The organism is Enterobacter sp. T1-1 (genome assembly GCF_000710795.1).
In the GTDB taxonomy this organism is placed as follows: domain Bacteria; phylum Pseudomonadota; class Gammaproteobacteria; order Enterobacterales; family Enterobacteriaceae; genus Enterobacter; species Enterobacter cloacae.
Genome location: NZ_JALW01000004.1, coordinates 114,936 through 172,606, shown reverse-complemented (window position 1 = coordinate 172,606; position 57,671 = coordinate 114,936). Strand labels below are relative to the sequence as shown.

Here is a 57,671-nt window from a genome sequence, read left to right as displayed (position 1 = left end):
GTCGCTGGTCGCCTGGGCGGTGATTTCGGTCCTGACCGGGCTCGTCACCAGCCAGTATCAACTGCTGGTGCTGCGTTTCTTACTCGGGGTAGCAGAAGGCGGGATGCTGCCGGTTGTGCTGACGATGATCAGTAACTGGTTCCCTGACGCTGAACGCGGTCGTGCCAATGCGATTGTAATTATGTTCGTCCCCATTGCCGGGATCATCACCGCGCCCCTGTCGGGCTGGATTATTACCGCACTCGACTGGCGCTGGTTGTTCATCATTGAAGGGCTGATGTCCATCGTTGTACTGGTGCTGTGGGCCTTCACGGTGTACGACCGCCCGCAGGAAGCACGCTGGATTTCTGAAGCGGAAAAAAACTATCTGGTCAAAACCCTGGCCGCAGAACAGCAGGCCATTGCCGGTAAAGAGGTGAAAAACGCCTCGCTGAGCGCGGTGCTGTCCGACAAAACCATGTGGCAGCTGATTGCCCTGAACTTCTTCTACCAGACCGGCATTTACGGTTACACCCTCTGGCTACCCACCATTCTCAAAGAGCTCACGCACACCAGCATCGGCCAGGTAGGCGTGCTCGCGATCCTGCCTTATATCGGGGCCATTGCGGGTATGTTCCTCTTCTCTTCGCTCTCTGACCGTACCGGTAAACGCAAGCTGTTTGTCTCCCTGCCGCTGATTGGTTTTGCGCTCTGCATGTTCCTCTCCGTGGCGCTGAAAGAGCATACCTGGCTGGCCTACGCCGCGCTGGTGGGGTGTGGGTTCTTCCTGCAGTCGGCGGCGGGCGTGTTCTGGACCATTCCGGCACGCCTGTTCAGCGCGGAGATGGCAGGCGGCGCGCGGGGGGTAATTAACGCCCTGGGTAACCTCGGCGGGTTCTGTGGCCCTTATGCGGTCGGCGTGCTGATCACCTTGTACAGCAAAGATGCGGGCGTTTACTGCCTGGCGGTGTCACTGGCACTGGCCTCTCTGCTGGCCCTGCTGCTACCGGCGAAGTGCGATGCTGGTGCGGAGCCTAATCCTACGGTGAATCCGCATAAGCGTGCGGCCTGATGCCCTCACCCCAACCCTCTCCCACAGGGAGAGGGAGCAAGACGAGAACCCCAGTCCTCTCCCACGGGGAGAGGAAGCAAGACGAGAGAGTCAAAGATGAGTGAAAAAGAACCCTTCTGGCTGGGTATCGATTGTGGCGGTACTTATCTGAAAGCCGGTTTATACACCCGCGAGGGCAAAGAGGTCTGTATTGAACGCCGCACGGTTGCCACGCTCAGCCCGCGAGCAGGCTATGCGGAGCGGGACATGAACCAGCTGTGGCAGCAGTGTCACACCACCGTCGCTCTTCTGCTCAACAACGCCCGGGTTAGCGGCGAGCAGATCAAAGGCGTGGGCATTTCAGCGCAGGGCAAGGGGCTGTTTCTTCTCGATAAACAGGATCGTCCTCTGGGCAATGCGATGCTCTCCTCAGACCGTCGGGCACTGGACATCGTGCAGCGCTGGCAGCAGGACGGTATTCCCGAAAAACTCTATCCGCACACGCGACAGACGCTCTGGACCGGGCATCCGGCCTCTCTTCTGCGCTGGGTCAAAGAGAATGAGCCACAACGCTATCAGCAGATTGGCTGCGTGATGATGGCACACGACTACCTGCGCTGGTGCCTCACCGGCGTAAAAGGCTGCGAAGAGAGCAACATCTCTGAATCCAATCTCTACAACATGAACACCGGCCAGTACGATCCGCAGCTCACGCGCTGGCTGGGTATCAGTGAAATCGACAACGCTCTGCCACCCGTTGTCGGTTCAGCAGAAATCTGCGGGGAAATCACCGCTCAGGCTGCCGCACTTACCGGTCTCGCGACGGGAACCCCCGTCGTTGGTGGGCTGTTTGATGTGGTTTCCACCGCGATCTGTGCCGGACTGCACGACGAACATACGCTGAACGCCGTCATGGGCACCTGGGCCGTCACCAGCGGGATTGCCAATGCGCTTCGGGACAACGAACCGCATCCCTATGTCTATGGGCGTTACGTCCACCCGCAGCAGTACATCGTCCACGAAGCCAGCCCCACCTCTTCCGGCAACCTTGAGTGGTTGACCGCCCAGTGGGGAGAAATGTCTTTCAGTGAGATCAACCGCGCCGTGGCCAGCCTGCCGAAAGCCGAAAGCGATCTGTTATTTCTGCCGTTTCTCTATGGCAGCAACGCCGGGCTGGAGATGACGAGCGGTTTCTACGGCATGCAGGCGCTGCATACTCGCGCGCATCTTTTACAGGCAGTTTACGAAGGCGTGGTGTTCAGCCATATGACCCATCTAAACCGCATGCTCGAACGCTTTACCGACGTACAGGCACTGCGCGTCACCGGCGGCCCGACCCACTCTGACGTATGGATGCAGATGCTGGCGGATGTCAGCGGTCTGGCGATTGCGCTCCCGCAGGTAGAAGAGACTGGCTGTTCCGGCGCGGCGCTGGCCGCCCTGGTCGGCACCGGCGTTTATCCCGATTTTTACGCAGCGCAGCACGCGCTCAGACACGACATTCGGGTCATTGAACCCGACATGCACGCCCATGCGGCCTATCAGCGCAAGTATCAGCGCTACCAGTTACTGATTTCAGCACTACAGGGTTATCACGCCCGTGTTAAGGAGCACGACCTATGAGCCGACCATTACTGCAGCTGGCGCTCGACCACACCTCACTTCAGGCTGCCCAGCGCGATGTCGCCAGGCTTTCCGATCACGTCGATATTATCGAAGCGGGCACCATTTTATGTCTGACCGAAGGGCTTAACGCCGTGCGTGCGCTGCGCGAGCAGTGTCCAGGGAAAACTCTCGTGGCGGACTGGAAGGTGGCCGACGCCGGAGAAACGCTGGCAGAGCAGGCGTTTGGCGCAGGCGCGAACTGGATGACCATCATCTGCGCTGCGCCGCTGGCCACGGTTGAAAAAGGTCACGCGGTGGCGCTGCGCTGCGGTGGGGAAATTCAGATGGAGCTGTTTGGCAACTGGACGCTGGACGATGCCCGCGCCTGGCACCGCATCGGCGTGAAGCAGGCCATCTACCACCGGGGACGCGACGCGCAGGCCAGCGGCCAGCAGTGGGGTGAGGCAGATCTCGCCCGAATGAAAGCGCTCTCCGACATTGGTTTGCAGCTGTCCATCACCGGCGGCATCACCCCGGCCGACCTGCCGCTGTTTAAGCAGATCAACGTCAAAGCCTTTATCGCCGGTCGCGCACTGGCAGGCGCTGCCAATCCACCGCAGGTGGCCGAGGCCTTCCATTCGCAAATCCGTGACATCTGGGGAGCGTAATCATGCGTCAGCATCCGTTAGGTATTTACGAAAAAGCGCTGCCGAAATCCCTCACCTGGCCGGAGCGCCTGGTGCTGGCAAAAAGCTGTGGCTTTGATTTTGTTGAAATGTCGGTAGATGAAACGGACGAACGCCTGTCGCGCCTGGCGTGGAGCACCACACAGCGTGCATCGCTGGTGGAAGCGATACTGGAGACCGGTGTGTCGATCCCCTCCATGTGCCTGTCTGCCCACCGCCGCTTCCCGTTTGGCAGTCGGGATGAAACCGTGCGCGCCCGCGCCCGCGAGATCATGTCCAGCGCCATTAAACTGGCGCGTGATTTGGGTATTCGCACCATCCAGCTTGCCGGGTATGACGTGTATTACGAAGAGCATGATGAAGGCACCCGGCAACGCTTCGCCGAAGGGCTGGCATGGGCAGTCGAGCAGGCCGCCGCCGCGCAGGTGATGGTGGCCGTTGAGATCATGGACACCGCGTTTATGAACTCCATCAGCAAATGGAAAAAGTGGGACGAGATGCTGGCCTCGCCATGGTTTAGCGTTTACCCGGATGTCGGCAACCTCAGCGCGTGGGGTAACGACGTGGCCGCCGAACTGACGCTGGGCATTGACCGCATCGCGGCAATTCACCTGAAAGATACCCAGCCCGTCACGGCACAAAGCCCAGGACAGTTCCGCGACGTGCCCTTTGGCGAGGGCTGCGTCGATTTCGTTGGCGTGTTTAATACGCTCAATAAGCTGAACTACCGCGGCGCGTTTCTGATTGAAATGTGGACCGAAAAAGCAAAAGAGCCGGTGCTGGAGATTATCCAGGCGCGCCGCTGGATTGAAGCCCGTATGCAGGAAGGAGGCATGACATGTTAGAACAACTCAAAGCCGAGGTGCTGGCAGCCAACCTGGCACTGCCCGCTCACCAGCTGGTGACCTTCACCTGGGGTAACGTCAGCGCGGTGGATCGCGTCAACGGTCTGATGGTGATCAAACCGTCCGGCGTGGAGTATGACGTGATGACGGCGGAGGATATGGTGGTGGTGAATATCGCCACCGGTGAGGTGGTCGAGGGCAGCATGAAACCGTCGTCAGACACGCCTACCCATCTTGCGCTGTACCGTCGCTACCCGGAGATTGGCGGCATCGTCCATACCCATTCCCGCCATGCCACCATCTGGTCTCAGGCAGGTCAGGATCTGCCCGCATGGGGCACGACGCACGCGGACTACTTCTACGGCGCGATCCCCTGCACGCGGCGGATGACCACGGCGGAGATCGCAGGAGACTACGAGTATCAGACCGGTGAAGTGATCATCAAAACCTTTGAAGAGCGCGACATCAGCCCCATGCAGATCCCGGCAGTGCTGGTGCACTCCCACGGCCCGTTCGCCTGGGGTAAAGATGCCGCCGATGCGGTACACAACGCCGTGGTGCTGGAAGAGTGCGCGTACATGGGTCTGTTTTCGCGCCAGCTTGCGCCGCAGCTTCCGGTTATGCAGCAGGAACTGCTCGACAAACATTATCTGCGCAAGCACGGTGCGCATGCCTATTACGGGCAGTGATCAACCGGAATTAATGTGTTCCTTACAGTACCGCCGTTTCCAGACGGCGGGTGTTAACCCGGTATGCTTCGAAAATATCTGCCGGAAATACCCCACGTCGTTAAAACCGCAGCGGGTGGCCACTTCCGTTAATGACGCTGAGTCATTCAGCAGCATTTTTTCTGCCGCCCTGACGCGCTGGCGATGAATCGCCTCCGTCAGGGTTAAATGAAATGTCCGACGAAACACGCGCCCGAGGTAATCGGCATTACAGTGCAGCGATTTTGCCAGCAGCGAGGTGGAGAGCGGTAAATGAAACTGCGTGCGAATAAGCTGTTTTGCCTTCCAGGCCAAAGCTGCACCGGCCTCATCGGGGCGGTCCTCATACCCTGCTGAGAGGGATATTTGCTGCAAAATCAGTAGCAAAAGCATTTCCAGCGCCACGCTGCGCTGTAATTTTTCCTGCTCGCTGAGGAACTGGCGAAAAAGCGCAATCACCGACGGGACATCCCTCACGCAGCAATGTTGTTCAATGGTCAGCGGAGAAGCCTCCGGCAAAGCAGAAGGCCCAGGTTTCACCTCAAAATGCAGCCAGTAAAATCGCAGATCGGCCGGAAAATCTTCTGTACCCACATGCCGCCGCTTCGGCCAGAGCAATAAACTCTCCCCCGCCTTCACCTCAAAAAGACGGTTCTCCTCCTGGATCGTTAATGTCCCCTTTTCGACGAAAATGATTTCCCACGACGTTAATTTACGCGCCGGGTGGCGACCCACGCCCCGCGAAATAAACAATCCGCCGTTTTGCACTTTAATCGGAAGCGCTATGGATAATTCGAGCATGGATATTCACCATTCCGCTTTTATTGCCGCATTTAATTGACTTATCCATTGATTATTAACAATTAACATTATAGCTGCCCGATCAAACTCACACTTTCTTCATCAGGTCGGAATCGTCATCTTTTTATACTTTTCCCTTCCCTTGTTGCCCTTTGCGTTCAGTGCAGAATGAATGAGGTACCTTGCACAAATACGATAAAAATCGATTACCGAGGAGTTATCTCATGACTTCCACACCGATTACCGAGTCTGACGTTGCACAACGGGTGAGAGAAGAACGTTTGTCCGTTCGCGAAAAAATTGGCTACGGCCTGGGCGACGCGGGCGGCACGGTCATTACCTGCCTGATAATGAATTTTCTGACCTTTTTCTATACCGATATTTTTGGCCTGACCCCGGCGCTTGTCGGCACGCTGTTTATTGCCCTGCGCGTATTTGACGCGATTTCTGACCCTGTCATGGGCGTGATTGCCGACCGCACCCAAAGCCGATGGGGGCGCTTTCGTCCCTGGCAGCTGTGGGTGGCATTCCCTATCGGCATCATCGGCGTACTGACCTTCACCGTACCTGAAGCCAGCATGGGCGTGAAAATTGCGTGGGCATTCGGCACCTACCTGCTGCTGTCCGTCGGCTATACCGCCATCAACGTGCCCTACTGTGCGCTGATCAACACCATGACCACCCGCCACAGCGAGGTCATTTCCTGCCAGTCATGGCGCTTTGTGCTGTGCGGCGTTGCGGGATTTTTGGTCTCCGTCGGCCTGCCGTGGCTGGTGGCAGCGCTGGGGCAAGGCAACGCCGCCCGGGGTTATCAGCTGGGCGTTGGCGTCCTGTGCACCCTCGCCGTGGTGATGTTTCTCTGCTGCTTCTTCTGGGTCCGTGAACGCGTCCCACTGGCGCTGATGGGTAAATTCACCCTGCGCGAACACCTGGCAGGGCTGCGTAAAAATGACCAGCTGCTGCTGATGCTGGTGATGTCGTTTTTGCTGATCAACGTCTTCAACATCCGTGGCGGCGGATACATGTACTTCATCACCTATGTGCTTCAGGGCAGCACCGCCTACACCTCGCTATTTTTCACCATGGTGACCTTCGCAGCGATCCTCGGGGCGGTGATCGTCAGCCCCCTCTCTCGCCGTATTGATACGGTCAAACTCTACTACTACACCAACCTGGTGCTCGCCGCGATCGCGGCTGGCATGTGGTTCCTGCCCGGCGGCCCGGCGCATCAGACGCTCTGGCTGATCGTAATTCTGAGTAACGGCGTCATCCTGGGCTTTACCCTGCCGCTGCACTTCTCGCTGATGGCTTTTGCCGACGACTACGGCGAGTGGAAGACCGGCGTGCGATCGTCGGGCATGAACTTCGCCTTCAACCTGTTTTTCATCAAGCTGGCGTGGGCCTCCAGCGCCGGGATCATCAGCCTGGTGTTTATCGCCGTCGCCTATCAGCCGGGAGCAGGTAACCAGACGCCCGCCTCGCTGCAGGGCATTACCGCCATGGAGACGCTGCTCCCTGCCCTTTTCCACCTGCTGCTGGCGGTCTCAATCCGCTGGTGCAGGCTCAACAATCCGATGATGTCGCGCATTGCCACCGATTTGCGCCAGCGTCATGTACCGTCCTGAGGAGAACGTGATGTCCATAATGGAAGCCGACCTGCATAACCTGAAAATCAACGATCCGTTTCTTGGCCAGTATCAGCGGCTGGTGCGTGATGTGGTCATCCCCTATCAGTGGGATGCGCTCAACGATCGCGTGGCAGAAGCCGAGCCCAGTCATGCCATCACCAACTTCCGCATTGCGGCAGGTCTTGAAGAAGGTGAGTTCTACGGCATGGTCTTTCAGGACAGTGACGTGGCGAAATGGCTGGAAGCCGTGGCGTGGTCGCTGTGTCAGAAACCCGATGCTGAACTGGAAAAAACCGCCGATGAGGTGATTGAACTGATCGCCGCGGCACAGTGTGAAGATGGGTATCTCAATACGTACTTCACCGTCAAAGCGCCCGACGAACGCTGGACAAATCTGGCCGAGTGCCACGAGCTTTACTGCGCGGGGCATATGATCGAAGCTGGCGTGGCGTATTTTCAGGGCACCGGAAAACGCCGACTGCTGGAGGTGGTGTGCAAACTGGCAGATCATATCGACACCGTTTTCGGCCCCCGGGAAGGCCAGCTTCACGGCTATCCGGGCCACCCGGAAATCGAGCTGGCGCTGATGCGGCTGTACGACGTTACTGAGGAGCCACGCTACCTGAACCTGGTGAAATACTTCATCGAGGCGCGCGGTACGCAGCCTCACTTCTATGATATTGAATACGAGAAGCGCGGCAGAACATCGTACTGGCACACCTACGGCCCGGCATGGATGGTCAAGGACAAAGCTTACAGCCAGGCGCATCAACCGCTTGCTGAACAACAAACAGCGATTGGCCATGCGGTGCGTTTTGTCTACCTGATGGCGGGTATGGCACACCTGGCTCGTCTGAGCAAAGACGACGCAAAACGTCAGGACTGCTTACGCCTGTGGAACAACATGGCGCAGCGCCAGTTGTACATTACCGGCGGGATTGGTTCGCAAAGTAGCGGTGAAGCCTTCAGCAGCGATTACGATCTGCCCAACGATACGGTGTATGCCGAAAGCTGCGCCTCGATTGGCCTGATGATGTTTGCCCGTCGGATGCTAGAGATGGAAGCGGATAGCCGCTACGCCGATGTGATGGAGCGCGCCCTGTACAACACGGTGCTGGGCGGCATGGCGCTGGACGGTAAGCATTTCTTCTATGTTAACCCGCTGGAAGTGCACCCCAGGACGCTGGCCTTTAACCACATCTATGACCACGTCAAACCGGTTCGTCAGCGCTGGTTCGGCTGCGCCTGTTGCCCGCCGAATATCGCCCGCGTGCTGACGTCGCTGGGGCATTACATTTACACCGTTCGCCCGGATGCGCTTTTCATTAATCTCTACGTAGGGAATGAGGTCACCATCCCTGTGGGCGATGAGACGCTTAAGCTGCGGATCAGCGGTAATTATCCGTGGCAGGAAGAGGTCAACATTGAGATCGCCTCGCCCGTACCGGTGACGCACACCCTGGCCCTGCGACTGCCGGACTGGTGCGCAAATCCTCACGTGTCGCTGAACGGAGAAGGCATGACGGGCGAGGTATCACGGGGCTATCTTCACCTCACCCGTCGCTGGCAGGAGGGCGATACGCTCACGCTAACCTTACCGATGCCGGTCCGCCGCGTGTACGGTCACCCACAGGTTCGTCAGCAGGCCGGAAAGGTCGCGCTGCAGCGCGGTCCGCTGGTCTACTGCCTGGAAGAAGCCGACAATGGCGCCAACCTGCATAATCTTGCCCTGCCTGCCGACAGTGAATTCCGGGTTTTCGAGGGTAAAGGAATTTTCGCTCATAAGATGCTGATTCAGGCGGAAGGTGTCACGCATGACGCCGCAGAAGCGGGATCGGAGGCGTTATGGCAATACGACCGTCCTGCGGTGCAACGTCAACCCAAAACGTTGACCTTTATTCCGTGGTTTAGCTGGGCTAACCGGGGAGAAGGGGAAATGCGCATTTGGGTGGATGAGGGCTGAATATCTGCGGCCTGATGCCCTCACCCCAACCCTCTCCCACGGGAGAGGGATCGTTAAGGCAGCACGCGACGCGCTGCCTCAGCAAGAAAAGCGCTTCGGTTACTAAACTGCGGATGCTCATTCACAAAAGAATCAATTTTCACCAGCAATCGACGAGGCAGGGTGATATTGATACGCTCGGCCTTACCGTCGAATTGCTTCATATTGATATCTACAAGCAACCATTGTCCGCCGATAAAATCACCCGGTGTGGCTTCAAGATGTGCTTCAACATTGCCAGGGAGAGGTAACTCTTCATCCATTTCAAATAGCGCTTCGAAGTGAGCTGTCAGTGCATCACGTGCATCCTGAAAAGCATCATCCAGAGAATTGCCGGCAAAAAAACAACCAGGAACGTCAGGAAAAAAACCGCTGGCGCTACCGTCGGGATCAGAATGAATGTAAGCCGGATAAAACATAACTACTCCTGATATCAGTGTTTGATTCCCGCCTGCCGCCAGATTTGCGCGAGGGTGCCGGGTTTTATGTCCTTTTTGGGATGTGGAACGGTCACCAACCCCGCATGTACTGGGTGGCGAAACTGATGATGGCTTCCTTTCGTTCTTACACATTTCCAGCCATGCCTGACCAGAACAGTAATGACATCCGCACTTTTCACATTCCAATCCTTCCATGATTATACACATCATACACACCATCGCTACTGGTGCAGATGACAATAGACGAAAGGAAATGCAAACGCAGCCGGGTTTTGTCTGAACAGGAAGGAGCAACGCAAAAAGAAAAGCGGAACAGGTAAATTGCAGATCGAAATACAGGCGCTATCACAACGCCGGGTAAGGCGAAGCCGCCACCCGGCGTTACAGCATCAGAAGCGCCAGCTCAGCCCGGTCATCAGCGCGAAGCTGTCGTCGCGGTCGATCATCGGGCTGTTCTTCACGTCGTCAGGCAATACGGTATAAACCGCGCTGGCGTTAAGGAACAGGTTCTGGGTTAACTGATATTTTGCCGCCAGACCCACGTATGGCGTCCAGCTGTCACCTGCGGCGTATTCATTGAGACCTGAGCGGCGAGACTCGCTGCCGGAAACCCCGTAGTAGTAGTCGTTATAGCTCTCGTCACTGTAGAAAATGCCCACAGATGGCGTCAGCGTGAGGCGTTCCATGCGGATGGGGCGGAAGTACGAAATCTCACCGACTACGCCACCGCTTTCATCCATCGCATCGCCGGAAACGGCCACTTTCAGCGAGCCCCAGTTTTCATGGCGGTAATAGGCGCCACCCAGGAAAGCAGACGCTTTACGCTCATCCAGATGTTTCATCTGAGGGTCGTCGTTATCGTCGGGATCAAAATGCAGCGGCATCCACGACGCGGTCAGGCTAAATTCATTTTTTTCGTCTTTCCACAGGATCCATCCACCTGTGGTCTGGCGCACATAGAATCGGTCACCTTCATAGCTAATTAACGGAACCGCGGTGGTATTTTCATTATACCCTTTATAAGGTGACTCATTAAATACAGCCCCCGCGCCAAGTGAAAAGTCACCGGCCATTGCGGATGAGGTCGCAAATAACGTGGCAGCGATGAGTAAATTGTTTTTAATAGTCATTCCATGTAATCCATTTAAACGCCAAACAAGCGAGGCGAATAATAATGGTTACAAATTTGCGTATGCAACGCCGCTGTTTATATAATATTATATATAAAATCATATAGATGGGTGGGCATGATGAATAAATTACAACTAAAACCCCGTGAATTAAAAATAATTTCCGTCATCGCCGCTACCCACAGCATTGGCGACGCCGCCGCCCTGCTGGGCATGGCACAGGCCAACGTCAGTAAATATCTCTCTGATTTTGAAACACGAGTCGGTCTCAAGGTCTTTGAGCGTACCACCCGTCAGCTTGCGCTAACGCAGTTTGGTGAGGCCTTGCTTCCTTACGTGAACGCCACGCTGGATAAAAATAGTCAGCTTATTAATTTTATTGCCGATTATAAGCATGAAAAGCGTGGAAAGGTGACGATTTATGCCCCGACAGGCATCGTGACCTATCTCTCTCGTCATGTGATCCACCAGATAAAAGATATTGGCGATATTCGTATTTCGCTGAAAACATACAATCTGGACCGCAATGAATTTTCTGAGGGGGTGACCTTTCCGGATGACTGCGATATTTTAATTACCTATGCTCAGCCGAAAGATGAAAGTCTGGTCGCAAGTGTATTAACCCAATATTCCGTTACCGCCTTCGCGACCGAAGAGTATTTAAATCAGCACCCGTTAAACGGCCCGGAAGATTTAATTCATCACTCCTGTATTTTAATCGACTCCATGCTGGTGGATGATGCTAACATCTGGCGGTTCCGCGTTCATGGCAGTGATGATGTACAGGATTACCGGGTTACCGGGAATTATATTTGCGACAATACGCAAACTGCCCTGGAGCTGCCGAGGAATAATCTCGGTATCGTCTTTGCGCCGAAAGAGAGCCTGAGAAAAGAGTTAAAAAACGGTTCACTGGTTCCCTGCTTCCCGCATCAGGAAGAGTGGTGGCTGGATCTGACGGCCATCTTCCGCAAGCGTGAATACCAGCCATGGCGCGTGCAATATGTTCTGGATGGCGTACTGAATAATCTTCGCCAGCAAATAGCTCAGGCCGCCCACGGACGGCCTGAGCTGGATGACTAGAACAGCCCCAGCGGTTTATCGGAGTAGCTGACCAGCAGGCATTTCGTCTGCTGATAATGCTCCAGCATCATTTTGTGCGTTTCACGCCCGATGCCTGACTGCTTATAGCCCCCAAAGGCCGCGTGCGCCGGGTAGGCGTGATAACAGTTGGTCCATACGCGTCCGGCCTGGATCCCTCGGCCCATTTTATACGCCAGATTGCCGTTGCGGCTCCAGACGCCCGCCCCCAGGCCATACGGCGTATCGTTGGCAATCTCCAGCGCCTCCTCCATCGTTTTGAAGGTGGTCACGGCCAGCACCGGTCCAAAAATTTCCTCCTGGAAAACGCGCATGTTGTTTTTGCCAGACAGAATGGTCGGCTCAAGGTAATACCCTTCCTGCAGATCGCCACCGAGCACTTTACGGCGTCCACCGGTGAGGACATCCGCCCCTTCTTTTTTGCCGATATCAATGTAATTGAGGATGGTTTCCAGCTGTCCATGCGACACCTGCGCGCCCATCTGCGTCACGTTATCTAGCGGGTTACCGCTGCGTATCGACTCCACGCGGCGAATGGCCCGTTCCATAAAGCGCTCATAGATGGACTCCTGCACCAGCGCGCGGCTTGGGCAGGTGCAGACTTCGCCCTGGTTAAAGGCAAACAGCGCAAACCCTTCCAGCGCTTTATCGAAGAAGGCGTCCTCTTCCGCCATTACGTCCTCGAAGAAGATGTTTGGGGATTTTCCGCCCAGCTCCAGCGTCACCGGAATGATGTTCTGGGTGGCGTACTGCATGATCTGCTGACCCACTTCCGTCGAGCCGGTAAACGCCACTTTGGCGATGCGTTTTGAGGTCGCCAGATATTCCCCAATCTCCCCCCCGGCCCCGTTGACCACGTTAATCACCCCCGGGGGCAGCAGGTCACCGATAATGTCCATCAGCAGCAGTACTGAAAGCGGCGTTAAGCGGGCCGGTTTCAGCACAATGCAGTTCCCGGCCGCCAGCGCGGGCGCCATTTTCCAGCTCGCCATCAGCAACGGGAAGTTCCACGGGATAATCTGCCCCACCACGCCCAGCGGTTCGTGGAAGTGATACGCCACGGTGTCGCTATCGACTTCACTGATTCCCCCCTCCTGAGCACGAATACAAGAGGCAAAATAGCGAAAGTGGTCAATCGCCAGCGGCACATCGGCCGCCATCGTTTCACGGATCGGCTTGCCGTTATCCCAGGTTTCTGCCGTCGCCAGCAGCTCAAGATTTTGCTCCATCCGGTCGGCAATTTTGAACAGGATCGCCGCCCTGTCCTGCACGGAAGTCTGTCCCCATTTATCTTTGGCTTTATGCGCCGCATCCAGCGCCAGATCGATATCGCGCTTGCCTGAGCTGGCTATCTCGCACAGCGGCTGGCCGGTGACGGGAGTCAGGTTGGAATAGTATTCGCCGTCGACGGGTGCCACCCAGTCGCCGCCAATAAAGTTGTCATAACGGGGTTTTAGCTTGAGAGGGAAACCGTACTCGCCTGGCTGAATGCGTGAAGAGGGAGGATTGTTTGTCATGACCGTCTCCTTGCTGTTGGTGTACAACAAGGGTAGTACCGGCTGGTGATTTTATCGCCAGCCGGGAGTGGTGTTTACGACAGGGGTCACGCTGTTTCTGGAAAGAGCAACGAATCCCGTAATAAATGGTCGTTACCGCGACGGCGGGTAAAACCGATGCGGTTGAAATATTCCAGGATCTGAATGGCAAGCTTTCGCCCCACGTTCAGACGATCGCGGAAATCAGCCGCACAGGTGGAGCCTCGCGCCTGATCCAGTTCGCGGATCAGGCTGGCAAACGCGACGATACGATCGTTGCGGTAATAACGATCTTTCACGATCGCAACGATGAGCCCCTGCTGCGCGGCATGGCGCAATACCTGGCGCATCACCTGCTCGTCGGTATTCGTTTCACGGGCGAGATCGCGAACCCACCAGGGCTCATCGCCAAACAGAGGGGCCGCTTTTTGCCAGATTGCCTCTTGCTCTGCGGTGAACCCGGCTTTGTGATCCGGCAGATGCAGCCAGCCGTGGTGGCTTTTGATCACGCCGCTTTCACGCATGTTTTCTATCAGCAACAGCACCAGCGCATCGTCTTCCATTGGCAGCGCCATACGACGCAGGCGCTCGCGCCCCGGGCCAGGTTCATCCTGATGCTGTTCATGGTAGGTGCCGAGCGTGTTTAACACCTTACGCTGCCAGCACGCCGCAACCGGCGCGTTCAGCAGGTTATTACCGGCCTGGATAAATCCCGGCTGCTGGGTCAGCGGGAGGAGGCCTTCGTTGCTGAGCTGTCGTGCCCAGGCGAAGTCGGTCAGGTTCACCGCACCGCGTTCAAGATGCACCTCCAGCGCAGCCTTATCGTTACTGGCCTGCGCCAGTGCCGACAGCCACTGCAAATACTCCGGTTTACGCTTCCCGCGACGCGGCGGGTTGAGCGTCACCACCCGCGCCCCGGCCAGCGTTTCTCGCGCCGAAATATCACGCAGCACCAGACGGTCATTATCTGCCAGCCAGAGTGGCGTATCGAAAACCAGTTCAGCGAGATCGTTTTCCAGCAGCGACACGCGCCCGGTGATATGGCTGGCCGCATGGTGGATATGCAGCGGCTGCCACTGACTGAGCGGGATATGCGTCTGCAGGGAGACAATCACCCGCTCAGACGGTTCTGGCGGCGCCTCAGACAGCAGCCAGTCGCCGCGGTTTAGCTGCGCTTTCTCCGCATCGCCGGCAATATTGAGGGCGATACGCTGCCCGGCATGGGCATGATCAACGGGCTGGTTTTGTGCATGCAACCCGCGCACCCGCATCGGCTTGTTAATACCCGTCAGCCATACGGTATCGCCCACCTTCACTTCCCCACTCAGGGCAGTACCGGTCACCACCAGACCCGCACCTTTAACGGTAAACGCCCTGTCGATGGCCAGACGAAAGCGATGATGGCTGGCATGTTCCCGCGACGAAAGCTGCTGCAAATGGTGGCGAAGTGCGTCGATCCCGCGCCCTTCTGTGGCGACTGTTTCAAACAGCGCAGCATCGGTAAAGCCATATTCGCGCAACGTGGCCTGCACCGCCTCGCGCACCTCGTTAATACGCGTCGCGTCCACACGATCGGCTTTGGTCAGCGCCACGGTTAGCTGTGGATTGCCCGTCAACTGCAGGATCGCCAGGTGTTCACGCGTTTGTGCCATAACGCCGTCATCACAGGCCACCACCAGCAGGGCATGGTCAATACCTCCGACCCCCGCCAGCATGTTGGAAAGAAACTTTTCGTGTCCGGGGACGTCAATAAAGCCCAGCACGCGGCCATCGGGTTGCGGCCAGTAGGCATAACCCAGATCGATGGTCATACCGCGCTTTTTCTCTTCCGGCAGGCGGTCGGCATTCACGCCCGTGATGGCCTGCAACAAGGTGGTTTTTCCGTGGTCAACATGACCGGCGGTGGCAATAATCATTTCAACAGCATCTCCAGAAATCGCTCTTCATCTTCAAGACAGCGTAGATCCAGCCACATTCGGCCATCGTAAATTCGCCCGATAACCGGCGTAGGCAGAGCACGCCAGCGCGCAGAGAGCGCATCAAGCCTGCTGCCGCGGCCATCGCGCGGGGTGAAGGTCAGGGCCGCGCTGGGCAGCCGATCCACCGGTAACGAGCCACTGCCAATTTGCGACTGGCAGGACTCAATGCGCACGTCGAAATCGGCGTAATGCGACGCGACATTCGGCAACAGTAACTCGGCCTGCGCGCGAATCGAGGCGGCATCACGCGTTAACAGACGCAGCGTTGGCAGGCGTTCCGCCAGTTTCTCCGGGTGGAGATAGAGCCGCAGCGTCGCGTCCAGCGCGGCAAGCGTCATTTTATCGGCACGCAGGGCGCGCTTCAGCGGATGCTGCTGCAGTTTCGCAATCAATTCACGCTTACCGACGATGATCCCGGCCTGCGGCCCGCCCAGCAGCTTATCACCGGAAAAACTGACCAGGCTAACGCCCGCCGCAATCATCTCCTGCACCATCGGCTCTTTCGGCAGACCATACTGGCTCAGATCCACCAGCGAGCCGCTGCCGAGATCGGCAACGACCGGCACATTCAGCTCCTGGCCTATCGCCGCCAGCTCGGCCTCTTCAACGGTTTTAGTGAACCCTTCGATATGATAATTACTGGTGTGGACCTTCATCAGCAGGGCGGTGTTTTCATTAACCGCCGCACGGTAATCTTTCGCATGGGTCCGGTTAGTGGTACCCACCTCATGCAGGGTACAGCCCGCCTGGCGCATCACGTCCGGGATGCGAAACGCGCCGCCAATCTCCACCAGTTCGCCGCGCGAGACGACCACCTCTTTGCCGCTGGCGGTCGCTGCCAGCATCAACAGGACCGCCGCCGCGTTGTTATTCACAATGCAGGCATCTTCAGCACCGGTGAGCTGGCAAAGCAGATCCGCCAGGGCCCGATCACGATGCCCGCGTCCTGCACCGTCGAGATCGTACTCCAGCGTGACAGGCGAACGCATGGCCTGCGTTACGGCATCTACCGCCTCTTCCGCCTGCTGCGCACGCCCGAGATTGGTATGCAGGACTGTCCCCGTCAGGTTAATCACCGGGCGCAACGCGCTTTGCCCTTTCTCAACCAGCCTCTGTTCCAGCTCCTGCTCCCACGCCACGCACCAGCCGGGCAAGGCATTTTCTGCCTGAATATGGCGCCGGGCCTCGTCCTGAAGCAGACGTAACATCTCAACCGTCGCGGTATGGCCGAACCGCTCGACAGCGGAATGAATAAGGGGTTCTCGAAGGAGTCGGTCGGTAGCGGGGATCTGGCTGTACAGGGAGTGATGAGTAGTCATGAAAGCGCCTGGCGAGTAAATATCATCCCCCCTCCCGACGGGAGAGGGAGTTAACATGTGGAGGGATTGTACCGCCTCCTGATGCGAAGTGTTATAACCCGCGTCAAGCCTTTGGCGGTTCGGTACGGGCGAAGCTCTCGCGCTGGAAGAGCGTTTCGGCGAGCTTCACCAGCAGCGGACGGTCGACGCACCAGCCAGGGGAGACGCGACGAAAGTTGAGATAACCAATGGCGCAGGCGATAGCAATCGTCGCCAGATTCAGGCTATCCGTTGCTATTTTGCCCTCCTGGATGAGCTGCTCGCACCTGTCCAGGCTGCGGCTGATTTTCTCTCGCTGGCGCAGCAGCTCCGTTTCCGACTGCTGAGCAACGGGCCTTGCCTGCTCGCGCACGGAAGTTAACGCCGCATCCATGATGCCATCGGCCAGCGCTTCAATTTGCTTCACTGCCAGGGCCGCCTTCGGATCTGCCGGTAACATGGCTGGCGCAACGCCGAGCAGCTCGATGTACTCAGCGATAATCGGGGAATCAAACCAGTATTCGCCCTCGTCCGTTACCAGCGCCGGGACTTTCCCCAGCGGGTTGTACTGCGCAACGCCGTTTTCGGCGTTATAGGGCTGTTCATTAACGAATTCAAATTCAATCCCTTTCTCCAGCAGGAGAATCGAGATCTTTCGCACGAAGGGACTGGTGTAGCTGCCGATGAGTTTCATTGCCTGATCCTTGATGCCAGAAAAAGTCAGTATGGATCAAGCGCTGAAAAAAGGGCAGGTATGCATGTCGCATTCCTGCCCGGCGAGGATTAATGATCAAGATAGAGATAGTGCATCCAGCTGGTCATGCGCAGCAGGACTTTACGCATCACCGAGACGTGCGCGAAATGGTCGGAATAGACCGCCACCTGCGCGTAAATACCGTCCGGCAACGCATCAACGTCGGCGTTAGGCTCCAGTTCTATCAGCGCCTGCACGCCATCCGTTCCCGGTGTTACCGTTAGCGATTGCAGCGCCCCCTGCGCCTGATATGAGCCCCCTGGCACCACCGGCAGAATGCTGGTGAGCTTGCCGGAGAAGACCTGCCCCGGCAGGGCGTTAAACACCACTTCCGCTTCATCGCCCGGCTTCAGACGCAGCAGCGAGTTCTGACGGAACTGGGCCACAATCTGGCGTTTCTGTTCAGGAATAAAGACCATGACCGGACGCAGCGGCAGCGCGGCGGCATACGTCCCCGGGCGAATCAGCACCTGGGTGATGTAGCCATTGCTCGGCGCACGTACCACGGTCTGATCCAGGTTGTATTTGGCTTCGGCCAGCTGGGCGCGTAAAGAGGCTATCTGCGACTGTTCGCCGTTCACCATGCTGTCTAACTGGCTTTTGATCTGCGTCTGTTCCGCCACTGAACCTTTTACCAGCGCGTCCTGAGCCAGATAGTTCTGCCGCGCGTTGTCGATATCGCTCTCAGAGAACGGGTTTACCTTCGCCTGGCTGCCTTTGAGATAGCGCTGGTAATCTTTATACAGACGGTCCCGCTCGGCGGACACGCGCGTGGTGTTGGCTACTGCTTCAGACAACTGCGCTTTGAGCACGTAGATATTGTGCGTCGCGGTCACCAGGTCGGCCTGCAGTCTGTCGACCCGTGCCTGATAGCGGCCCGGATCAAGTTTAAATAACACTTCGCCTTTTTTAATAAGCTGGTTATTTTTATCAGTGACTTCGCTGACCACGCCGGTCACCTGCGGCGTAATCGGAATGGAAATAACCGCTTTTTGCGCCGTAAACGTATACGGGTGGTTATAGTTCATTAATAAAATAAGGCCCGCCACAATAAATACCCCACCTAATGTGGCGGTGGCGAGCGTCCACTGATTGACCGGAATACGGAATATTTTAAAAATCGCCCAGGCAAACGCCACGTAGGTCAAAATAATCAACAGATCCATAATTAGCGCTCCAGCGTTTTCGTATCAGCAGTGGGCTGTACCGCTGCCAGCTTTTGTTCTAATTCGGCCACGCGTTTGGTCAGCGCATCCATACCCGGCACCTCATCAGCTTTGGTGATGTGGTTTTGCATGCCCCAACCGCGATCTTCCCGGTACAGCGTGGCCCAGATCCACAGGAACGGCCAGATGGCATGGAGCGTAAACAGGCTAATCCAGCCCGCCGTGTGGATTGCATCGGCATGGGGATGATTACGCTTTTTGGCCATGTTATAGGGGATGTCATGAATGGCGATGATTCCGTAAAACAGAACCAGAAAAACAAAAATCAATACGCCCAGCGCAAAATAGTTGAGAAACATATTCTCCTCACTTAAACAACGTCAACTCATTAAATTAATAAAACAGTACGCAACCTAATTAATTTATTTTTAAACATAAAAGGTAGACTGGTTATTTCAGAGCCGGGGAGTATCGGTTTTTATAATATCTCCATGCAAGTTTATAAACGTGTCAAAATATATCCTGAATAATAATATACTTAACCTTACATTATGAGCGTAATCCACGTTTTCGCTTTTCGCCATACCACACATGAAAAGTGGTTTTTTAGCTTTGCGTGTTGCCCAGAACCATCGTGACGCTCATTCGTCAGGCAGAATTTGCCGCCGATCACAGCCGGAGAAATCCGCATAAAAATTTTTTGTGAATTAAATCACAACTCAGAAACAAACTCGCGACAACTAAATGTGATACATCTCACAAAAACAGGGGTGTTTTGCCGATTTTCTCCCCATTGTGTTTTTTTTAGACTGTGGTTTTGTGATTCAGATCACCTCATTTCCCGCCACACCCCCTGCATTTACGTGATTGTGATCACACAATTTTTCGCCGTCTGGACAGTTGAACGATTCAGTGCCAGATTTCACAGCATCAGAACAGGGCCCGGCTACCTCTGCCGCCTCATTAACAATAAACCTCGGGCCGCAAGCCTAAGCGTAAACAGAAGAAGGGGTGTTTTATGTCATCCGATTTCAAGATCAAAGTTCAAAGCTTTGGTCGTTTCCTCAGCAATATGGTGATGCCAAATATCGGCGCGTTTATCGCGTGGGGTATCATCACTGCATTATTCATTCCGACAGGGTGGTTGCCTAACGAAACGCTGGCGAAACTTGTTGGCCCAATGATTACTTACCTGCTGCCGCTGCTCATCGGTTATACCGGTGGTCGTCTGGTGGGCGGTGACCGTGGTGGCGTAGTGGGTGCCATCACAACCATGGGTGTTATCGTCGGTGCGGATATGCCGATGTTTCTCGGTGCGATGATCGCCGGTCCTCTGGGTGGCTGGGCGATTAAGAAATTCGACGTTTGGGTTGATGGCAAAATCAAATCCGGCTTCGAGATGCTGGTGAACAACTTCTCTGCGGGCATCATCGGGATGATCCTCGCGATTCTGGCGTTCCTCGGCATTGGCCCGGCAGTTGAAGTCCTGTCCAAGATTCTGGCGGCGGGCGTTAACTTCATGGTGGCGCACGACATGCTGCCGCTGGCGTCTATCTTTGTTGAACCGGCGAAAATCCTGTTCCTGAACAACGCCATTAACCACGGTATCTTCTCACCGCTGGGTATTCAGCAGTCTCATGACCTCGGCAAGTCCATCTTCTTCCTGATTGAAGCGAACCCGGGTCCGGGTATGGGCGTTCTGCTGGCGTACATGTTCTTTGGTCGCGGCAGCGCGAAGCAGTCTGCTGGCGGTGCGGCTATCATTCACTTCCTGGGCGGTATTCACGAAATTTACTTCCCGTACGTGCTGATGAACCCACGTCTGATCCTGGCCGTTATCCTCGGCGGTATGACCGGTGTGTTCACCCTGAGCGTGCTGAACGGTGGTCTGGTTTCTCCGGCGTCTCCGGGCTCTATCCTGGCGGTACTGGCAATGACGCCGAAAGGTGCCTATTTTGCTAACATCGCGGCTATCTGTGCGGCAATGGCGGTCTCCTTCGTAGTCGCTTCTATCCTGCTGAAAACCAGCAAAGTGAAAGAAGATGACGATATCGAAGCGGCCACCCGTCGTATGCACGACATGAAAGCCGAGTCCAAAGGCGCAACGCCGCTGTCAGCGGGTGATGTTTCTAACGACCTGAGCCACGTGCGTAAAATCATCGTTGCCTGTGATGCCGGTATGGGTTCCAGCGCAATGGGTGCCGGCGTGCTGCGTAAGAAAGTGCAGGATGCAGGCCTGACCAATATCTCAGTGACCAACAGCGCCATTAACAGCCTGCCACCGGATGTTGACCTGGTGATTACGCACCGTGACCTGACCGAACGTGCCATGCGCCAGGTACCGCAGGCACAGCATATTTCGCTGACCAACTTCCTCGACAGCGGCCTGTACACCAGCCTGACTGAACGTCTGGTGGCCGCACAGCGTCACGAAGACAACGAAGTGAAAGTGCGGACCAGCCTGCAGGACAGCTTTGACGAGAGCAATGCTCACCTGTTTAAGCTGGGCGCGGAGAACATCTTCCTCGGTCGTACCGCAGCCACCAAAGAAGAGGCAATTCGCTTTGCCGGTGAGCAGCTGGTAAAAGGCGGCTACGTTCAGCCTGAATATGTCGACGCGATGCTGGAACGCGAAAAACTGACGCCAACCTACCTGGGCGAATCCATCGCGGTGCCGCACGGTACGGTGGAAGCGAAAGACCGCGTGCTCAAAACCGGCGTGGTCTTCTGCCAGTATCCTGATGGCGTGCGCTTCGGTGAAGAAGAAGACGACATTGCCCGTCTGGTGATTGGTATCGCCGCTCGCAATAACGAGCACATCCAGGTGATTACCAGCCTGACCAACGCGCTGGATGATGAGTCCGTCATCGAGCGTCTGGCACAGACTGAAAGCGTTGAAGAAGTGCTGGCACTCCTCAACAAATAACAGCGTATCTTCCCTCTCCCTTTTGGGGAGAGGGCTAGGGTGAGGGGTATACGTTCCTCACCCCAGCCCTCTCGGGTAAAAACATTGATAAAGGTTAACACTATGAAAGCATTACATTTTGGCGCAGGTAATATCGGTCGTGGCTTTATCGGCAAACTGCTGGCAGACGCGGGCATTACGCTGACATTCGCCGATGTGAATCAGGTCGTTCTGGATGCCCTGAATGCCCGTCATAGCTACCAGGTACACGTGGTGGGAGAAAACGAGCAGGTTGAAACGGTCTCTGGCGTCAACGCGGTAAGCAGCATTGGCGACGATGTTATCGACCTCATCGCCAGCGTTGACCTGGTGACCACCGCGGTGGGCCCGGTGGTACTTGAGCGCATCGCGCCTGCGGTCGCAAAAGGCCTGGCAAAACGTAAAGCGCAGGGCATCGATACCCCGCTGAACATCATTGCCTGTGAAAATATGGTGCGTGGCACCACGCAGTTGAAAGGTCACGTTCTGGCCGCCGTTGCGGACGAAGACAAAGCCTGGGTTGAAGCGCACGTTGGCTTCGTGGATTCCGCCGTTGACCGTATCGTTCCGCCGTCAGAATCTGCAACTAACGACCCGCTGGAAGTGACGGTAGAAACCTTCAGCGAGTGGATCGTGGACAAAACCCAATTTAAAGGCGCGCTGCCGACCATTCCAGGTATGGAATTAACGGATAACCTGATGGCATTTGTGGAACGTAAACTCTTCACGCTGAACACGGGTCATGCTATAACCGCGTACCTCGGAAAATTGGCCGGTCATCAGACTATTCGTGATGCGATCCTCGACGAGAAGATCCGCGCGGTGGTAAAAGGGGCAATGGAAGAGAGCGGCGCGGTGCTGATCAAACGCTACGGTTTTGATGCTGATAAACACGCAGCATACATCCAGAAAATCCTCGGTCGTTTTGAAAACCCGTATCTGAAAGATGACGTTGAGCGCGTGGGCCGCCAGCCATTGCGTAAGCTGAGCGCGGGCGATCGCCTGATTAAGCCGCTGCTGGGTACGCTGGAATACGGCCTGCCGCACGCCAACCTGGTGAAAGGGATTGCCGCCGCGATGCACTACCGCAGCGAGCAGGATCCGCAGGCGCAGGAGCTGGCTCAGCTGATTGATGACCAGGGCGCACAGGCTGCGCTGGCGCAGATTTCCGGTCTGGACGCCAACAGCGACGTGGTTGCGGAGGCGGTTAACGCATATAACGCAACCAAATGATGCACAGTGAGGCGCAGGTGATCCTGCGCCCTGATTACAGATTGTCAGATATGCAGGCAATAATGGAACAAACCCAGGCCTTTGAAAATCGTGTGCTTGAGCGTCTGAATGCTGGCAAAACCGTACGAAGTTTCCTGATTACCGCCGTCGAGTTGTTAACCGAGGCGGTGAATATCCTGGTACTTCAGGTGTTTCGCAAAGACGACTACGCGGTAAAATATGCTGTAGAACCGTTACTGGACGGCGACGGACCGCTGGGCGATTTATCCGTGCGTCTGAAGCTGATTTATGGTCTTGGCGTGCTGAACCGGCAAGAGTATGAAGATGCGGAGCTATTGATGGCGCTGCGCGAAGAGCTCAATCATGACGGTAATGAGTACACCTTTACCGATGACGAGATCCTTGGCCCCTTCGGCGAGCTGCATTGCGTTACCGCGCTCCCCCATGCCCCCCATTTTGATAACAGCGACCCGGAACTGTACGCCATGCAAAAGCTGCGTTATCAACAGGTTGTCCGTTCCACGATGGTTCTTTCCCTGACTGAGCTGATTTCCCGAATCAGCTTAAAAAAAGCGTTTCAGAAGTAAGCCTGCTCACATTGGTGTATCCTTCCCTCTAAATTCCCCGTTTTCAGAGTTATTTGTCATGAAAGAAGTCGAAAAGAACGAAATTAAACGCCTGAGCGACCGCCTGGATCTGATCCGCCATCAGATGGCCGGTCTCTCGCTGGTAGACTCCGCCGAGAAGTACGCCGAGCTTGAGAAAGAGACCGCGAAGCTGGAAGCGGAGATCGAGCGCCTGCGCGAAGTGAAAAGCCAGAAGCTGAGTAAAGAAGCGCAGAAGCTGATGAATATGCCGCACCGCCGCGCCATTACCAAAAAAGAGCAGGCCGATATGGGCAAGCTGAAGAAAAGCGTACGGGGTCTGGTGGTGGTCCACCCGATGACCGAGCTTGGCCGCGAGATGGGCCTGAAAGAGATGACGGGTTTTTGTAAGACGGCGTTCTGATCGGTCTCCCCTGCCGCAGCGGCAGGGGAACACTCAGTTGTAAATCAGGTTAAACGTGGCCATCGCATCCGCTTTTCCCGCCGTCACGTTCTCTTCTGTCTGAATATAATGCGCATCAAACCAGAAGGTCTGCGTCTGGTTATCTCCCACCTGCCCAAGCGCCGACACCTGCGGGGTGTTCCACGGCACCACCTGCCCCTGAACCGAGCCGGTATTGTCGCCATAAAGCAGTTCGATCCCGACGCCGCTGGCGCTGTCCTGCTGCTTCGTTAACGCCAGCGCCCGATCGTTGCCCGGCGTGGTATCGCCGAAAAAGCCCATCTTCACCGTCGTGTTATTTTCACAGGTCACCGGAATGCTGAAGCGTCCGCCACCGGCGCGGGAGCCTGTGCCGTGAAATTCACGCTGGCTTACGGTTCCCATCGGCACCAGAATGCTGCGGGAACCAACGGAACAGCTGGTATGCCTGACCGTGAAGCTGGCGAGACGGATCTGCACCGGTGTCGCGACGCTGGTCGCGCTGGCTTTGTTTTCTCCCGCCTGTAATATCAGCGATCCGACGTTTTGCTCCTGGGAGTTGGCGTTATCATCAGGCATGGCGCTGGACGTCGGTATTTTGTAAAACACCACCCAGAACTGCATCTTATAGGTTGAGGCGCTGGCAAAAGCAGGATTCTGTGAGGCGTCGCAGATACGGCGTGACTCGTTGCCGTCCACCGGGCTGGTGCCGTCAATATACCGCACAGCATCCGCACCACAGTACTGCTGCTCGCGGAACCCGAGCGCGTAGCCGATGCCTTCAATCTGGGTTTTGTAGACGTGCCGCGACGCACCGTCTTCCCCCACCACGGTGCCGACGGGATTATCCATCTCGACAAATCCGATACTTCGCCAGGCGTCATTTCCGCCATCGCAGCTGTAAAAATCCGCCCCGGTAGACTGTATCGGCGCGGAAACCGGCGTCCAGTCCGCTGTGCCAGGAGCATATCCAATGGCGTAGGGTACCTGGACAACCCACTGATTGCGCGTGGTGTGGCAGGGCGAGGCCTGGGCGTGCACATGAAAACTCAGCATGCCAAAAAGAGAAAGTAGACTGAGGTAGAAAACCCATTGAATAAAGTGACGCATAATATTCCTCTAGTGGCACTCAAGAGACAGCGTAGCGATGCCGGGAGCCATATGAACCGCCCCCAGTTTGAACGGCGTCTGGCACTGACGCGGCTCTCCGTCTTCATACCAGGTTACGCGCAGCGTGCCGCGCTCTGGTACTCCGCTCAGGTAAGCCTGACCGCCGTCAGCCACCATGCTTCGGTTGGCTGAACGACGTTTTTGCTCCACCACCTCGGCCTGGGCGCCAAATGGCAATGGCTCGCCGTGGTATCGCAGGGAGAACAGCACGCGATAGCCAATGTGCGTTGCGTAATTAGCAAGCACCACCGCGCCGCTGGTGGGAACGAGCGTCAGACCGCTCTGCTCAACGTCGACGTTTTCGCCAAGCGTCGCCGTATCAAGATTGACAGTATTCTTACGATAGGCCGAAAGCGCGGGCATAACCGCGTAGCCGCGACTGTCGGTATGGATGCCGCTGTAGCCCTCCGGCTCAACGTTCGCCGCGCCAGGCACGCGCAGCAGGGCGACGCTATCGCCCAGCGGCTGGCTGAGCGTGACGCCATACTGCGTGGCGATAACGCCCCCGGCGAGGCCGAGACTGGCATTATCGCCGTTTCGGCTGCGATCATAACCGAGGCTTACGTTGCCGTAGCCGCCGTTGTATTGCAGCGCCAGACTGGTGCTGTCGGCTTGTCCCTCACTGGCTTTACTCTGCTGAACGCTATAGTTGAGGTTGCGGTTCGCCAGCGCGCTGCCGTTGAGTGACACCTGCTGCGTGGACATCCCACGGTTATTTTTATTGATGAAGTAACTCACCGAGCTGTCCGGTAGCCAGTTACCGAGCGGAATATTGATATTAAACGACACGGTGCGATCGGGATGTTGCTCGCGCGCTGAGTCGGTATAGTCATACCCCGCTCCCCATGAAATGCCCCGCCAGCTGGTGTACCAGCCAAGGTGTATGGTTTTATCCTGCCCGGAGGTGTGCCAGTAATCCTGCATCCACGCCGAAACGCTAAGACTGCCGAACTGCCCCAGCGTCTGTGAGAAGGTTATTTGCGAGCGGCTACGGCGGTTATTGAGCCGTAACTGCTGGCTGTCAGACTGATTCAGCTCGCTAAACTCATAAAAGTTGCGCGAAGCATAACGATAGCTCGCCAGATTGAAGGCGGTGCCGGTGGTATTAAAATCCTTCTGATACTGAACGCGCCACGCCTGCCCGATTACGCTTTTGCCGTCAGATAAACGGCTTTTTGCCAGCGTATCGTCAACGCCCAGCGAGCCGAACGCGCCAAACCCTCTGCCCACGCCAATGGCGCCGGCCTGGTAGTTATTCGCGGTACGAAAGCCGCCGTATACCGTCATACTGGAGAACAAGCCGTAGAAAAAAGCGCCTTCAACAAAGTCCGGCGACCGGGCATCGCTGGAGCCGGAGTGAAAGCGTCCGGCGTTGAGGCTGTATTTCAGGCTGCCCTGGCGCCGCATAAACGGCACCGCAGAATAAGGCTGGGTAAATACGCGTTTCGAGCCGTCGCTTTCCGTGATGGTCACCTGCAAATCGCCGCTTTGCGCGCCGGGGAACAGATCGTTAATAACAAACGGCCCGGCTGCTACCCAGGTTTCATAAATCACATAGCCATTTTGCGAAACAGAAACCCTGGCATAGCTGTGCGCGACGCCGCGAATTGTCGGCGCGAAGCCGCGCTGGCTGTCGGGTAACATACTCTCGCTGGATGAGAGCTGAACCCCGCGAAACGCCACGCTATCGAACAGGTCGCCGGCAGTCCAGGCATCGCCGATCCGCAGTTGGCTGTTCAGGCTGCGAATATCCCTGCTCAGCCAGCTGCTTTGTGACTGAAAACGATTGCCGCCCGCGTTGCTGTAGCTCCAGGCCGACGTATTACGCAGCCGCCACGGTCCCAGGTTTACGCCGTTACGCAGGCTAAGGTAGCTTGACGTCGTGTCGCCGTTTTGATGATGAGCCTGCCCCCCCGTGAGGCTGTAATCAACAAATGCCGCCGGAATACCGTCATCCCACTGCGAGGGGGGCACATAGCCACGGCTGCGGTGCGTCATCGCCGCCTGCGGCAGGCTGAGAAACAGGCGCTGCTGGTTAAAATCATAGGAGGTCCGCGCCGCCGGGATAAAATCGGCGATATGCGTGAAGGTCTCTCCCTCCTGCAACCGGGAAAGCGCCGGGATCGCCCCCACATTCACCCCGAGCGTCTCCAGCAGCGGCACGCTAAACACGGGCTGCAGGCTGCCTTTCTCATTGACGAAAGTAATCTCCTGATGCCGTTCCTCGCGTCCGTTAACCTCAATCGTTACGAGCCACGTGCCGGGCATCTGCCCGCCCTTTTCGGAGAAATAGTGCAGATCCGCCGTTTTCTGTTCGGCAGAAGAAAGCTCCAGCGCGGCGGGATCAAAATAATCCTCGGCCCATCCTGTACGGCTGAAGCTGAGCAGCAGCACCGAAAGTGGCGCATAACGAAACAGGCGAGAAGGCATGGTTTAAAGAGGCTGCGACCGGGTCGCGGTAATAGCGCCAAAATCATTAATAGCCGACCAGGTAACGCTGCCGGAGGTTGCCACAGGCCATTCGCGGGTTTCGCCTGGGCCGATCATGCCCGGTTGCTCAATGTTGTGCCCCGAGACGCTGAGGCGATAAAAAGAGACGTAGTACGGCGTCGGGTTGGTGGCCTCAAGCCCTTTCTGCGTCGTTGAGAACCTCACCTTTTGCCAGGCGGTTGCAGCATCGCCTTTCAGGTTTTCAGGGCGGTAGAAAATTTTAAATTTCGATTTAACGTTAATTTGTAATTCGTTGCTGCTCTCTTTTGGCTTTGGCGCAATGGCCTTAATATCGAGCCAAAATACGGATTCACGATCTGCGGGCAGCGGCGCGCCGGTATATTGAATACGAAGCGTATTGGTCTGATCCGGATCAAGCCTGAATAGTGGCGGCGTGACGATAAATGGCGCGGCGCGGTTTTTCCCTTCAGCGTCATTCTCAACCCACGACTGAATCAGATAGGGAACTGCACTTTCCATATTAGATACAGAAAATGCCACCTCCTTACTGTTTTGCGGGTATACGATCCGTGTTCCCCCCATTACTACGCCTGCGGAAACTGACGCAGAGCTAATCATTAATGCAGTGAGCATAATATACGACAAACGTTTCATCTCTATTATCTCTGGAGGTGGCTAAAAATAATCAGTTATAAACCATCAGGAAATTGGACACAGCGTTGACATCACCCGCTTTGATTTCCGTTCCATCTTTGTCCAGTGCGGCAAAGAACGTTAATTCTGCATTGCCTTGAGCATCTGGTGCGGTGGTTTTTGAAACCGTACCCGGCTTAATAACCGTGCTGCGATCGCTGTTATAAAGCTTCACCCCGACGCCCGTCGCCATACCCGTGCCTGGCGTAACCTGCAACAGCGAGTCATCAACCGCATCTTTATTCCCGTCAAACAGCACCGCCACAGATTTAACCGTTTCCGGGCATTTTTCGACGTTGATTTTGAACTCACGCGGCGTTGTTTCAACGTGTTCATCGAAGTAGCTTTTCGCCCACGCCCCAAGATCTACCGTTTTGGTTTTTGATGCCGTAGTAATGTTACAGGAAATAAGGGTAATCTTGCCGGTGAAGTTGATTGTACCGCCTGTGCTCTGTGTACCTGCGTCTGTATTCAGGCTAGTATTAACGCCTGAATTACTGCTTGCCAGCACCGCCTGAGAAGATAACAGAAACCCCGCCGTGGCAAATGCCAGCGCCACATTTTTGATTTTCATTAGGAACACTTTCCCCTCTGTAAATTAAACAGATATTGATTTGTTGTACCAGGTACAATAATTTCTATAAGGATTTTAAAGCCGTCACCCAAAGGGTACTAACAGAATTGGTGACGCGACCTCAAAGAATAAATCAGGGTCCATCCCAGCGTGACAATCCGTATATTTTCTGCAAACCCTTCCGCTATATCCTACAGTTTTGGAAAACTCGTCAGGCCGCAAATAACAATGATTAGTTTGTGGTTAAAATTTAATTCAGCATCTTCTGTAATGTTGTATCTGAATAAATAGTAAATCAAATGTCCTTTAACGTCTACGCACTTAAAAGCGCTCAGCAGGCCTGTTTCACATTTCATATTTAACAACCAGATAACATATTTAACGCATTTCCATAGCCCTGAGAATTATTAACTACCTCCTAATACCGAAGCTAAATTATTTTACTTACACAACTGATCATTGTTTGATCAATTTTTTTAAGAATATTATTAGAAGAAATTATTAGCATCGTCCGAAAAACATCGTTTTTATACTGGCCAGGTGCGCTTATAAAGGATATTTTATCATTGATCAGCAAATGATCGTTTGTAATAAGCTGTTAAATCCTATATGTGAAATTTACCTTAAATGTAATTTTTTGCTAAACATGATATTCCGCATTTTTACCTAAAAAAAATTTTTATTTTTAGGTAAAAAATCACACCCTTAACACGCAAGACACCCAACACAAACCAGAATAAAACATAAATCCCTCCTAAAGTTAACATAATTGCGGTACTTGCTTCTCTTTATCCCCTTCGCTACGCACCGCGCCTGACTGAATGACACGATTTTGACCCGGTTCCTGCTCACCCCTGCACATTATGGATTTGGTCCTACCAATGGGTTTTAAAGCTATCCTTCGTTCACAGTTTCAATGATTCACGTCACAAATATATTGCTGAATAGCAACAGTTGATTAACCATTCATTGTCATTACCCCTACAACACAATATTGGCAGGACCACTTTTACACAAACTGTGACGCAGAGATGAGCGGAGACTCACCCGCAGCATAGGCTGTCTGGTCCCCAGGAGACCTGCATGAGCCTCTGGCAACAAAACTACGACCCGGCCGGGAATATCTGGCTGTCCAGCCTGATCGCATCGCTGCCGATCCTGTTCTTCTTCTTTGCGCTGATTAAGCTCAAGCTGAAGGGCTACCTCGCCGCGACGTACACCGTCGCCATCGCGCTGCTGGTGGCGCTGTTCTTCTACAAAATGCCGATCGATCGCGCGCTGGCATCCGTTGTTTACGGTTTCTTCTACGGCCTGTGGCCGATTGCGTGGATCATCATCGCCGCAGTCTTTGTCTATAAAATCTCAGTCAAAACCGGGCAGTTCGACATCATTCGCTCGTCGATTCTCTCCATCACGCCGGACCAGCGCCTGCAGATGCTGATTGTCGGCTTCTCCTTCGGGGCGTTTCTGGAAGGGGCGGCAGGGTTTGGTGCGCCGGTGGCAATCACCGCCGCGCTGCTGGTGGGGCTGGGCTTTAACCCGCTCTATGCCGCCGGTCTTTGCCTGATCGTCAACACCGCGCCGGTGGCGTTTGGTGCGATGGGTATTCCGATTCTGGTCGCAGGCCAGGTGACTGGCCTGGACAGCTTCGAAATTGGTCAGATGGTTGGCCGCCAGCTGCCGTTCCTGACCATTATCGTGCTGTTCTGGATCATGGCGATTATGGACGGCTGGCGCGGCGTGAAGGAGACCTGGCCTGCGGTGATGGTGGCGGGCGGTTCGTTCGCGATTGCCCAGTATCTCAGCTCGAACTTCCTTGGCCCGGAGCTGCCGGACATTATCTCTTCGCTGGTCTCGCTGGTCTGTCTGACGCTGTTCCTGAAACGCTGGCAGCCTGTGCGCATCTTCCGCTTTGCCGATATGGGCGCGTCGCACGTGGATCAGACGCTCGCCCGCACGGGCTATACCGCCGGGCAGATCGTTCGCGCCTGGTCACCATTCCTGTTCCTGACCGCCACCGTAACGCTGTGGAGCATCCCGCCGTTTAAGGCCCTGTTCGCCCCGGGCGGTGCGCTGTACGACATGGTGATTAACATCTCCGTGCCGTTCCTCGACAAGATGGTCGCCCGTATGCCGCCAGTGGTGCACGACGCCACGCCGTACGCGGCGGTATTTAAGTTTGACTGGTTCTCCGCCACCGGCACGGCCATCCTGTTTGCCGCACTCCTTTCTGTGGTGTGGCTGCGCATGAAACCGGCCGCCGCGGTACAGACCTTTGCGGCGACCATTAAAGAATTGATGCTGCCGATCTACTCCATCGGCATGGTGCTGGCGTTCGCGTTTATCTCGAACTACTCCGGCCTGTCATCAACGCTGGCACTGGCGCTGGCCCATACCGGCCACGCCTTCACCTTCTTCTCGCCGTTCCTCGGCTGGCTGGGGGTGTTCCTGACCGGTTCAGATACCTCGTCTAACGCCCTGTTCGCCGCCCTGCAGGCGACGGCGGCTCAGCAGATTGGCGTCTCTGACGTGCTGCTGGTGGCCGCGAATACTACCGGCGGCGTGACCGGGAAGATGATCTCTCCGCAGTCCATCGCCATTGCCTGTGCGGCGGTAGGGCTGGTGGGTAAAGAGTCCGACCTGTTCCGTTTTACCGTGAAACACAGCCTGATATTCACCTGCATGGTCGGGGTGATCACCACCCTGCAGGCCTATGTCTTAACCTGGATGATCCCATGATAGTCATGCCCAGACGCCTGTCCGACGAGATTGCCTCTCGCGTGCGGGCGCTGATTGAAGAACAACAGCTGGAAGCAGGCATGAAATTGCCCGCTGAACGTCAACTCGCCGCTCAGCTTGGCGTGTCGCGCAATTCCCTGCGTGAAGCGCTGGCGACGCTGGTCAGCGAAGGAGTACTGGTAAGCCGTCGCGGCGGCGGCACCTTTGTGCGCTGGCAACATGACGACTGGTCCGAGCAAAACATCGTCCAGCCGCTCAAAACCCTGATGGAGAATGACCCGGACTACAGCTTCGACATCCTCGAAGCCCGTCACGCCATCGAAACCAGTACCGCCTGGCATGCGGCCATGCGAGCAACCGAGGCCGACAAAGAGAAGCTCAGGGCCTGCTTCGACGCCACGCAAAGCAGCGACCCGGATATCGCTTCGCAGGCGGATGTCCGCTTTCACCTGGCGATTGCCGAGGCATCACACAACGTGGTGCTGCTCCAGACCATGCGCGGTTTTTTCGACCTGCTGCAATCCTCCGTGAAGCAGAGCCGCCAGCGCATGTATCTGGTCCCGCCGGTCTTTGCTCAACTGACCGAACAGCACGAGGCGGTGCTCAACGCCATTCTGGCCGGTGATGCCGAGGCCGCACGCAAGGCGATGATGGCGCATCTGGGCTTCGTCCACACCACCATTAAACGATTTGATGAAGATCAGGCCCGACAGGCGCGTATTACCCGTCTGCCTGGCGACAGTGATATATCCAGGGAGAACAAAGCATGATTATTTCAGCAGCCAGTGACTACCGCGCCGCGGCGCAGCGTATTTTGCCGCCGTTCCTGTTCCACTATATCGACGGCGGGGCCTATGCCGAATATACCCTGCGCCGTAACGTGGAAGATCTGTCGGAGGTGGCTCTGCGTCAGCGCGTGCTGAAGAATATGTCGGATCTGAGCCTTGAGACGAAACTGTTTAACGAAACGCTCTCCATGCCGGTAGCGCTTGCCCCGGTCGGGCTGTGTGGCATGTACGCCCGTCGCGGTGAAGTGCAGGCCGCAGCCGCGGCGGATGCCAAAGGCATCCCGTTTACCCTCTCCACCGTGTCTGTCTGCCCGATTGAAGAGGTCGCCCCGACCATCAAGCGCCCAATGTGGTTCCAGCTGTACGTCCTGCGCGATCGCGGCTTTATGCGTAACGCGCTGGAGCGCGCCAAAGCGGCGGGCTGTTCCACGCTGGTCTTTACCGTTGATATGCCCACCCCCGGCGCGCGCTACCGTGATGCCCACTCCGGCATGAGCGGCCCGAACGCTGCCCTGCGTCGTTACTGGCAGGCGGTAACACATCCGCAGTGGGCGTGGGACGTGGGCCTGAATGGTCGTCCACACGATCTGGGGAACATCTCGGCTTATCTCGGTAAGCCTACCGGGCTGGAAGATTATATCGGCTGGCTGGCGAACAATTTCGATCCGTCCATCTCCTGGAAAGACCTGGAGTGGATCCGCGAATTTTGGGACGGCCCAATGGTGATCAAAGGGATCCTCGACCCGGACGACGCCCGCGACGCGGTGCGTTTTGGCGCAGACGGGATAGTGGTCTCGAACCACGGCGGACGTCAGCTCGATGGCGTCCTCTCATCCGCACGCGCCCTTCCGGCGATTGCCGATGCGGTTAAAGGCGACATCGCTATCCTCGCCGACAGCGGTATTCGTAACGGGCTGGACGTGGTGCGTATGATTGCGCTGGGTGCCGACAGCGTACTGCTGGGACGCGCTTATCTTTACGCGCTGGCCACCAGCGGCCAGGCAGGGGTAGCAAACCTGCTCAACCTGATTGAGAAAGAGATGAAGGTTGCAATGACTCTCACCGGGGCGAAAACAATCGGCGAGATCAGCAAGGATTCTCTGGTGCAGGAGCTGAGCAAGATCCCTGCGGCACTGGCACCGCTTACCCACGGAGATGCGGCCTGACCCCCTCCCCTTAACCTACCTTACTCACGCGTCCGATCTCCTCCATCGGGCGCGTTTTTGTGTCGCAAATAACATCTAGATAACATATTAGATAAGAATATTTGACATCCCCTGCCACACGCAATTGTATAGACAAGCAAATACAAGAACACAAAAACAACATCACATCAGAGAGGAGCGTATGGCCTATTCAGGTAAGGTGGATATTCAGCAGGTAATCGACGACAGTTCCTTTTCATGGTTTCACTGGCTACTCATTGTGCTGGGCTTTCTGGTGCTGGCAATCGATGGTTTCGATACAGCGGCAATGGGCTACATTGCCCCGACACTCTCGGCAGAATGGGGGATCCACAAACAGGATCTGGGGCCGGTACTGAGTGCCGCGCTGTTGGGACTGTCGCTGGGTGCGCTGATCGCAGGTCCGGTATCGGACCGGATGGGCCGCAAGCGCGTGCTGGTCTTTTCGTGTTTATTCTTTGGTCTTGCAAGCCTGGGCGCCGCCTGGGCGCAAACCCTGAACACCCTGACGCTGTGGCGATTTCTCACCGGCCTGGGTTTGGGTGCGGCAATGCCTAACGCCATCACGCTGATCTCAGAGTTTGCCCCTAAGCGCTGTCGCGCCATGGCGATCAATACCATGTACTGCGGTTTTCCTCTGGGCGCGGCGGGGGGTGGGGCAATCTCCTCCTGGCTGATTCCTCACCACGGCTGGCGAAGCGTACTGCTGACCGGCGCAATTGCCCCGCTGATCCTGACGCTGCTGCTGGCGCTATTTTTTCCGGAGTCGGTGAAGTTTCTGGTTCAGCGTGGAAGAGACGTGATGCAGATCCGCCGTATCGCCAGCCGCTTCGCCCGCGGCACGCTGGATGGCGTGACCGGCTTTTTCCTGGCGGAGGAGCGGGTCGCGTCTAAGAAAGGGAGCGTGGCACAGCTGTTTTCTATGCCCTGGCTGCCCGGCACCCTGATGCTGTGGGTGACCTACTTTATGGGGCTGGTGATTTATTACGTCCTGCTGAGCTGGATGCCGACGCTGATGCTGGGGATGGGTTATCCGCTGGCGGAATCTGCCTGGCTCACCTCGCTGTTCACCTTCGGCGGTACCGCAGGCATTCTTCTCGCCGGGTGGATGATGGACCGCTGGGAGGCGCACAGGGTGGTGGCAGGTGGGTTTATGCTGACCATGGCGCTCATCCTGCTGCTCGGCATGGAGCATAATCACATCGCCCTGTTTGGCGGATTGATTTTCCTGATGGGGATCGCCATGAACGGCGCGCAATCAGGGATGCAAACCCTGGCCGCCACCTTCTACCCAACCGAATGCCGCGCGACGGGTATCGCGTGGATGCAGGGAATTGGCCGTTTTGGTGGCGTGGCGGGTACCATGACCAGCGCGCAGCTTCTCTCCATGCAGTGGCAGGCAGACAGTATTTTGATGATCCTCAGCCTGCCTGCGCTGGTGGCCGCGGGTGCCACCGTCTACAAAATGCTGCGCTGTCGCCCACAGGAACCCGGCGTCGCGTAGTGCCCGTCATTTCTGCTATGCTGCCCCCGCAATTAAGGGGGCAGCATGCTTAACATCGTTTTATTCGAACCAGAAATTCCGCCTAATACCGGCAACATTATCCGCCTGTGCGCCAACACCGGGTTTCGCCTGCATATTATCGAGCCGATGGGTTTTACGTGGGATGATAAACGCCTGCGTCGTGCGGGGCTGGATTATCATGAATTTACCGCAGTGGTTCGCCATCATGATTACGCCGCGTTTCTGGAAAGCGAAAAGCCAGAGCGCATGTTTGCCCTGACGACCAAAGGCACGCCCGCGCACAGCGCCGTGAGCTACCAGGCAGGCGACTATCTGATGTTTGGCCCGGAAACCCGCGGCCTGCCGGCCACGATTCTGGACGCCCTGCCCGCTGAGCAGAAAATCCGTATTCCGATGATGCCGGACAGCCGTAGCATGAACCTGTCGAACGCCGTGTCCGTGGTGGTGTATGAAGCCTGGCGCCAGCTGGGGTATCCGGGCGCCATTCTCAGAAGTTAAATGCCGTCACCATACTCAAACGTATGGTGAATGCCGTTGAAGTGCTGATCCATGTCCATCGATGGTTTATCACTGTCTGGCTTACCGACGATGCGCGCCGGTACGCCAGCGGCGGTGGTGTGCGGCGGCACGGGCTGCAGCACCACAGAGCCCGCGCCGATTTTCGCGCCGCGGCCCACTTCGATATTGCCGAGGATTTTGGCACCCGCGCCAATCATCACCCCTTCACGAATTTTCGGATGGCGATCGCCGCTGGTTTTGCCGGTACCGCCCAGGGTAACCGACTGCAGGATCGACACGTCATCTTCAATGACCGCCGTCTCACCCACAACAATCCCGGTGGCATGGTCGAGCATGATCCCCCGACCAATTTTGGCCGCCGGGTGAATATCAACCTGGAAGGTCACAGAAACCTGGTTTTGCAGGAAAATTGCCAGCGCGCGGCGGCCTTCCTTCCATAACCAGTGGCCGATGCGGTACGCCTGTAAGGCATGGAAACCCTTAAGGTACAGCAGCGGCGTAGAATATTTATCGACCGCTGGATCACGCGTGCGCACGGCCTGAATATCACAGGCGGCAGAGGCGATCATTTCCGGGTCTGCGGCGTAGGCCTCTTCCACCACTTCACGAATGGCGATGGCGGGCATGATTGAAGACGCCAGCTTGTTGGCGAGCATATAGCTCAGGGCACTACCGAGGTTTTCGTGCTTGAGTAACGTTGCATGGTAGAAACTGGCCAGCATCGGCTCACAGTCGGCCAACGCCCGGGCTTCGGCTTTAATATTATTCCAGACGATATCCAGTTCTTCACACGGCATTGCTTACTCCAGACGATAGTATAATGACCAGCCAGTTCTGCGCTGGCTGGGTCATTCAGGTGACAATGGTTCCGACTAGTTACTGCTGCGCTCGTCCTTGCGCGCACGACCTAATAAGGTCAATGCTGCCTCGCGCGCATTTTTTCCGCAATATAATACCTGATAAATTTCCTCGGTTATTGGCATTTCGACACCAAAACGGTGCGCCAATTCGCGGACTTCTTTGGTATTGCGGTAGCCTTCAACCACCTGACCAATCTTCTCCTGCGCGCCTTTTACATCCATGCCCTGACCGAGCATCATGCCAAAGCGGCGGTTACGCGACTGGTTGTCGGTACAGGTCAGCACCAGATCGCCTAAACCCGCCATCCCCATAAAGGTGGCCGGATCGGCACCCAGAGCCGCCCCGAGACGGGACATCTCGGTTAACCCACGGGTAATCAGCGCAGTACGTGCATTGGCACCAAAGCCAATGCCGTCGGACATCCCGGCGCCAATGGCGATGACGTTCTTCACCGCACCGCCCAGCTGCACGCCGATAAAATCGGGGTTGATGTACACGCGGAAACTCTTGCCGCAGTGCAGCAGGTGCTGAAGATCGTCCGCAAAGACAGGATCCGTGGAGGCCAGCGAGATTGCCGTTGGCAGGCCTGCGGCCAGCTCTTTGGCAAACGTTGGGCCGGAGATAACCGCCAGCGGGATCTCGGTACCCAGCACTTCGCGGGCAACGTCCTGCAACAGACGACCGGTTTCGGCTTCCAGCCCCTTCGTTGCCCACACAATGCGTGCATCCGGGCGCATCAGCGGCTTGATCTGCTGTAGCACGTCGCCAAACACATGGCTCGGCACCACAATCAAAATATTGCGGCTGGCTGCCAGCGCGGTCGCAAGGTCGCTTTCCAGGTGCAGGGAGTCAGGGAACGGAACGTCAGGAAGGAACGCCACGTTGCAGCGGTCGTGCTGCAGCGTTGCGATATGTTTTGGGTCGTGGCCCCACAGGACCACCTCGTGACCATTTCTTGCCAGCGTGATGGCAAGAGCGGTGCCGTAAGAGCCGGCACCGATCACAGTCATTGACGCATTAACAGTGCTCATCAGGCATCCTGATGTTGTTCAGCACCTTCGCCAGCCTGCTGCTGCAGATAGTTCATGAACAGCGCATCAAAGTTAACTGGCGCAAGGTTCAGTTGCGGGAATGTACCGCGAGAAACCAGGCTGGTGATGCATTCACGCGCATACGGGAACAGGATGTTCGGGCAGTATGCACCCAGGCAATGCGCCATCTGGTTGCCTTCAATACCGCCGATGGAGAAGATACCGCCCTGCTGAACTTCACACAGGAATGCAGTTTCTTCGCCCAGAGAGGCGGTCACGGTCACACGCAGTACGACTTCATACACGTCATCAGCCAGCTGGGTTGATGCGGTATCCAGATCAAGTTTAACCTCTGGCTGCCAATCTTTCTGGAAAACATGTGGCGCATTTGGCGCTTCGAAAGAGACATCCTTGGTGTAGATACGCTGGATCTGGAAAGTCATTTCGGTGTTGTTTTGTTCTGACATGGAAAAACCCTTTTTAAATTGTCCTAAAGTCTCTTAGCTCAGCAGGGGATCGAGTCCACCACGGGCGTCGAGCGCATACAAGTCATCACAGCCGCCAATGTGCTGCGCATCAATAAAAATCTGCGGAACCGTCGTGCGACCACTACGTTGAATCATCTCTTCGCGTTTTATCGCGTCACCATCGATCGGCAGTTCCTGGAACGTTACGCCTTTGCTGTTCAGCAGCGCTTTCGCACGGTGACAGAACGGGCAGGTCGCTTTGGTGTAGATCTCGATATTGGCCATCACTGAACTCCTTATTTACCGCGCACCAAAGGAAGGTTTTCTCCGCTCCAGCCGGAAATGCCTTCTTTCAGTACAGAGACGTTTTCGAAGCCTGCTTTATGAAGCAGGCTAGCAGATTCCTGCGCCTGCATGCCGGTACCGTCAACAACGATAATCGGCTGGGCTTTATGCTTCTCAAGCTCGCCCACGTTGTTGGCTTTGATTTCAGCTGGCAGCAGGTTGATAGCGCCTGCAATGTGCCCTTTGCGGAAATCGTCACGCTGACGCAGATCGACCACGACGGCATCTTCTTTGTTAATCAGACGCGTCGCTTCACCACGGGTGATAACCTTAATCTTAGACGTCAGGCCCTTAAATGTGGTGAACAGCACAGCGGCCAGCAGGCCAATCCACGCGATGCTCAGAACCGGATGGCGGCTAACGAATTGCATAATTTCTTGCATGGAGGGTAACTACTCCCGACTTAGTGATTAAAAAAACCAGGACAGGAGTATACCTGTGCGTTGTGGCAAATACAGCCAGCGACCCTAAGCTAATCCATTTTCTGCGGCATGCCACCTAAAAAAATGCCTCAAAATGGTCGGAGAAGCATCTTGCCCCTGCCCTTTCTTTGATCTTCTGCGGCTATTTGAACGATTCAGCTGTAGTAAAATTACGCAAATTTTTGACTCTTGAGCATGAGGTTGTCGCAATGTCGGTTTCTAAAAAACCTATGGTACTGGTGATTCTGGATGGCTATGGCTACCGTGAAGATCAACAGGATAACGCCATTTTCAACGCTAAAACCCCGGTCATGGATGCGCTGTGGGCGAAACGTCCCCACACTCTGATTGACGCATCCGGCCTGGAAGTGGGTCTGCCGGACCGTCAGATGGGTAACTCTGAAGTCGGTCACGTCAACCTGGGCGCCGGGCGCATTGTCTATCAGGATCTGACGCGTCTGGATGTTGAAATCAAAGAACGCACCTTCTTCGCCAACCCTGTGCTGTGTGGTGCGGTGGATAAAGCCGTTGCCGCAGGCAAAGCCGTGCATATCATGGGTCTGCTGTCTGCCGGCGGCGTTCATAGCCATGAAGATCATATTATGGCGATGGTTGAACTGGCCGCTGAGCGCGGTGCGGAAAAAATCTACCTGCACGCGTTCCTGGATGGCCGCGATACGCCACCGCGTAGCGCTAAAGGTTCGCTGGAAGCCTTCGAAGAGAAATTTGCCGCACTGGGCAAAGGCCGCGTGGCATCTATTATTGGCCGCTACTACGCCATGGATCGCGATAATCGCTGGGATCGTGTGGAACAGGCCTATGACCTGATGACGCTGGCAAAAGGCGAGTTCCAGTTTGCGACTGCCGTTGAGGGCCTTGAAGCCGCGTACGCGCGCGATGAAAACGACGAATTCGTGAAAGCGACCGTCATTCGCGCAGAAGGCCAGGCTGATGCCGCCATGGAAGATGGCGACGCGCTGATCTTCATGAACTTCCGTGCTGACCGTGCGCGTGAAATCACCCGCGCATTCGTTAACAGCGATTTCGACGGTTTCGCCCGTAAGAAAGCGGTGAACATCAACTTCATCCAGTTGACCGAATACGCCGCTGACATCGACGCCCCATGCGCTTACCCACCAGCTTCACTGGCCAATACCTTCGGTGAGTGGATGGCGAAAAACGATAAGACGCAGTTGCGTATCTCCGAAACCGAGAAATATGCCCACGTCACCTTCTTCTTTAACGGCGGTGTAGAAGAGCCGTTCAAAGGCGAAGATCGCATTCTGATTAATTCACCAAAAGTCGCTACCTATGACCTGCAGCCAGAGATGAGCTCTGCGGAATTGACCGAAAAACTGGTTGCGGCGATCGTTAGCGGTAAATACGACACCATCATCTGTAACTATCCGAACGGTGACATGGTGGGTCATACCGGGGTGATGGAAGCGGCTATTAAAGCGGTTGAAGCGCTGGATCACTGCGTTGAGCAGGTTGCCAAAGCGGTTGAATCCGTTGGCGGCCAGCTGCTGATTACCGCTGACCACGGTAACGCAGAGCAGATGCGCGACCCGGCAACCGGACAGGCGCATACCGCCCACACCAACCTGCCGGTTCCGCTGATTTATGTAGGTGATAAAGCACTGAAAGCAGTGGAAGGCGGCAAGCTTTCTGACATCGCGCCAACCATGCTGTCGCTGATGGGTATGCCGATCCCTGAAGAGATGACTGGTAAGCCGCTGTTCATCGTGGAATAATCGCTCCCCATGAGGGGAAAGGCGATTTTTTCAATCACATGGGTCGTGAAACCGCTTAGGTTATCAGTCAGACCTCTGTTTTACGCCAGCGCACTCAGCGCTGGCGTATTGCTGTGCGCCGCATCCGCCCACGCGGACGATCGCGCTCAGCTGAAATCCATTCAGGCCGATATCGCCGCCAAAGAGCGTGCGGTACGTCAGCAGCAACAGCAACGCGCGTCGCTGCTTGCTCAGCTTAAGCAGCAGGAAGAGGCGATCTCCGCCGCCGCACGTAAGCTCCGCGAAACACAAAACACCCTCTCCCAGTTGAATAAACAGATCGACGAGATGAACGCGTCGATTGCCAAACTGGAACGTCAGCGCGATGCGCAGGAACGTAATCTTGCGGCACAGCTTGATGCCGCATTCCGCCAGGGTGAACACACCGGCCTTCAGCTGATCCTCAGCGGTGAAGAGAGCCAGCGCGGTCAGCGCCTGCAGGCCTATTTCGGCTATCTGAACCAGGCGCGTCAGGAGACTATCGCGCAGCTAAAACAGACGCGCGAAGAGGTCACCACGCAAAAAGCCGAGCTGGAAGAGAAGCAGAGCCAGCAGCAGACGCTGCTCTACGAACAGCAGGCCCAGCAGGCAAAGCTCGAGCAGGCTCGCAACGAACGTAAGAAAACCCTTTCCGGGCTTGAATCCTCCATTCAGGCTGGTCAGAGCCAGTTGAGCGAAATGCGCGCCAACGAATCGAAGCTGCGTAATAGCATCGCCCGAGCGGAAGCCGCGGCAAAAGCCCGCGCCGAAAAAGAGGCTCGCGAGGCGCAGGCCGTTCGCGATAAGCAGCAGGAAGCCTCCCGTAAAGGCACAACCTATAAACCAAGCGAAAGCGAACGCTCATTGATGTCACGAACCGGTGGCCTGGGCTCCCCTCGCGGTCAGGCTTACTGGCCCGTTCGCGGTACAATTCTGCATCGTTATGGCGAACAGCTGCAGGGTGAACTACGTTGGAAAGGGATAGTTATCGGTGCGTCTGAAGGTAGCGAAGTGAAAGCCATCGCCGATGGCCGCGTGATCCTGGCCGACTGGCTGCAGGGTTACGGGCTTGTGGTGGTGGTTGAGCACGGTAAAGGCGACATGAGCCTCTACGGTTACAACCAGAGCGCACTGGTCAGCGTTGGCACTCAGGTGCGCGCGGGTCAACCCATCGCCCTTGTGGGCAGCAGTGGCGGTCAGGGCCGCCCGTCACTCTATTTCGAAATTCGTCGCCAGGGTCAGGCGGTCAATCCACAGCCGTGGTTGGGAAGATAAGTTTTGCTTCAATTTCGTCGAATTGTTCTCTCCGTCGCCAGCGCACTGGCGCTGGTCGCACCGGTATACGCCGGTAAACTCGCCATTGTGATTGATGACTTCGGTTATCGTCCGCACTATGAAAATCAGGTGCTGGCGATGCCGGCAGCCATTTCTGTCGCCGTCCTCCCGAATGCGCCACATGCGCGTGAGATGGCGACCAAGGCCCACAACAGCGGCCACCAGGTTTTGATCCATCTGCCGATGGCCCCCATCAGCAAACAACCGCTGGAAAAAGATACTCTGCGCCCTGAGATGAGCAGCGATGAGATCGATCGCATTATCCGCGACGCTTACAACAAAGTTCCGTATGCCGTGGGGTTAAACAACCATATGGGCAGCGCGATGACATCCAGCCTGTACGGGATGCTCAAAGTGATGCAGGCGCTGGAGCGTTACAACCTCTACTTCCTCGACAGCATGACCATCGGCAACAGTCAGGCGATGCGTGCCGCGCAGGGAACGGGGGTGAAGGTGATTAAGCGCAAGGTGTTCCTTGACGATACGCAGAACGAAGCAGACATTCGCGTGCAGTTTAATCGCGCTGTGCAGCTGGCCCGCCGCAATGGCTCCGCGATTGCCATCGGCCACCCGCATCCGTCGACCGTTCGCGTCCTGCAGCAAATGCTACCGACCTTGCCTTCGGATATCACGCTGGTCCGCCCGAGCGATCTCCTGAACGAACCACAGGTTGATACGTCGACGCCGAACCAGGGTAAACCAGGGTCATCAACGCCGCGTAACCCGTTCCGCGGCGTAAAACGCTGTGTGCCGAAACATGCCCCTGAACCGGTTTATGCGACCCGGTTCTTCTCTGTGATTGGTGAAAGCATGAGCCAGAGTACGCTGGTGCAATATTTTCAACATCAGTGGCAGGGCTGGGGTAAGAAAGCGTAACTATTTTATAAGGTGAGAGTCCGTGTGCTCCCGTGCAGCGGACTCACGTTCATCCTGATACTGATACCAGGCTTTGAAATATTTTAAAAAACTGTACAAGGTGGCATAAAGCCCTGTAACCACCCCAACTTTCCCCTGCCGCCATGCCCCGCTAAACAAGTACCATTTAAAGAAAGCCCCAATAGCACTCACCACACCACGTGCGATTGACGGCCTGAGCGTCTGATATTTTACGACTCGGGTGGTATAGACATTCAGCTTATTAAACACTTCATGCAGGGAATAAAATGTGTCGTGTCGGACATGGCCAGGTATACGTGTCACCCGCGCCGCACCTATCGCCTTATCATCCACTGGTCGATTGTTAAATCTGACATGCTGGCGGTTGAACAATCTCAATGGGAAATCTGGAGAAGAAATCGGATAGATGGTTCGTGTGCGCTCGCCTAAGACATACCAGTAGCGTGACAGGCTCCATCCGCAATCAGCGGGCGGCTCCTCTCCAGACTTTAACGCCAGGATATAATGTATAGTGTCTTCATCGAGTATTTCGTCACTATCCATACATAACACCCAGTCGTTAGATGACCGGGAAATGGCAATATTCATCTGCTCACCGTGCATTGCATACGGATGAAATATTGGTGTAATGGCATATTCCTGAAGGATAACTAATGTCTCATCTGAACTACCAGAATCAACAACAATAAACTCATCTGCAATACTCATTAACGGCGTTAACACCTTATGTAACAAGCGGGCAGAGTTGTATGTCAAAAGACATACGGTTAGTTTAAACATGTGGTCTCCTGAACTCAGTCAAGTCATTCCTGACAAGATAGTGCCAGCTATCACTGTTGTCACTTCCGAATCTGTATCTTATTTTTTATGGAAAAGCTGGCAAGGCTCACTTTGGTCAATAAAAAACTCTATAACATGATAGTCATCCCAGAAAAAATGACGGAACTCACAGAGTGAAAAAATGCATTAACTTATTGTTAAGTAACAGTAAAATCTTTGTCGCGTTGTTCTATTTCCTCAGACATTCCTTTTCGTTGTCGTTAAGATTATACTACCCCCAGTAAAATGCTTAATTTGGTTTAGCGTGGTTATGAAGAAAATAATTGGTTATTTAAAGGAAATTAACAGGCAGCGAAACTATAAAACTAAAGAATTAAAAAGACGGCTACAGTTGCTTTCTTTATCGCGACAATTACAGGATAAGCGACAAGAAAAAATTGACGTCTCCAGCGTTAAAAAAATTCTTTTCCCTTTTGTTGATCTTGGAATTGGCGATGCGGTATGCCATACAGGAACCTGGCGTAATCTGAAAGATGCAGGCTATCAACTTCAGGTCATTGTTGAAGAACGAAATCGCGATCTCTTCGAGAAGATGACTGACATTGATGAAGTTTATGTTGTCGATATCAACAATATCAAAAAAATGAAAGATATCGAGACAGATCTGGTGATTAGTCATTATTCATGGATGAAGAGAAAGGAATTATTTAACACACAACTTCTGGCAAAAATTCATTATAAATATGCGATTGGATTTGGTGGCTGGCTGGATAAACCCTATAACTTAATGTTACCGGTGAGTCCTGAGTTTCATATTACACATCCCCAAAAAAAAATACTTAACGCTTTAAGTATTAAGCCCGCATCTCTTAGCTACTCCTTACCTGTTTTACCCGAGCACGAAGTTTTTATTGATGATTTTCTACAACCTCATGCTGGTAAAAAGATCGTTGTGCTTAATCCCTTCGCGAGCGTAGCCGAACGCAGTCTTTCTCTGCCTCAACTGGAAAAACTGGCGATTGATATTGTGCAGCACCCGGATACACAAGTTTTCATCATTGGTGAAGGTAAAAAACTAGCAGACCTTGCCTTCGATGATGAGAAAATTACTGTCTGTCGATTTAAATCGCTTTGGGATGCTATCACACTCATAAAAAAAGCCGATTTAGTGGTCTCTGTTGATACGGCCATAGTTCATATCGCCTGTGCGTTTGATAAAAAAATTATTGCCATCTATTTTTCAATGCTGCTGGATCATAATAAAAAGTTTGAAGGCAATACTATTTTCTCCCCAGTTGGCAAGAATTCAGAACAACTGATATTTGACAAGCGCCACAATAAAATAAACATTGATGATATCTCATCAAAAGTATTGAATAAACTTAGTAACGATAGTTCTGCGATCTAATAATAAAAGGGGCCTCAGGCCCCTTTTATTATTTTACGTCACCTTGATGTGCAGTAGATATCACTCGTTCGGGCTAACGTATATTACTCCAGTAATAGGTCTTACCTGTGGTATCCAGTACTGAGACATTCTTATCGTAACCGGCAAGCCATGAGTTTACCGACTGGACAGGTTGACCCTGACGATGGATCCCCAACCACAATTCAGCAAGCGTATTAACATCATCAGCAGACCAGACGGTGTAATAGTCTCCTGTGTATTGCCTGGCTTTATCAACCTGTTGCCCATACCAGATAAACACAGGGATGTGCAGAGCCTCTCGTGGAGGGTTCACATTACCGTGAGAGTAAACGACAGCGCGTTGCGGATCACGAATCAAACCATGATCGGAAAAATACATAACCGAAGAACGCGAGTTGGCCAGCATGCTAAACATCTTGCCCATCAATGTGTCTGTATACCGTACCGAGTTGTCATAACAGTCATCCGCCTCATTACTACCATGTAACACCGCCTGGTTTGCCGGAAAGCGCGTACAGGATGGTTCATGGCTGCCGTATAAATGCAAGACGATCACTTTTTTACCCGGGGTTTTTAATGCATTCTGCAGCAGAGGTAGAAGATCTTCATCGTAACCGCCTTCGAGCCATTCATGCTTTTTCGTATTCATCGCAATCCCGGTGATGACGTTGTTATGCGCCCCGCCTTTACCCTGATGACTAAACCAATAAGTTTCATAGCCTGCTTTATTGGCAATATTAATAACATTATCACCATATTTTTTCGGATCGCGAATATTCACTTTATCAGCGGTCATGGCCAACGGAACGGCCATAATCGTAACCGGTGCTGGCGCAACAGCATTACGGAACAGCAAGAGCTGCGATTTCTGCTTTTCCAGCTCTGGTGTTGTATCTCGTTGATAACCGTAGATGCCCATATTCGCCGCTCGCTCAGACTCACCGATAACCAGCACGTAGTTCTCAATACCGGTATCCGAAAGCGTGAGCTTGTAATCAGGAATGTTGTTACCGATATTGGCAATGACCGAGTTATCTTCAATAGCCTGCATGAAAACTTTTGCCGTACTGACTGGTGTCGCCTGAACCACGCGCTGCGCCAGACTTTCGACGCTGCTTTTCCTGAGCTGGTGTTGTAGTGCCTGACCATAGAAAGCCAACAACGTCACACCAAGCACAATGGCAGGCCAGCGACGAAATCGCGGTGCAACGGGCCATGCACCCGTATTTGCGGTATAAATAAAAAAAGTAGAGAGTGTGATAAAAATAATGCATTCACGCCAGTACACACTGAGCATTGAACTTGCTTCATCCGGTGTGGAGTGGATTATGCTCATTGCAAACCCATAACTAAACGCAGAATCGAAATTTCTCCATGCGTATAGCTGGAGAGAAATATCTGCCGCAACTGGAATGAGAAGTACAATCGCCAGTACATTGCGTATTAATTTATTGTCTATGCACTTGAGCATCAACAACATCAATAAAAAAACAAACGATCTGTTAATTACCAAATTATAGCGGGCATGTAAAATATTTACAGCCATAAGTATTAAAAGAGAAATCGCCAGATTTAAAAAAGAGGTAACCCGTGAAGTTGTATCAACCAGCTTCAGCGAAAGGTGCGTGGACATAATGTTTTGACAAGCCTGACAGTGTCTTCCTGACGTAATTATTAATAAACGCGTGGAGAAGAAAGATTGGTATTTTATTGAAAATTAACAAGAAAATTACGAAAAGTCAAACTACCAAAATTAGCACTGGCACCCGTTCACACGGGTGCCAGCTGGCGGGTTTAATCCCAGCTCAAAATAACTTTCCCGGACTGACCCGAACGCATCGCGTCAAAGCCTTTCTGGAAATCATCAACGGAGAAACGATGTGTAATAATTGGAGACAGATCCAGACCAGACTGAATTAATGCCGCCATCTTATACCAGGTTTCGAACATTTCACGGCCATAGATACCTTTAATGAACAGCCCTTTGAAGATAACTTTATTCCAGTCGATAGACATATCCGACGGCGGAATACCCAGCATCGCAATACGACCGCCGTGGTTCATGGTATCCAACATAGTACGGAACGCCGGTGGTGCGCCGGACATCTCCAGACCCACATCAAACCCTTCGGTCATGCCCAGCTCTTCCATCACATCGGCCAGGCTCTCTTTAGAGACATCCACCGCACGGGTGACGCCCATCTTGCGGGCCAGCGACAGACGGTATTCGTTCACGTCGGTAATCACTACATTACGCGCACCCACGTGCTTCGCCACCGCTGCGGCCATAATCCCGATAGGGCCCGCGCCGGAGACCAGCACGTCTTCACCCACCAGGTCGAAAGAGAGCGCCGTATGTACCGCGTTGCCGAACGGGTCAAAGATGGAGGCCAGATCGTCAGAAATGTTGTCCGGAATTTTGAACGCGTTAAAGGCCGGGATCACCAGGTACTCGGCAAAGCAGCCCGGACGGTTCACGCCCACGCCAATAGTATTACGGCACAGGTGCGTACGCCCACCGCGGCAGTTACGGCAGTGGCCGCAGGTGATGTGTCCTTCACCGGAGACGCGGTCGCCAATGTTAAAACCTTTCACTTCCTGACCAATCCCAACCACTTCACCAACGTATTCGTGGCCGACAACCATGGGTACCGGAATGGTTTTTTGCGACCACTGATCCCAGTTGTAGATATGAACGTCAGTGCCGCAAATGGCGGTTTTACGAATTTTGATCAGCAGATCGTTATGACCGACTTCCGGCTCCGGCACGTCGGTCATCCAAATCCCTTCTTCCGCTTTCAGTTTGGATAACGCTTTCATCACACATCCTCAGGCAATTACGCCCAGCTGTTTACCGATGCGGGTAAAGGCTTCCACCGCACGTTCAATTTGTTCAGGCGAATGCGCCGCGGACATCTGGGTGCGGATACGCGCCTGGCCTTTTGGTACGACCGGGAAGAAGAACCCGGTCACGTAAATGCCTTCTTTTTGCAGCTCACGGGCAAAGTTCTGCGCCACGACGGCATCACCCAGCATGACCGGGATAATGGCGTGGTCAGCACCGGCCAGGGTAAACCCTGCCGCACTCATTTTTTCGCGGAACAGGCGCGCGTTGGACCACAGACGGTCGCGCAGTTCAGCCCCGGATTCCACCATCTCCAGCACTTTGATGGAGGCGGCAACAATGGCCGGCGCGAGGGAGTTGGAGAACAGGTACGGACGGGAGCGCTGGCGCAGCCACTCCACCACCTCTTTACGCGCAGCGGTATAACCGCCAGACGCGCCACCAAGCGCTTTGCCCAGCGTACCGGTGATGATGTCCACGCGGCCCATCACGTCACAGTATTCATGCGAGCCACGGCCGTTTTCACCCACAAAACCGACCGCGTGCGAGTCATCGACCATCACCAGCGCATCGTATTTATCCGCCAGGTCGCACACGCCCTTCAGGTTGGCAATCACGCCGTCCATAGAGAACACGCCGTCAGTGGCGATGAGCACATGGCGAGCACCCGCTTCACGCGCCTCTTTCAGGCGTGCTTCCAGTTCAACCATATCGTTGTTGGCATAGCGGAAACGCTTCGCTTTACACAGGCGCACACCATCAATGATGGAAGCGTGGTTAAGGGCGTCGGAGATAATGGCATCTTCTGCACCCAGCAGCGTCTCAAACAGACCGCCGTTGGCGTCGAAGCAGGAGGAGTACAGAATTGCGTCTTCCATGCCTAAGAAGTTCGCCAGCTTTTTCTCAAGCTGCTTGTGACTGTCCTGCGTGCCGCAGATAAAGCGTACGGAGGCCATACCAAAACCGTGGGTATCCATACCGCTTTTCGCCGCAGCAATCAGCTCAGGGTGATTCGCAAGACCCAGGTAGTTGTTCGCACAAAAGTTGATCACATGGCTGCCATCGGCAACGGTGATGTCCGCCTGCTGAGCAGACGTGATAATACGCTCTTCTTTAAACAACCCTTCCGCACGCGCGGTTTCAAGGTCGCTGTTTAACTGTTTGTAAAAATCACCACGCATTGCAATTCTCCAGACTCGGCAAATTTCGGCACATATTACCCAAACCTATAGTTCATGACGAGATGACACATTATCTCTTCTCGTTTTTGCAGCATAAATCACGTGTACCCTTGCGCTATGTCGGTGAATGGCTGAAGGGCAGCCATACTAATGATATGATAGAACCATTAGCGTCCGGGATTGTCCCCGGGCTCCACACTTCAAAGGTTACAGTTATGATCATCGTTACCGGCGGCGCGGGCTTTATCGGCAGCAATATTGTTAAAGCTCTCAATGACAAAGGCATCACCGACATCCTGGTGGTTGACAACCTGAAAGACGGCACCAAGTTCGTCAACCTGGTGGATCTGAACATCGCTGACTACATGGATAAAGAAGACTTCCTTATCCAGATTATGGCAGGTGAAGAGTTCGGCGAGATCGAAGCCATCTTCCACGAAGGGGCATGCTCCTCCACCACAGAGTGGGACGGCAAGTACATGATGGACAACAACTATCAGTACTCTAAAGAGCTGCTTCACTACTGTCTGGAGCGTGAAATTCCGTTCCTGTATGCCTCTTCGGCGGCCACCTACGGCGGACGTACCTCTGATTTCATTGAATCCCGCGAATATGAGCAGCCGTTGAACGTTTACGGTTACTCCAAGTTCCTTTTCGACGAATATGTGCGTCAGGTGTTGCCAGAAGCGAACTCCCAAATCGTTGGTTTCCGCTACTTCAACGTCTACGGGCCGCGCGAAGGCCACAAAGGCAGCATGGCGAGCGTGGCGTTCCATCTGAACACTCAGCTGAATAACGGCGAAAGTCCAAAACTGTTCGAAGGCAGCGACGGCTTTAAGCGTGACTTCGTCTACGTAGGCGACGTTGCCGCCGTGAACCTGTGGTTCTGGGAAAATGGGGTATCCGGTATTTTCAACCTTGGCACCGGCCGCGCGGAGTCTTTCCAGGCCGTGGCTGACGCAACGCTGGCGTATCACAAGAAAGGCAGCATTGAGTACATTCCTTTCCCGGACAAACTGAAAGGCCGCTACCAGGCATTCACCCAGGCCGATCTGACTAACCTGCGCGCAGCGGGTTATGACAAGCCGTTCAAGACCGTTGCCGAAGGCGTAACGGAATATATGGCCTGGCTGAACCGCGACGCGTAAGTATGAGAATTCTGGTGATCGGCCCGTCATGGGTGGGCGACATGATGATGTCGCAAAGTCTCTATCGCACGCTCAAGGCGCGTTATCCCCAGGCGATAATCGACGTGATGGCACCCGCATGGTGCCGTCCGTTGTTATCGCGTATGCCGGAAGTGAATGAAGCCATCCCGATGCCGCTCGGCCACGGGGCGCTGGAAATTGGCGAACGCCGTAAACTCGGTCACAGTCTGCGCGAGAAGCGTTATGACCGCGCTTACGTGTTACCCAATTCGTTTAAATCCGCGCTTGTGCCCTTCTTCGCCGGTGTGCCGCACCGTACCGGCTGGCGCGGTGAGATGCGCTACGGTCTGCTGAATGACGCACGCGTGCTGGATAAAGAGGCCTGGCCATTAATGGTGGAGCGCTATGTGGCGCTGGCCTACGACAAAGGCGTAATGCGCAGCGCAAAAGACCTGCCGCAACCGCTGCTATGGCCACAGCTACAGGTCAGCGAGGGTGAAAAATCCCAGACCTGTAACGCGTTTGGTCTTTCCTCTGAACGGCCGATGATTGGCTTCTGCCCGGGCGCAGAATTCGGCCCGGCAAAACGCTGGCCGCACTATCACTACGCAGAGCTGGCAAAGCAGTTGATTGACGAAGGTTATCAGATCGTTCTGTTCGGCTCGGCCAAAGACCACGAGGCGGGGAACGAAATTCTTGCAGCCCTCAGCACAGAACAGCAGGCCTGGTGCCGCAACCTGGCCGGGGAAACCCAGCTCGAGCAGGCGGTGATTTTACTTTCTGCCTGTAAAGCCGTAGTCACCAACGACTCCGGGCTGATGCATGTCGCCGCCGCGCTCAACCGCCCGCTGGTTGCGTTGTACGGTCCAAGTAGCCCGGACTTTACGCCGCCGCTCTCAAATAAGGCGCGCGTTATTCGTCTGATCACGGGTTACCATAAGGTGCGTAAAGGCGATGCCGCGCAAGGTTATCACCAGAGCCTGATCGACATCACGCCGCAGCGCGTTCTCGAAGAACTCAACGAACTGCTGCTGAGCGAAGAAGGATAACGAATGCGGGTACTGATCGTTAAAACCTCTTCGATGGGTGATGTGCTGCATACGCTTCCGTCGCTGACGGACGCCATGCGGGCCATTCCAGGCATTCGTTTTGACTGGGTGGTGGAAGAGGGTTTCGCGCAGATCCCTACCTGGCACGAAGCGGTCGACCGCGTGATCCCGGTGGCCATCCGCCGCTGGCGTAAAGCGTGGTTTTCCACACCGATAAAAGCCGAGCGCAAAGCCTTCCGCGATGCGGTGCAGGCGCAGCGTTACGACGCCATTATCGACGCGCAGGGGCTGGTCAAAAGCGCCGCGCTAGTCACGCGCCTGGCACACGGTGTAAAGCACGGCATGGACTGGCAAACCGCCCGCGAACCACTCGCCAGCCTGTTCTATAACCGTCGTCACCATATTGCAAAGCAGCAGCACGCAGTGGAACGCACCCGCGAGCTCTTCGCAAAAAGCCTCGGTTACACAAAGCCGGAAACGCAGGGTGATTACGCGATTTCGCAGCATTTTCTGCGTGATGCAGAGAAGCCTGCGCAGCCCTGGCTGGTCTTCCTGCATGCCACAACGCGCGATGATAAGCACTGGCCGGAAACGCACTGGCGAAGACTCATTGAACTAATGCAACCTGCCGGCATCCATATTAAACTGCCGTGGGGTGCTGAACATGAGCGCCAGCGTGCTGAACGTCTGGCAGCCGGTTTTTCGCACGTCGAGGTTTTACCTAAACTCACGCTGGCGCAAGTTGCTGCAGAGCTGGCCGGAGCTAAAGCTGTCGTTTCCGTTGATACGGGTTTAAGCCATTTAACCGCGGCGCTGGATCGTCCAAACATCACGATTTTTGGCCCGACCGATCCCGGTTTGATTGGGGGTTACGGTAAAAACCAGCATCAAATGGTCAGCCCGACTCAACAAACGAGGGACATTAGCGCAGATGCCATTTTTTCATTTTTACAGGACAGCCACTGGCTTTCCGACAGGGATATCTAACGAATGAGTTACGTATTTCTGCTGATTTTACTCCTTCCGGTGAAGCTAATCCGGAAGCTGTTCCGCAAAGATACAGGTAAAAACCTGGTCATTCAGACAGCCAAAATCGGTGATTTTGTTAATGCGACGCCCCTGCTGGCATACCTGCAAAAAAGTGATGTGCTTATCAGTCGCAGCGTAGGTGCGCTGGCGAAGCATGACGAAACGATCGAAGAGATTTTTTTTATCGAGCAGCATAAGCGTAGTCTGTGGCGTAAGCTCAGCTTTGCCTGCCGCATCATGAACCGCTACGACAACGTCTATCTTCTACAACCCAACAGCGTAAATCTCTTTTTTGCCGCCGTCTGTAATGCCAAAAACAAACAATTTTTAAGTATTTACACCCGCAGATGGTATCACGGGATTTTCTATCTCACCGCCGACGGTACCGTTGAGCACGGCAAAAAAACGCTATCAGTGACCAATTACCTGAAGCTGGCCGACCGTTCGTTGACGTGGCAGGACTCGCCCAAGCACGCCACAAAGCCGCTGTTCAAACCGGCGACCTACCCGGCAATTCTCGACAAACCTGATGTGATCCGCATCGGCATCAGCATTGCCGCAGGTAATAAAGCCAAAACGGTGCCGCCGGTCATCTGGAAGCGAATTATTGATCGTCTCGCCGACCTGCCCTGCGAGTTTTATGTGTTTGGCGCCCCTGATGAACAGTCGTGGCTGGACGATATCACCCGTGCTTACGGTGACATTCCTAACTTGATCAGTCTGATTGGGAAGATCACGCTGGAAGAACTCCCGTGGGCTATTTCAAAGATGGATTGCTATATCGCGTCTGATTCCGGGAATATTTACATTGCCGATGCAGTGGGTGTGCCTATCGTCATGTTGTTTGGCCCGTGCTGCCATTACGAACAACGCCCTCTCGGCAATGTTCTGTTGATTGGCAATGACGAAAATATTAACTCATACGTATTTGAAACGCGTTACTATTTCAGCCAACCAAAAGAAGAGCTGTTTGCCGTAGGTGAAACCGATCTGGATAAGATTGCCAGTTTATTAACGACCGTGAATAAAAACAAAAAAGAATCACTTGAGGCGTGAAATGGGCTCTTTGACCAAGCAACTGTATCGATATACGCATAAGCGTAATATGCGACATAATGAGAATTTATGGCCATTTATTAAATTATCCCGCAATGAAACCGGTGAAATATGTGATTTAAAATATAAGGGGTTGGATATCAAACTGACTTCCTTATCCTCACTTCACCACCGATTCAATGGTGAGATTCTGATTGCGGCGACAGGCCCTTCAATCAAACATATTGATTTTGCAAAATTGCCGACATCGGTAGCGACCGCTGGCGTGAATGGCGCCTGGCACCTTAATCACCAGCTCAATTTTAGTCTTTATTTCATTGTCGACATGACGTTTATCGACCGTCAAACGGCGCTTTTGAAACGATTAACCGGCTGTAAAAATGTTATTTTATTTACTACCGTTATGGGGATCGTCAAACTTATAAAGCGTTTCTCCTACGAAAACATTCAGTGCGAGATTTGTATTATTGAAGATATTTGTTATGAGACCTACAAACCTTCAATTAAACAGGATAATCTGCGTCAAGCTTTAGCGGACACACCAGAAATTGTTTTCTCTGATACGCATCCGAATATTGCTTTTAGTCGTGATGTGCGACATGGAGTGGTGGATGCTGGCACCGTGATATACTGGGCGCTTCAGATAATTTACTTTCTGGGATTCAAGAAAATTTATATTGCCGGTCTTGATATGAATAATTTCAACCAGCCACGTTTCTATGAAAGCAACGATACGATGTTGCCCTCATTTCTTGAGGATAAAGTGCATAATGTTGTGATCCCCGCGCTAACGCTGGCAAGCACCATTTTCAAAAATGATAACATTTCAGTTATCAATCTCTCTCCTCAAAGCGCTATCCCTGACTCCGTTTTTCCCAGAAAGGATTTTAGTGATGTCTTCAATTAATTTGCAACGCTACATGTTCTATCCTTTTGTGCTCTTTATGTTTTTGAGCATGATTTTTTGCGGTGTCTCACGGGTAAATATCTTATTCCATATCACGCTGGCTCTGTTTATCATCACTATGATTATCAATAGTGAGACACGCACCCGTTTTATCAACGATCGTGACTTCCTTCCTGCACTGGGGATGACCGGTGCCTTTTTGCTTTACTTTTCACTCTCAAATTTGTGGGCGGAATCTTCACATCTTAGCTCAGCCATCAGCCATTCCTTTTATTTATTTATTTTCCTGTGCCTTTATCGTCAGTGTGAGTTACAGGAAAGAAAAAAATACATCATTGGCGCAGCCTATCTCGGTATCGTGGCACTGACGATATTAACGCTGATTTATGTCAATAAAGAGCACATATTTCAAAACCGACTATCGCGTGCATTCCCGTTCTCCCCGGATAATGTCATTGATCTTGGGGGATACATGGCGCTGGGTATTTTGTTGAGCGCCATTCTGGTTCGCGAAACACGTAACTACTGGTTCTATATTCCCGTTCCCCTGCTACTGGTCTGCTTGATTCTGACCCAAAGCCGTGGGCCTTTCCTTTCGATGATTGTCGCCGCTATCGTTGCGTTTCTGTGTAAACCGAAATGGAATTTAAAGCTATTAGCGGGCTCGCTGATCGTATTGTTAGTTATTGGCTCCATCCTCTATTTCAGCGGCTTCTTCGATATATTCATCAAACGCGCGGAAGAATCTTCCCGTGCAGGCTCTGTCCGTTTCGGCATCTGGCAGCATGCCTTTGAAGTGGCGAAGCAAAAAATGATTTTCGGCTGGGGTTTCAATAAAGAGCTTGAATTCATTAACGGCTATGGTCAACCTGTTACCACAACGCATAGCCTTTATTTAGCGACTTTCCTGAAGGGCGGTATTGTGGGGCTTCTGCTACTTTTGAGTATGATTCTCTTTGCGGGCAGACAATGTCTTCGCCACCTTGCTGCTAATCACAAAGCAGAGATTGCGGTTATTGTCTTTGCGCTGATGTTCTATGTTACCCAGGGCATGTTCGTAATCAGCAATCCGCGAGAATACTGGGTGCTATTCTGGCTTCCACTTGCCATTATTTTCAGCACCCCGGTAAAAACTGCGCTGCAAAAATAATTCCAGAGGCGCCGATTAATCGGCGCTTTTTTTATGGGAATAAAACTCCGCCAGCGTCATCCCTACCGTCTTATCGGATAACCAGCTAAAAAGCACTTCAAGATCCTGATACAACCCTTCAATCGCCGCCTCATCTTTAAACGTAGGACTTCCGCCCGGCATAAATTCAGAGGAATGCAGCATAAACTCCACGTAGTCATGTCCCTGAGACAGGCATTGCTGTGCGACCTGAATCATCTGCGACGCATTACCACCGGACGGTCTCAACCAGTTTACGGACGGTGAACGATATTTACCGCGCAGGCGATCGTAGCCCTGTTTGACGGTGTTCAACCAGGCCGGATGCTTATACTGGATGCTCATCGGCACTTCGAGTAAAGGGCTATTGCCCGCTCGTGAGATATCGTCTGTATCAATAAAGTAGGCGTGGTCTGGAAAGTGCTGATAATTGGTTCCGCCATTCCCCTGCGGTGCGCCTTTCGCGTTGCGCCAGTTCACACGCGGCGTAACAGAGCAATCAACCTGGTAGCCCAGTTCGATCAGCAGTCTGGCGTAACGGCTATCAAATGCCCAGCGCCCGGCGCGATGGCTTAACATTTTGGTCTGGAAGGTCTCTTCCAGCAGACGGGTCATGAACACTACTTTCTCGCGCATCACCTCATCTGAAAATTCAATCAAATACGGCTGCCAGCGCCAGTCATCTCCGGTGAGATCGTGTTCAGGAGGGCTATTCCACGCGTGAAGGTGCATCCCGACTTCACCCTGACCGCGGGCGATCACATCTTTGGCAAACTCAATGAAAACCGGCTCAATCGCCATCTCAAAATTTGTCAGCCATACGGGTTTGAAACCGAAACGCTCACAAAGCGTCTGGAATCGCGCCAGATAGCGCGCATTCTCCGTTTTAATGACGCGGTGATTTTGCCAGAGATTATCGCCTTCAGTATCAATCGTGATGATAAACGCTGGTTTTTTCATAATGAGTCCGCAAGACAGGAAAGTTAGCGCTATGTTACGCACTCACCGAAGCATGAGTAAACCCTTCCAGGGAATTTCCTGAGATTATGGAGAAAGAGTGCAAGTCGCTATCAGGTCTATTAGAATTGCCAACAGTACAACGCCAATAAGATGATGATGAATAACTTACCTGACACGCCTGATTTGCGCATTTTACTTATCAAACTCCGCCATCATGGCGACATGTTACTGACCACTCCCGTCATTGATTCGTTACGTCAAAAATGGCCGCAGGCACAGATTGATGTGCTGTTGTATGAAGAAACCCGCGATATGCTCGCCGCACACCCGGCGATCGGTACTGTTTACGGGATCGACCGTAAATGGAAGCAGCTGGGCACGCTGAAACATCTGCAAAAAGAGTGGCAGTTGCTCTGTGCGTTAAGGAAACAGCATTATCACCTGGTGATTAATCTTGCCGATCAGTGGCGCAGCGCTATCGTTACCCGTTTCACCGGCGCACCGGTACGACTCGGGTTCGCTTTTAATAAGCGCAACAACGCATTCTGGCGGTTTTGCCATAGCGATTTGGTCTCTGTGGCCGGGCACAACGCGTTGCACACTGTCGAACAGAACCTCTCTATTTTGTCGCCATTACCGGTCACCGCTCAACCTGCCGTGACCATGGCCTACCATGCCGAAGACTGGCACGAGGCTCACCAAAAGTTGATGCAAAACGGTGTGGGAGACAACTACATCGTGATTCAGCCTACGTCGCGCTGGTTCTTTAAATGCTGGGACGAAGGCAAAATGGCGCAAACCATCACGGCGCTGCAGCAGGATGGCCACACTGTCGTCCTCACCGCCGGGCCGGATAAAAAAGAGCTGGCGATGATCGATCGCATTCTCGCCGCCTCGCCAGAGACGGGGGTCGTCTCGCTGGCAGGTCAGCTCACGTTGCGTCAACTGGCTTCGCTTATCGATCATGCGTCTCTGTTTATTGGCGTTGACTCCGTTCCGATGCATATGGCCGCTGCGCTTCAGACCCCCTGTGTGGCATTGTTTGGCCCATCAAAACTTACCTTCTGGTCACCCTGGCAGGTTAATGGGGAAGTCATCTGGGCAGGTGATTACGGCCCACTGCCCGATCCAGACGCCATTGATACCAAAACAAAAGAACGCTATCTCGACGCCATTCCCGTTGATGCTGTCGTCTCCGCCGCAAGGAGATATCTGTCATGAAACACCATCGCCTGGCGATTGTTCGCCAAAAGTATCGCCCGGATGGCGGGGCAGAACGCTTCGTGTCTCGCGCCCTTACCGCGCTGAGCAACCAAAATCTCGAGCTCAACGTCATCACGCGCGAATGGCAGGGTGAGAAGCAGGACGACTGGCATATTCATATTTGCGATCCGCGC

At 54.2% G+C, this 57,671-nt stretch carries 53 protein-coding genes (2 of these 53 cut by a window edge); 29 read left to right on the top strand and 24 right to left on the bottom strand.

Features of this window, described 5'->3' with window-relative positions; all coding sequences use genetic code 11:
• From AK59_RS0102250 to araD, 5 genes are all read left to right on the top strand, one after another.
• Window positions 1-1,051: the 3' portion of an MFS transporter gene (locus AK59_RS0102250; RefSeq protein WP_029881926.1), read on the top strand. It extends 269 nt beyond the left edge of the window; only the last 1,051 of its 1,320 coding nucleotides appear in the window; its start codon lies off the left edge, out of view; it ends in the stop codon at window positions 1,049-1,051.
• Window positions 1,052-1,147: 96 nt separating this feature from the next.
• Window positions 1,148-2,653 carry an FGGY-family carbohydrate kinase gene (locus AK59_RS0102245; RefSeq protein WP_029881925.1) on the top strand — a complete coding sequence of 502 codons (1,506 nt, stop codon included), beginning with the start codon at window positions 1,148-1,150 and terminating at the stop codon, window positions 2,651-2,653.
• Complete coding sequence (gene ulaD / locus AK59_RS0102240) at window positions 2,650-3,303, top strand: 3-keto-L-gulonate-6-phosphate decarboxylase UlaD (RefSeq protein WP_029881924.1); 654 nt, start codon at window positions 2,650-2,652, stop codon at window positions 3,301-3,303. The genes AK59_RS0102245 and ulaD overlap by 4 nt, the downstream gene beginning before the upstream one ends.
• A gap of 2 nt (window positions 3,304-3,305) precedes the next feature.
• Window positions 3,306-4,166 (top strand): L-ribulose-5-phosphate 3-epimerase, encoded by an 861-nt coding sequence (locus AK59_RS0102235; protein ID WP_029881923.1) that lies wholly within the window; start codon window positions 3,306-3,308, stop codon window positions 4,164-4,166.
• A complete protein-coding gene (gene araD, locus AK59_RS0102230) occupies window positions 4,160-4,855 on the top strand; it encodes an L-ribulose-5-phosphate 4-epimerase (RefSeq protein WP_029881922.1) in 696 nt (231 codons plus the stop codon). Before AK59_RS0102235 ends, araD begins: the two co-directional genes overlap by 7 nt.
• Here the strand turns inward: araD and AK59_RS0102225 are convergent, their stop codons facing one another.
• Window positions 4,856-5,674 (bottom strand): helix-turn-helix domain-containing protein, encoded by an 819-nt coding sequence (locus AK59_RS0102225; RefSeq protein ID WP_020686525.1) that lies wholly within the window; start codon window positions 5,672-5,674, stop codon window positions 4,856-4,858.
• A 224-nt stretch (window positions 5,675-5,898) separates the two neighbouring features.
• Between AK59_RS0102225 and AK59_RS0102220 the strand changes: the two genes are divergently transcribed.
• Window positions 5,899-7,299, top strand: a complete 1,401-nt coding sequence (locus AK59_RS0102220) for an MFS transporter (protein ID WP_020686524.1) — start codon at window positions 5,899-5,901, stop codon at window positions 7,297-7,299.
• Between the two features lie 10 nt (window positions 7,300-7,309).
• Window positions 7,310-9,265, top strand: coding sequence for a glycoside hydrolase family 127 protein (locus tag AK59_RS0102215; RefSeq protein ID WP_029881921.1), 1,956 nt, complete (start codon window positions 7,310-7,312; stop codon window positions 9,263-9,265).
• A gap of 53 nt (window positions 9,266-9,318) precedes the next feature.
• On the opposite strand, the gene AK59_RS0102210 is transcribed toward AK59_RS0102215, so the two are convergent.
• From AK59_RS0102210 to AK59_RS0102205, 3 genes are all read right to left on the bottom strand, one after another.
• Complete coding sequence (locus AK59_RS0102210; protein WP_013094943.1) at window positions 9,319-9,723, bottom strand: type II toxin-antitoxin system HicB family antitoxin; 405 nt, start codon at window positions 9,721-9,723, stop codon at window positions 9,319-9,321.
• A 14-nt stretch (window positions 9,724-9,737) separates the two neighbouring features.
• Window positions 9,738-9,923, bottom strand: coding sequence for a type II toxin-antitoxin system HicA family toxin (locus AK59_RS1000000124140; protein ID WP_071843252.1), 186 nt, complete (start codon window positions 9,921-9,923; stop codon window positions 9,738-9,740).
• Window positions 9,924-10,133: 210 nt separating this feature from the next.
• On the bottom strand, window positions 10,134-10,874 hold the full coding sequence (locus tag AK59_RS0102205) for a MipA/OmpV family protein (protein WP_013094942.1): 741 nt from the start codon (window positions 10,872-10,874) through the stop codon (window positions 10,134-10,136).
• Window positions 10,875-10,991: 117 nt separating this feature from the next.
• Here AK59_RS0102205 and AK59_RS0102200 point away from each other — a divergent pair, with 117 nt between their 5' ends.
• Window positions 10,992-11,957, top strand: coding sequence for a LysR family transcriptional regulator (locus AK59_RS0102200; RefSeq protein WP_072007018.1), 966 nt, complete (start codon window positions 10,992-10,994; stop codon window positions 11,955-11,957).
• Here the strand turns inward: AK59_RS0102200 and exaC are convergent.
• The 6 genes from exaC to AK59_RS0102170 all read right to left on the bottom strand — a co-directional run bounded on the left by exaC (window position 11,954) and on the right by AK59_RS0102170 (window position 19,105).
• Window positions 11,954-13,492, bottom strand: coding sequence for an acetaldehyde dehydrogenase ExaC (gene exaC / locus AK59_RS0102195; protein WP_020686520.1), 1,539 nt, complete (start codon window positions 13,490-13,492; stop codon window positions 11,954-11,956). The genes AK59_RS0102200 and exaC overlap by 4 nt on opposite strands.
• An 86-nt stretch (window positions 13,493-13,578) precedes the next feature.
• On the bottom strand, window positions 13,579-15,426 hold the full coding sequence (gene selB / locus AK59_RS0102190) for a selenocysteine-specific translation elongation factor (RefSeq protein ID WP_029881919.1): 1,848 nt from the start codon (window positions 15,424-15,426) through the stop codon (window positions 13,579-13,581).
• A complete protein-coding gene (selA, locus tag AK59_RS0102185) occupies window positions 15,423-16,808 on the bottom strand; it encodes an L-seryl-tRNA(Sec) selenium transferase (protein ID WP_029881918.1) in 1,386 nt (461 codons plus the stop codon). The genes selB and selA overlap by 4 nt, the downstream gene beginning before the upstream one ends.
• A gap of 103 nt (window positions 16,809-16,911) precedes the next feature.
• Window positions 16,912-17,520 carry a glutathione S-transferase gene (locus AK59_RS0102180; protein ID WP_013094937.1) on the bottom strand — a complete coding sequence of 203 codons (609 nt, stop codon included), beginning with the start codon at window positions 17,518-17,520 and terminating at the stop codon, window positions 16,912-16,914.
• A gap of 89 nt (window positions 17,521-17,609) precedes the next feature.
• Entirely contained in the window at window positions 17,610-18,746 is a 1,137-nt protein-coding gene (locus tag AK59_RS0102175; RefSeq protein ID WP_029881917.1) for an HlyD family secretion protein, read from the bottom strand.
• 2 nt (window positions 18,747-18,748) lie between these two features.
• Window positions 18,749-19,105 carry a DUF3302 domain-containing protein gene (locus AK59_RS0102170; RefSeq protein ID WP_029881916.1) on the bottom strand — a complete coding sequence of 119 codons (357 nt, stop codon included), beginning with the start codon at window positions 19,103-19,105 and terminating at the stop codon, window positions 18,749-18,751.
• A 659-nt stretch (window positions 19,106-19,764) separates the two neighbouring features.
• On the opposite strand from AK59_RS0102170, the gene AK59_RS0102165 reads away from it, so the two are divergent.
• From AK59_RS0102165 to AK59_RS0102150, 4 genes are all read left to right on the top strand, one after another.
• Window positions 19,765-21,672, top strand: coding sequence for a PTS mannitol transporter subunit IICBA (locus tag AK59_RS0102165; RefSeq protein ID WP_020686515.1), 1,908 nt, complete (start codon window positions 19,765-19,767; stop codon window positions 21,670-21,672).
• A gap of 102 nt (window positions 21,673-21,774) precedes the next feature.
• Entirely contained in the window at window positions 21,775-22,923 is a 1,149-nt protein-coding gene (gene mtlD / locus AK59_RS0102160; RefSeq protein WP_013094932.1) for a mannitol-1-phosphate 5-dehydrogenase, read from the top strand.
• Window positions 22,920-23,510: a mannitol operon repressor MtlR gene (mtlR, locus tag AK59_RS0102155; protein ID WP_029881915.1), complete on the top strand. Its 591-nt coding sequence runs from the start codon at window positions 22,920-22,922 to the stop codon at window positions 23,508-23,510. The genes mtlD and mtlR overlap by 4 nt, the downstream gene beginning before the upstream one ends.
• Before the next feature lie 58 nt (window positions 23,511-23,568).
• Entirely contained in the window at window positions 23,569-23,931 is a 363-nt protein-coding gene (locus AK59_RS0102150) for a YibL family ribosome-associated protein (protein WP_023621173.1), read from the top strand.
• Between the two features lie 33 nt (window positions 23,932-23,964).
• On the opposite strand, the gene AK59_RS0102145 is transcribed toward AK59_RS0102150, so the two are convergent.
• From AK59_RS0102145 to AK59_RS0102130, 4 genes are read right to left on the bottom strand one after another with little or no spacing between them, the layout of a single operon-like run.
• A complete protein-coding gene (locus AK59_RS0102145; RefSeq protein WP_029881914.1) occupies window positions 23,965-25,059 on the bottom strand; it encodes a fimbrial protein in 1,095 nt (364 codons plus the stop codon).
• Window positions 25,060-25,068: 9 nt separating this feature from the next.
• Window positions 25,069-27,549 (bottom strand): fimbria/pilus outer membrane usher protein, encoded by a 2,481-nt coding sequence (locus tag AK59_RS0102140; RefSeq protein ID WP_029881913.1) that lies wholly within the window; start codon window positions 27,547-27,549, stop codon window positions 25,069-25,071.
• A 3-nt stretch (window positions 27,550-27,552) separates the two neighbouring features.
• On the bottom strand, window positions 27,553-28,224 hold the full coding sequence (locus AK59_RS0102135; protein WP_029881912.1) for a fimbrial biogenesis chaperone: 672 nt from the start codon (window positions 28,222-28,224) through the stop codon (window positions 27,553-27,555).
• 31 nt (window positions 28,225-28,255) lie between these two features.
• The gene (locus AK59_RS0102130) at window positions 28,256-28,837 is read right to left on the bottom strand and encodes a fimbrial protein (protein WP_029881911.1); all 582 of its coding nucleotides are present in this window, start codon (window positions 28,835-28,837) and stop codon (window positions 28,256-28,258) included.
• 1,083 nt (window positions 28,838-29,920) lie between these two features.
• On the opposite strand from AK59_RS0102130, the gene lldP reads away from it, so the two are divergent.
• From lldP to trmL, 5 genes are all read left to right on the top strand, one after another.
• Window positions 29,921-31,576, top strand: coding sequence for an L-lactate permease (gene lldP, locus AK59_RS0102125; RefSeq protein ID WP_023621174.1), 1,656 nt, complete (start codon window positions 29,921-29,923; stop codon window positions 31,574-31,576).
• Window positions 31,573-32,346 (top strand): transcriptional regulator LldR, encoded by a 774-nt coding sequence (gene lldR / locus AK59_RS0102120; RefSeq protein ID WP_020686511.1) that lies wholly within the window; start codon window positions 31,573-31,575, stop codon window positions 32,344-32,346. The genes lldP and lldR overlap by 4 nt, the downstream gene beginning before the upstream one ends.
• A complete protein-coding gene (gene lldD, locus AK59_RS0102115; RefSeq protein ID WP_029881910.1) occupies window positions 32,343-33,530 on the top strand; it encodes an FMN-dependent L-lactate dehydrogenase LldD in 1,188 nt (395 codons plus the stop codon). The genes lldR and lldD overlap by 4 nt, the downstream gene beginning before the upstream one ends.
• Window positions 33,531-33,711: 181 nt before the next feature.
• Window positions 33,712-35,052 carry an MFS transporter gene (locus tag AK59_RS0102110; protein ID WP_029881909.1) on the top strand — a complete coding sequence of 447 codons (1,341 nt, stop codon included), beginning with the start codon at window positions 33,712-33,714 and terminating at the stop codon, window positions 35,050-35,052.
• Window positions 35,053-35,097: 45 nt separating this feature from the next.
• Window positions 35,098-35,571 carry a tRNA (uridine(34)/cytosine(34)/5-carboxymethylaminomethyluridine(34)-2'-O)-methyltransferase TrmL gene (trmL, locus tag AK59_RS0102105; RefSeq protein WP_013094923.1) on the top strand — a complete coding sequence of 158 codons (474 nt, stop codon included), beginning with the start codon at window positions 35,098-35,100 and terminating at the stop codon, window positions 35,569-35,571.
• Here the strand turns inward: trmL and cysE are convergent.
• The 5 genes from cysE to AK59_RS0102080 all read right to left on the bottom strand — a co-directional run bounded on the left by cysE (window position 35,568) and on the right by AK59_RS0102080 (window position 38,679).
• Window positions 35,568-36,389 carry a serine O-acetyltransferase gene (cysE, locus tag AK59_RS0102100; protein ID WP_013094922.1) on the bottom strand — a complete coding sequence of 274 codons (822 nt, stop codon included), beginning with the start codon at window positions 36,387-36,389 and terminating at the stop codon, window positions 35,568-35,570. The genes trmL and cysE overlap by 4 nt on opposite strands.
• 75 nt (window positions 36,390-36,464) lie before the next feature.
• Window positions 36,465-37,484 (bottom strand): NAD(P)H-dependent glycerol-3-phosphate dehydrogenase, encoded by a 1,020-nt coding sequence (gene gpsA / locus AK59_RS0102095; protein ID WP_029881908.1) that lies wholly within the window; start codon window positions 37,482-37,484, stop codon window positions 36,465-36,467.
• Window positions 37,484-37,951, bottom strand: a complete 468-nt coding sequence (secB, locus tag AK59_RS0102090) for a protein-export chaperone SecB (protein ID WP_003860835.1) — start codon at window positions 37,949-37,951, stop codon at window positions 37,484-37,486. The genes gpsA and secB overlap by 1 nt, the downstream gene beginning before the upstream one ends.
• Window positions 37,952-37,984: 33 nt before the next feature.
• On the bottom strand, window positions 37,985-38,236 hold the full coding sequence (gene grxC / locus AK59_RS0102085) for a glutaredoxin 3 (protein WP_010426371.1): 252 nt from the start codon (window positions 38,234-38,236) through the stop codon (window positions 37,985-37,987).
• An 11-nt stretch (window positions 38,237-38,247) separates the two neighbouring features.
• Window positions 38,248-38,679: a rhodanese-like domain-containing protein gene (locus tag AK59_RS0102080; protein ID WP_013094920.1), complete on the bottom strand. Its 432-nt coding sequence runs from the start codon at window positions 38,677-38,679 to the stop codon at window positions 38,248-38,250.
• A gap of 248 nt (window positions 38,680-38,927) precedes the next feature.
• Here AK59_RS0102080 and gpmM point away from each other — a divergent pair, with 248 nt between their 5' ends.
• From gpmM to AK59_RS0102065, 3 genes are read left to right on the top strand one after another with little or no spacing between them, the layout of a single operon-like run.
• Window positions 38,928-40,472, top strand: coding sequence for a 2,3-bisphosphoglycerate-independent phosphoglycerate mutase (gpmM, locus tag AK59_RS0102075; RefSeq protein ID WP_029881907.1), 1,545 nt, complete (start codon window positions 38,928-38,930; stop codon window positions 40,470-40,472).
• Between the two features lie 33 nt (window positions 40,473-40,505).
• Window positions 40,506-41,765 carry a murein hydrolase activator EnvC gene (gene envC / locus AK59_RS0102070; RefSeq protein ID WP_229283278.1) on the top strand — a complete coding sequence of 420 codons (1,260 nt, stop codon included), beginning with the start codon at window positions 40,506-40,508 and terminating at the stop codon, window positions 41,763-41,765.
• A 3-nt stretch (window positions 41,766-41,768) separates the two neighbouring features.
• Entirely contained in the window at window positions 41,769-42,701 is a 933-nt protein-coding gene (locus tag AK59_RS0102065) for a divergent polysaccharide deacetylase family protein (protein WP_013094917.1), read from the top strand.
• Here AK59_RS0102065 and AK59_RS0102060 read toward each other — a convergent pair whose 3' ends face one another.
• Window positions 42,702-43,502: a glycosyltransferase family 2 protein gene (locus AK59_RS0102060; RefSeq protein ID WP_029881905.1), complete on the bottom strand. Its 801-nt coding sequence runs from the start codon at window positions 43,500-43,502 to the stop codon at window positions 42,702-42,704.
• A 310-nt stretch (window positions 43,503-43,812) separates the two neighbouring features.
• On the opposite strand from AK59_RS0102060, the gene AK59_RS0102055 reads away from it, so the two are divergent.
• Window positions 43,813-44,910: a glycosyltransferase family 9 protein gene (locus AK59_RS0102055; protein ID WP_029881904.1), complete on the top strand. Its 1,098-nt coding sequence runs from the start codon at window positions 43,813-43,815 to the stop codon at window positions 44,908-44,910.
• A gap of 73 nt (window positions 44,911-44,983) precedes the next feature.
• Here AK59_RS0102055 and AK59_RS0102050 read toward each other — a convergent pair whose 3' ends face one another.
• The 3 genes from AK59_RS0102050 to kbl form a co-directional block, all read right to left on the bottom strand.
• Window positions 44,984-46,564 carry a phosphoethanolamine transferase gene (locus AK59_RS0102050; RefSeq protein ID WP_029881903.1) on the bottom strand — a complete coding sequence of 527 codons (1,581 nt, stop codon included), beginning with the start codon at window positions 46,562-46,564 and terminating at the stop codon, window positions 44,984-44,986.
• Window positions 46,565-46,725: 161 nt separating this feature from the next.
• Window positions 46,726-47,751 carry an L-threonine 3-dehydrogenase gene (gene tdh / locus AK59_RS0102045; RefSeq protein ID WP_029881902.1) on the bottom strand — a complete coding sequence of 342 codons (1,026 nt, stop codon included), beginning with the start codon at window positions 47,749-47,751 and terminating at the stop codon, window positions 46,726-46,728.
• A 9-nt stretch (window positions 47,752-47,760) separates the two neighbouring features.
• Window positions 47,761-48,957: a glycine C-acetyltransferase gene (gene kbl, locus AK59_RS0102040; RefSeq protein WP_013094909.1), complete on the bottom strand. Its 1,197-nt coding sequence runs from the start codon at window positions 48,955-48,957 to the stop codon at window positions 47,761-47,763.
• Window positions 48,958-49,172: 215 nt separating this feature from the next.
• Between kbl and rfaD the strand changes: the two genes are divergently transcribed.
• Genes rfaD through AK59_RS0102010 form a run of 6 tightly spaced genes read left to right on the top strand, consistent with a single transcriptional unit; the run spans window position 49,173 to window position 55,296 of the window.
• The gene (rfaD, locus tag AK59_RS0102035; protein WP_013094908.1) at window positions 49,173-50,105 is read left to right on the top strand and encodes an ADP-glyceromanno-heptose 6-epimerase; all 933 of its coding nucleotides are present in this window, start codon (window positions 49,173-49,175) and stop codon (window positions 50,103-50,105) included.
• A 2-nt stretch (window positions 50,106-50,107) separates the two neighbouring features.
• A complete protein-coding gene (gene rfaF, locus AK59_RS0102030) occupies window positions 50,108-51,154 on the top strand; it encodes an ADP-heptose--LPS heptosyltransferase RfaF (RefSeq protein ID WP_029881901.1) in 1,047 nt (348 codons plus the stop codon).
• A gap of 3 nt (window positions 51,155-51,157) precedes the next feature.
• Window positions 51,158-52,141: a lipopolysaccharide heptosyltransferase RfaC gene (gene rfaC, locus AK59_RS0102025; RefSeq protein ID WP_029881900.1), complete on the top strand. Its 984-nt coding sequence runs from the start codon at window positions 51,158-51,160 to the stop codon at window positions 52,139-52,141.
• 3 nt (window positions 52,142-52,144) lie between these two features.
• Window positions 52,145-53,239 (top strand): glycosyltransferase family 9 protein, encoded by a 1,095-nt coding sequence (locus AK59_RS0102020; protein WP_023620211.1) that lies wholly within the window; start codon window positions 52,145-52,147, stop codon window positions 53,237-53,239.
• Between the two features lies 1 nt (window position 53,240).
• The gene (locus tag AK59_RS0102015; RefSeq protein WP_029881899.1) at window positions 53,241-54,146 is read left to right on the top strand and encodes a sugar glycosyltransferase; all 906 of its coding nucleotides are present in this window, start codon (window positions 53,241-53,243) and stop codon (window positions 54,144-54,146) included.
• The gene (locus AK59_RS0102010; protein ID WP_029881898.1) at window positions 54,133-55,296 is read left to right on the top strand and encodes an O-antigen ligase family protein; all 1,164 of its coding nucleotides are present in this window, start codon (window positions 54,133-54,135) and stop codon (window positions 55,294-55,296) included. The genes AK59_RS0102015 and AK59_RS0102010 overlap by 14 nt, the downstream gene beginning before the upstream one ends.
• A 15-nt stretch (window positions 55,297-55,311) precedes the next feature.
• Here the strand turns inward: AK59_RS0102010 and AK59_RS0102005 are convergent, their stop codons facing one another.
• Window positions 55,312-56,274, bottom strand: coding sequence for a polysaccharide deacetylase family protein (locus AK59_RS0102005; RefSeq protein WP_029881897.1), 963 nt, complete (start codon window positions 56,272-56,274; stop codon window positions 55,312-55,314).
• 150 nt (window positions 56,275-56,424) lie between these two features.
• Between AK59_RS0102005 and rfaQ the strand changes: the two genes are divergently transcribed.
• Together rfaQ and AK59_RS0101995 are read left to right on the top strand one after the other, a co-directional pair.
• The gene (gene rfaQ / locus AK59_RS0102000) at window positions 56,425-57,495 is read left to right on the top strand and encodes a putative lipopolysaccharide heptosyltransferase III (protein WP_013094901.1); all 1,071 of its coding nucleotides are present in this window, start codon (window positions 56,425-56,427) and stop codon (window positions 57,493-57,495) included.
• Window positions 57,492-57,671, top strand: partial view of a glycosyltransferase family 4 protein gene (locus AK59_RS0101995; RefSeq protein ID WP_013094900.1) — the 5' end (the start) only. It continues 948 nt past the right edge of the window; the window shows 180 of its 1,128 coding nt (coding positions 1-180); its start codon is at window positions 57,492-57,494; its stop codon lies beyond the right edge, outside the window. The genes rfaQ and AK59_RS0101995 overlap by 4 nt, the downstream gene beginning before the upstream one ends.

Coding starts and splice junctions, on each gene's coding strand:
- AK59_RS0102245 (WP_029881925.1), top strand. CDS start 1,148: ATGAGTGAAAAAGAACCCTTCTGGCTGGGTATCGATTGTGGCGGTACT.
- ulaD (WP_029881924.1), top strand. CDS start 2,650: ATGAGCCGACCATTACTGCAGCTGGCGCTCGACCACACCTCACTTCAG.
- AK59_RS0102235 (WP_029881923.1), top strand. CDS start 3,306: ATGCGTCAGCATCCGTTAGGTATTTACGAAAAAGCGCTGCCGAAATCC.
- araD (WP_029881922.1), top strand. CDS start 4,160: ATGTTAGAACAACTCAAAGCCGAGGTGCTGGCAGCCAACCTGGCACTG.
- AK59_RS0102225 (WP_020686525.1), bottom strand. CDS start 5,674: ATGCTCGAATTATCCATAGCGCTTCCGATTAAAGTGCAAAACGGCGGA.
- AK59_RS0102220 (WP_020686524.1), top strand. CDS start 5,899: ATGACTTCCACACCGATTACCGAGTCTGACGTTGCACAACGGGTGAGA.
- AK59_RS0102215 (WP_029881921.1), top strand. CDS start 7,310: ATGTCCATAATGGAAGCCGACCTGCATAACCTGAAAATCAACGATCCG.
- AK59_RS0102210 (WP_013094943.1), bottom strand. CDS start 9,723: ATGTTTTATCCGGCTTACATTCATTCTGATCCCGACGGTAGCGCCAGC.
- AK59_RS0102205 (WP_013094942.1), bottom strand. CDS start 10,874: ATGACTATTAAAAACAATTTACTCATCGCTGCCACGTTATTTGCGACC.
- AK59_RS0102200 (WP_072007018.1), top strand. CDS start 10,992: ATGATGAATAAATTACAACTAAAACCCCGTGAATTAAAAATAATTTCC.
- exaC (WP_020686520.1), bottom strand. CDS start 13,492: ATGACAAACAATCCTCCCTCTTCACGCATTCAGCCAGGCGAGTACGGT.
- selB (WP_029881919.1), bottom strand. CDS start 15,426: ATGATTATTGCCACCGCCGGTCATGTTGACCACGGAAAAACCACCTTG.
- selA (WP_029881918.1), bottom strand. CDS start 16,808: ATGACTACTCATCACTCCCTGTACAGCCAGATCCCCGCTACCGACCGA.
- AK59_RS0102180 (WP_013094937.1), bottom strand. CDS start 17,520: ATGAAACTCATCGGCAGCTACACCAGTCCCTTCGTGCGAAAGATCTCG.
- AK59_RS0102175 (WP_029881917.1), bottom strand. CDS start 18,746: ATGGATCTGTTGATTATTTTGACCTACGTGGCGTTTGCCTGGGCGATT.
- AK59_RS0102170 (WP_029881916.1), bottom strand. CDS start 19,105: ATGTTTCTCAACTATTTTGCGCTGGGCGTATTGATTTTTGTTTTTCTG.
- AK59_RS0102165 (WP_020686515.1), top strand. CDS start 19,765: ATGTCATCCGATTTCAAGATCAAAGTTCAAAGCTTTGGTCGTTTCCTC.
- mtlD (WP_013094932.1), top strand. CDS start 21,775: ATGAAAGCATTACATTTTGGCGCAGGTAATATCGGTCGTGGCTTTATC.
- mtlR (WP_029881915.1), top strand. CDS start 22,920: ATGATGCACAGTGAGGCGCAGGTGATCCTGCGCCCTGATTACAGATTG.
- AK59_RS0102150 (WP_023621173.1), top strand. CDS start 23,569: ATGAAAGAAGTCGAAAAGAACGAAATTAAACGCCTGAGCGACCGCCTG.
- AK59_RS0102145 (WP_029881914.1), bottom strand. CDS start 25,059: ATGCGTCACTTTATTCAATGGGTTTTCTACCTCAGTCTACTTTCTCTT.
- AK59_RS0102140 (WP_029881913.1), bottom strand. CDS start 27,549: ATGCCTTCTCGCCTGTTTCGTTATGCGCCACTTTCGGTGCTGCTGCTC.
- AK59_RS0102135 (WP_029881912.1), bottom strand. CDS start 28,224: ATGAAACGTTTGTCGTATATTATGCTCACTGCATTAATGATTAGCTCT.
- AK59_RS0102130 (WP_029881911.1), bottom strand. CDS start 28,837: ATGAAAATCAAAAATGTGGCGCTGGCATTTGCCACGGCGGGGTTTCTG.
- lldP (WP_023621174.1), top strand. CDS start 29,921: ATGAGCCTCTGGCAACAAAACTACGACCCGGCCGGGAATATCTGGCTG.
- lldR (WP_020686511.1), top strand. CDS start 31,573: ATGATAGTCATGCCCAGACGCCTGTCCGACGAGATTGCCTCTCGCGTG.
- lldD (WP_029881910.1), top strand. CDS start 32,343: ATGATTATTTCAGCAGCCAGTGACTACCGCGCCGCGGCGCAGCGTATT.
- AK59_RS0102110 (WP_029881909.1), top strand. CDS start 33,712: ATGGCCTATTCAGGTAAGGTGGATATTCAGCAGGTAATCGACGACAGT.
- trmL (WP_013094923.1), top strand. CDS start 35,098: ATGCTTAACATCGTTTTATTCGAACCAGAAATTCCGCCTAATACCGGC.
- cysE (WP_013094922.1), bottom strand. CDS start 36,389: ATGCCGTGTGAAGAACTGGATATCGTCTGGAATAATATTAAAGCCGAA.
- gpsA (WP_029881908.1), bottom strand. CDS start 37,484: ATGAGCACTGTTAATGCGTCAATGACTGTGATCGGTGCCGGCTCTTAC.
- secB (WP_003860835.1), bottom strand. CDS start 37,951: ATGTCAGAACAAAACAACACCGAAATGACTTTCCAGATCCAGCGTATC.
- grxC (WP_010426371.1), bottom strand. CDS start 38,236: ATGGCCAATATCGAGATCTACACCAAAGCGACCTGCCCGTTCTGTCAC.
- AK59_RS0102080 (WP_013094920.1), bottom strand. CDS start 38,679: ATGCAAGAAATTATGCAATTCGTTAGCCGCCATCCGGTTCTGAGCATC.
- gpmM (WP_029881907.1), top strand. CDS start 38,928: ATGTCGGTTTCTAAAAAACCTATGGTACTGGTGATTCTGGATGGCTAT.
- AK59_RS0102060 (WP_029881905.1), bottom strand. CDS start 43,502: ATGTTTAAACTAACCGTATGTCTTTTGACATACAACTCTGCCCGCTTG.
- AK59_RS0102055 (WP_029881904.1), top strand. CDS start 43,813: ATGAAGAAAATAATTGGTTATTTAAAGGAAATTAACAGGCAGCGAAAC.
- AK59_RS0102050 (WP_029881903.1), bottom strand. CDS start 46,564: ATGTCCACGCACCTTTCGCTGAAGCTGGTTGATACAACTTCACGGGTT.
- tdh (WP_029881902.1), bottom strand. CDS start 47,751: ATGAAAGCGTTATCCAAACTGAAAGCGGAAGAAGGGATTTGGATGACC.
- kbl (WP_013094909.1), bottom strand. CDS start 48,957: ATGCGTGGTGATTTTTACAAACAGTTAAACAGCGACCTTGAAACCGCG.
- rfaD (WP_013094908.1), top strand. CDS start 49,173: ATGATCATCGTTACCGGCGGCGCGGGCTTTATCGGCAGCAATATTGTT.
- rfaF (WP_029881901.1), top strand. CDS start 50,108: ATGAGAATTCTGGTGATCGGCCCGTCATGGGTGGGCGACATGATGATG.
- rfaC (WP_029881900.1), top strand. CDS start 51,158: ATGCGGGTACTGATCGTTAAAACCTCTTCGATGGGTGATGTGCTGCAT.
- AK59_RS0102020 (WP_023620211.1), top strand. CDS start 52,145: ATGAGTTACGTATTTCTGCTGATTTTACTCCTTCCGGTGAAGCTAATC.
- AK59_RS0102015 (WP_029881899.1), top strand. CDS start 53,241: ATGGGCTCTTTGACCAAGCAACTGTATCGATATACGCATAAGCGTAAT.
- AK59_RS0102010 (WP_029881898.1), top strand. CDS start 54,133: ATGTCTTCAATTAATTTGCAACGCTACATGTTCTATCCTTTTGTGCTC.
- AK59_RS0102005 (WP_029881897.1), bottom strand. CDS start 56,274: ATGAAAAAACCAGCGTTTATCATCACGATTGATACTGAAGGCGATAAT.
- rfaQ (WP_013094901.1), top strand. CDS start 56,425: ATGATGATGAATAACTTACCTGACACGCCTGATTTGCGCATTTTACTT.